This window comes from Zhongshania sp. (genome assembly GCF_029212375.1).
Lineage (GTDB): Bacteria > Pseudomonadota > Gammaproteobacteria > Pseudomonadales > Spongiibacteraceae > Spongiibacter.
Genome location: NZ_JARGNU010000009.1, coordinates 77,911 through 135,581, shown reverse-complemented (window position 1 = coordinate 135,581; position 57,671 = coordinate 77,911). Strand labels below are relative to the sequence as shown.

The window sequence follows — 57,671 nt, the reverse complement described above, 5'->3', positions numbered from 1 at the left end:
ACCTGCTCAAGCTCACCGCGAATAACCGCAATTAACACATCGGGATTAGCCAAAATATTCAGGTATTCGGCAATTTCCAGCAAACGTTCCTGATACTCGCCCAGCAGTTTCTCGTGTTCAAGACCCGTCAGCTTTTGCAGACGCAAATCCAAAATTGCCTGCACCTGCACTGGCGACAAGTAATACTGGCCGTCGCGCATGCCGTACATATCTTCTAAATCGTCTGGACGACAGGCATTTTCGCCAGCGCGCTCCAACATACCAGCCACATCACCGAGCTGCCATGAGCGGGAAATCAAAGCATCCCTAGCTTCTTGAGTAGTTGCCGAGGCTTTAATGGTGGTAATAATTTCATCAATATTGGAAATCGCAATCGCGAGACCTTCCAATACATGACCGCGCTCCCGCGCCTTGCGCAGCAAATACACCGTACGACGAGTAACAACTTCGCGGCGATGGCGAATAAAGTATTCAATAAGCTGTTTTAAATTCAGAATGCGCGGCTGCTTGTCGACTAGCGCAACAATATTTATACCAAACACATTCTGCAGCTGGGTCTGCGCGTAGAGGTTGTTTAAGACCACTTCGCCGCTTTCGCCGCGTTTCATTTCAATAACTACCCGCAAACCGTCTTTATCAGACTCGTCGCGCAGTTCAGAAATGCCTTCTATTTTCTTCTCTTTAACCAGCTCGGCGATTTTTTCAATCAAGCGCGCCTTGTTTACCTGATAAGGCAATTCGTGGACGATAATTGTTTCACGATGCGTTTTTTCATCAATAATCACTTCGGCGCGGGCGCGGATGTAAATACGACCACGACCGGTTTTATACGCCTCGACGATGCCAGCGCGGCCGTTGATGATTGCCGCCGTTGGAAAATCGGGGCCAGGGATATACTCCATCAACTCTTCAACGGTGATATCGGGATTATCCAGGGTTGCCAAGCAACCATTAATCACTTCGGTGAGGTTATGGGGCGGAATATTGGTCGCCATGCCCACCGCAATACCTGAAGAGCCGTTAATCAGCAGCGCAGGGATCTTAGTTGGCATTACTTCTGGAATTTGCTCGGTGCCGTCGTAGTTAGGCACCCAATCCACGGTCTCTTTGTCGAGATCGGCGAGAATTTCATGGGCAATTTTGCGCATGCGAATTTCGGTGTAACGCATGGCCGCCGCATTGTCACCGTCGATCGAACCAAAGTTACCTTGGCCGTCAACCAGCATATAGCGCAGCGAAAAGGGCTGCGCCATGCGAACGATGGTGTCATACACTGCGGAATCGCCGTGGGGATGGTATTTACCAATAACATCACCCACCACACGGGCCGACTTCTTATAGCCCTTATTCCAGTCGTTATTGAGCTCGCTCATGGCGAACAGCACCCGGCGGTGAACCGGTTTCAAACCATCCCGGACGTCGGGCAGTGCCCGACCCACAATAACGCTCATTGCATAATCGAGGTAGGACTGTTTTAACTCATCCTCGATATTGACCGGCAAAATCTCTTTAGCTATATCAGCCATGAACGGGGTAATTCCTTATTATGGATACTCGCTTCGCAGCATTGTCGCTGAGAAATCGGCCGCATCCGGTATTTAAGCCAGTACTGACGCCATCACCGCAAGCGACGCAACAGCTCGAAGCAGAAAATAAAAGCGTAATGATAGCATAATTCCCACGCCCGTAGACAGTTCAAAATCGCCGCAAATCAATATGCTATCGCCACAAATCAGCCCACAGCGCCGCACTTTGCGGGTATACTTGCGAATTGTTCAACAGGATCCGGACAGCCCTATGCCCGCCCCCATTATCAATCGCGCCGACACCCTGATTTTTGCCCGCTGGATCATACCAATTGCCCCCAGCTCAGCACCCCTGGCCAATTACGCCATTGCCATTAGCGACGGTAAAATTAGCGCCATTCTGCCCGCCGCCGAGGCGCAGTCGATTACCGCCACCGAAACGCTCCACCTCAAACACCACGCGGTAATGCCGGGCCTAGTCAACGCTCACGGTCACGCCGCCATGAGCCTGTTTCGCGGCATGGCCGACGACAAAGCCCTGCACACTTGGCTTAACGACCACATCTGGCCCGCCGAAGGCCAATGGGTAAACGCCGATTTTGTGCGCGACGGCAGCGAACTGGCCATTGCCGAAATGCTGCGCAGCGGCACCACCACCTTTAGCGATATGTATTTTTTCCCCGAGGCCACCGCCGAGGTGGTGCGCAAAGCGGGCATTCGCGCCCAGCTCAGCTTTCCGATTTTTGATTTTCCCTGCGCTTGGGGCAGCGGCCCCGACGACTATCTGCGCAAAGGCTTAGCCCTGCTCGATGAACACAAACACAGCGAGCTTATCAATATCGCCTTTGGCCCCCACGCCCCCTACACCGTGGGCGACGATGCCATGCAACGCATTGTGACCTTGGCCGCCGAGCTCGACGCCCCCATTCAAATTCACCTCCATGAAACCCAACAAGAAGTGGATGACGCGGTAGCGCAATCGGGCAAGCGCCCCATCGCCCGCCTTGCGGAACTTGGCTTACTCGGCCCCAAAACCCAGTGCGTGCATTTAACCGCGCTCAACGACGAGGACATCGCCACCCTCGCCAGCCATGGCTGCCACGCGGTGCACTGCCCAGAATCCAATTTAAAACTGGCCAGCGGCTTTTCACCTGTTGAAAAAATGCGCAAGGCAGGCATTAATGTCGCCATTGGCACCGACGGCGCCGCCAGCAATAACGACCTCGACCTATTTGGCGAGATGCGCACCGCCGCCCTACTCGGCAAAGCCGTAGCCGGTGACGCCAGCGCCCTGCCCGACAGCTGCGCCCTAGAAATGGCAACATTGAACGGCGCCAAGGCATTAGGCATCGATCACTTGGTCGGTAGCTTAGAAGTTGACAAGCATGCCGACATTATTGCCATTGACCTCTCGGCACTAGAACAACAACCTATTTACAGCCCCGCATCGCAAATTGCGTACACCAATATCAGCCACCGAGTTCGCTATAGCTGGATCATGGGCCGCAAGGTACTGGATAATGGCGAACTGACCACGCTAGACAGCCGGGACATCATTGCCCGTGCCGAGCTCTGGCGCAAAAAAATTAGCGGAGAATAAAATGCAGCAGGCTCACTCAAACAGCGCAGGCAATAATGTTGACCCCGCGGAAATCGCCAAATTTGAAGAACTCGCCCACCGCTGGTGGGACCGCAACAGCGAATTCAAACCCCTGCACGACATCAACCCACTGCGGGTTAACTATATTGACGAGCGCTCACCGCTGGCCGAGCGCAAGGTTGTCGATATCGGCTGCGGCGGCGGCATACTGTCTGAATCCATGGCCCAGCGTGGCGCCACAGTAAAAGGCATCGACATGGGCGAGACTCCCCTCAGCGTTGCCCGCATGCACCAGCTGGAGTCAGGCACCAAGGTTGAGTATGTACAAATTACCGCCGAAGAACTCGCCGAGGCAGAAGCTGGCAGCTACGACGTGGTCACCTGTCTGGAAATGCTGGAGCACGTACCCGACCCATCCTCGGTAATTCGCGCCTGCGCCAAACTCTGCAAACCCGGTGGCGATATTTATTTTTCAACCATCAACCGCAATCCCAAAGCCTTTATGTTCGCCATTGTCGGCGCTGAATATTTATTAAAAATGCTGCCCCGCGGCACCCATGACTTCAGCCGCTTTATTCGCCCCGCCGAACTGGCCAACTGGGTGCGCCAAGCCGACTTGCAACTGCAGCATATGGCGGGCTTAACCTATAACCCAATACTGCGCACCTATCGCCTGAACGACAACGACGTTGATGTGAACTATATGATTCACGTTAAGAAGCCACTGTAATGTTAAAAGCCGTATTATTTGATCTGGATGGCACCCTGCTTGATACCGCAGTGGATTTTACCGCGGTATTAAACGCCATGCTCATTGAGCGCGACCTAGCGCCGCAAAATTACGCAGACGTGCGCAAGCGGGTTTCTGATGGCGCCCGCGCCGTGGTCAGCCTCGGCTTTCAACAGCAAGAAGGCGATGTGGGTTTCCAAACCCTACTCGATGAATTTCTCGACCGCTACCTAGCCCAGCTCGCGGTAAGCACCACGCTCTTCCCCGGCATGAGCGAGGTCTTAGCGCACATAGAAGCACTCGGCATGAAGTGGGGCATTGTTACCAATAAGCCCGCTCGCTTTACCGAGCCACTGCTTATCGCGATGGGTTTGGAGCAACGCTGCGCCACCGCCATTTGCCCAGACCACGTAACAAACCGCAAGCCCCACCCAGAACCGATTTATTTGGCTTGCAAGGAAATCGACTGCCTGCCCGCGCACACCATTTATGTAGGCGACCACCGCCGCGATATCGACGCTGGCCGCAATGCCAGCATGCGCACCGTAGCCTGCGCTTACGGCTATATTTCTGCCGGTGACAGCGCCGAAAGCTGGGGCGCGGATTATCTCGTTTCCCAAACGCTAGATTTAATTCCCTTAATTAACCAACTGCATACATCTTAACCCGAGGATATTCTGTGCCCTTAAGCCTGCCCAGTGATTTCAACGCCACCCCCAAATGCCTTGCCGGTAAAACTATTCTCGTCACCGGTGCCGGCGACGGCATTGGCCGCGCTGCCGCGCTGAGTTTTGCCGAACACGGCGCCACCGTTATTTTATTAGGCCGCACCGTAGAAAAACTCGAAGCGGTCTACGACGAAATTGAAGCTGCGGGCTACCCCCAAGCCGCTATTTACCCAGTGCATTTGCGCGGCGCGGTAATGAAAGATTACGAAGAGCTGGCCAATACCATTGAGCGGGAATTCGGTCGCCTTGACGGCCTACTCCACAACGCGGGCATACTCGGCCAGCGCCGCACGCTGGCACAGACCACTGTCGACAGTTGGGACGATGTATTGCATGTCAATATCACCGCTGCGTTCATGATGACCCAAGCCCTACTGCCCATGCTGGCCGCAGCCGACTCGGCCTCTGTTGTGCTAACCTCATCCAGCGTCGGTCGCAAAGGTCGCGCTTTTTGGGGCGCCTATGCGGTCTCTAAATTTGCTACCGAAGGTTTTATGCAGGTTTTGGCCGACGAAGAGTTTGAGCTAAACAACACTCGAGTAAACACTATCAACCCCGGCGCCACCCAAACTGTGATGCGCCGCACCGCCTACCCAGGCGAAAACCCACAGGACAATCCGCTACCCGAGGCAATTATGCCGCTGTATTTATATTTAATGAGCGATGCCAGCCGCGCAGTGAACGGCCAGCAGTTTGACGCTCAGCCTAAACCATAAGCCCCGCCAATAAATTGACATTCGGCTGCGCTCGATTCACGAGCGCAGCGCCCTTAGACAAACCCACCAAGCTCCCCTAAGCTCATCGTTCAATGAAGCCTATTTTCCCTATCAATAACCGCAATAAGTAGCTAAGCATTTACCCATGAGCCGTAAAAGCTTACAAAGGCGCATGGCAATCAACGCTCTTTGCGTTAACTCCGCGAATAAAAAATAAGGAAAAATCATGTCGAACTTTGATCTCAGCAATAAAATCGCCCTTGTCACTGGTGGCAGTCGCGGTATTGGCGAAGCCATTTGCAAAGCGCTGGCCAGCCATGGCGCCCATATTATTGTCGCCAGCCGAAAAATTGCCGATTGTGAACGGGTTGCCGAAGAAATTCGCAGCAACAACGGTAGCGCCGAAGCCATGGCCTGCCATATTGGCGAAATGGCGCAGATTGAAGCCATATTCGCAGCAATAGACGCCAAGCATGGTCGCCTAGATGTTCTGGTTAATAACGCCGCAGCCAATCCCTATTTTGGCCATATTACCGACACCGACCTCGGCGCCTTTAATAAAACCATCGACGTGAATATTCGCGGCTACTTTTTTATGTCGTCACTGGGTATTAAATTAATGGCCAAGAATGGCGGGGGCAGCGTGATTAATGTCGCGTCAATCAACGGAGTAAAACCGGGGGCACTACAGGGGATTTATTCAATATCTAAAGCGGCGGTTATCGCCATGACCCAGTCCTTTGCCAAGGAATGCGCGAGCATGGGAGTTAGGGTTAACGCCTTATTGCCGGGGCTAACTGACACCCGATTTGCATCAACCCTAGTGAAAAACGATGACATTCGCGAGAGCGTTTTAAAAGATGTGCCGCTAAATCGCGTTGCCCAGCCCGAAGAAATGACCGGCGCAGTGGTTTATCTCGCGTCCAATGCCGCTAGCTATACCACCGGCAGCAGCATCACCGTTGACGGCGGTTTTCTTAGTTAAGGCATTCCCCGTTAACGGTATGCGCAGCTAAGGTATTTACGCCACGCTGCGCACTGCGCTTATCAGTCGCGCAGCAAACCCTGCATTAGTTCAATTTGCTGCTGATAGGCTTCGTCGCCCTCACCCGGAATTACCGGCAGACCTAAGCGCGCAAATGCGCCTACTTCTGCCCAGTCTACCGAGGCCAAGGGGTGCTCAGTTCCTATATAGGTCTGCAGCCTAGCCACGGTCACAATATCAGCATAATCGGCCACTTTAACGTCACGCTTAAAGTCAGCGCAGCCCTCGGGCACAGCAACCAACTCGTCGGCAAAGCCCCATACCTCTAAAATACGACGCCCCACTTCCGGACTTAAACTTAACAGCGCTTGATCCAATAGCTCGGGGTGATCGCGCAAAAAGCCCCGACCAACCGCGTAAGACAAAATGGGCAGCGCGCCAATCTGGTGGATAATACCCGCAAGGGTTGCCAACTCAGGTTTGAGGTGCAGCTGTGATTTAGCCAAGGTGTGTGAGATCGCTGCAACATCAGTGCTTTGCACCCAAATACTGCGCATACGCTGATTCAGCGACTCTTTGGTAGACAGAAAAATTTGCTGCATGGCCAAGGTTGTTACCAAGGTGCTGGTATAGCCCAAACCAATCCGGCCAATTGCGCCTTTAACATCATTGATCGGCTGCAAGCCACGGAGTAACGAGCTATTGGCAACCCGCAAAATTCTGGCCGCTATTGAGCTGTCGTTCTCAATAATCGTCGCCAGCATACCAATGTTGACTTCGGGGTCGCTGGCCGCCTCACGAATTTCTAAGGCAACCTCCGGTAAGGTCGGCAGCACAATCGAATCATTCTCGATTGCCTGCAGCAAATCGCTACGAATCTGCTCTATCAGGGGATTCCTTTCACTCACGGCTACACTCACATCAAAGCACTCATCGATAAAGACAATTGAAGATTAGCAGATAATTCGCCACTGCACGGAATTCTACCAGCACTAAATTTACGCCAGCACCGCATCGGCCGCAGCAAGCGCCGCCTGAGCGTCACACTCATAGCCTTGAGCCTGCATGGCAGCGGCTAATGCCGACAATAACAAACGAATATTCTCTGGTTTTGCACTATAGCCCATCAAGCCAATACGCCAAACCTTGCCAGCGAGATCGCCCAAGCCAGCACCGATCTCTAAATTGTGATTGGCCAACAAATACTGACGCGTTGCGGCGTCGTCTACACCCGCCGGAATATAAACACTATTAAGCTGCGGCAAGCGCTGCTCAGCCGCCACCACAAATTCAACACCCAAGCTCTCTAGGCCCGCCGCCAAAGCCCTGTGCATGATGGCGTGACGCTGCCACGCATTCTCTAAGCCTTCTTCTTGCAGCATCACCAGCGACTCATGCAAGCCGTACAACGCATTGACAGGTGCAGTGTGGTGATACGCGCGCTTGCCACCCTCGCCCCAGTAACCAAGAATCAAATTCATGTCTAAAAACCAGCTCTGCACTGGGTGCTTACGCGCCTTAATGGCCGCTACCGCCGCAGGGCTAAAAGTCACTGGCGACAAACCTGGCGTGCAAGACAAGCACTTTTGACTACCCGAGTAGACTGCATCGGCCTGCCACTGATCTACCAGCAGCGGCACGCCGCCCATTGAGGTAACTGCGTCGACAATACTCAGGCAGCCATACTGCTTGGCTAAGCCGCACAGCGTCTCGGCATCGCTCAAGGCGCCAGTCGAGGTTTCGGCGTGAACAAAGGCCAGCACTTTAACATCGCCATGCTCTTTTAAGGCCGCCTCTACTACAGCCGGATCTACTGCTGTGCCCCAGGCAAAATCCAAGCGAATCGCTATGGCGCCGCAGCGAGTAACATTCTCAATCATGCGGTTGCCAAACACGCCATTAACACACACCAAGGCCTTATCGCCTGGCTCCAGCAAATTAACGAAGCAAGCCTCCATACCGGCTGAACCTGGCGCAGATATCGGCAAGGTCAATTCATTGCTGGTTTGAAATGCGTATTTAAGCAAGGTTTTGGTTTCATCCATCATCCCCACAAACAGTGGGTCTAAATGCCCCAGTGTTGGCCGCCCCAGCGCCTCAAGAATACGTGGGTGTACGTCTGAAGGACCTGGGCCCATCAAGGTGCGAAGTGGAGGATGAAACGAAGAAATGGCCATAAAAAATCTCACTGATCTGCTGCCGCGCTACACGCGCAAGCCGCTGCATTAATTAGAACTACATATGTTGACGGCGATTATACCCCAATAGTGCGCAAGCGTAGAGACCGAGTTTACCTAGCGTTCTGCTCCGTAAATTGCGATACCGGCAACCACCGTAAATCATCCCTAAACGCCCGCAATAGCCGGTAGTGCTCATACTGCAATTCTTTAGTCTGCTCGCAGCGCGAACCCACGGCAGCCAAACTCAGTGGCGTAGCGCGGTTGCTAAGCTCAAATAACTGCGCCAGCGTCGCATCCCAAATAAAACTGCCGTAATGGCGCCAGTCGTCCACCAAATGCCACTCACTAGCGCCCGCCGCATTCTGCTCATAAATCAACACCGGCTCGGTAAACGGCCACGGCTCATACAAATACCCCGCAAGCGCCGCTTCCGCAACCGCGACACCCTGCATGCCGCTCGCCGCTTCACCTAAGGCACAGGCACGGCAACCACACTTCTCACCGTCAGCGACCAAGCCCAAGCGCCGCAGGCATAATTGATATTCAATAGCCAACTCGGCAATACGAGTCTTAGCGTGTTTGCGGTCGCGAAACAGCGCCACAAGCTCGCCGGTCTTTGCAATATTCGCTGGCAGGCCCGACCGCAGTCGCAATTGTACATCGCCGTTATCGCCGCTAATAAAACGCACACAACAGGGTTTGCCAAGCGCTTTAGCGCGGCGCTGCAGTAGCGGCTTTTCAAATTTTAGTGCCGCACTTAAATGCAGCGCCGCAGACAAATCTCCGGCTAAGGCCTGCCACTCAACGCTGTAAATCCGCCGCGCCAATTTAGCGGCCTTGCTGTCTGCCGCCGAATTTTCAAAATGCCTGAGCACCTGTGCCTGAAGCGCGCTGGCACTACCCAAATACAACAACTCCCCCGCCTCACCCAACAAGCGATAAATACCCGGCTGGTTGGGAATCGCATCCACATCCGCCTGACTAATCGACGGCGGTAGCACCGGCAAGCCCACCAGCAAACCCACTTCAAAATTAAATACCGCCTCCCCTTTATCGGCGCGAGCGAAATCGAGAAAAGCCTTCATCGCATCCACATCCGCCATGGCACGGTGATGAACCTCAGAATAAAAACCAATGCGCTCACAAACGGCCTCTAAGCCATGACGCGGCCAATCGGGGTAAAGTGTTCGCGCCAGCTTCAAGGTACACAACACGCGGGGCTGATAATTGCGACCAACACGCGCAAAATTAGCGCGCAAAAACCCCGCATCAAAGCGAGCGTTATGGGCCACCAAAATAGCTTCATCCAAATACGACCACAGGGTTTCTTGCACCTCGGAAAAGCTCGGCTTGCCCCTTACCATACTGGTGTGAATACCAGTCAGGCCCTGAATAAAGGCTGGCACCGCACAACCAGGATCAAGCAGCGACTGCCACTCAAGCTCGCGCTCGCCGTCTAGCAAACGAACCGCCGCCTCCATAATCTGATCGTGAGCCGCCTGCCCACCCGTGGTTTCAAGGTCTACCAAGGCAAAGCGGTAATCTGCTAGCACTCGGCACCTCGCATCGCGAGCGCGACGCTCGGCATTGCGGGCAAAGAAATAAAGTGGCGAGCCAATCTCATGCTTATCAACCTAAAGGGAATACATTGCCGCCATGATAAACCACCTATAGAGGCGCTACCCAATATGTTTTATTTGCATAGCGGCGCCCTAGCAAATAATGGAAGACGCCTGCGCTACCGCTCCATTATAAATAGCGGTCCCTACGCAACATAAACTATGATTTAATACTATTTCGCATACGTGCCAACGCACACCAAAATAATGACTAAGAGATGAGTAATAAGCATGAGCAATCTAATCAAGCCCTTTAAAGTAGACATACCACAGGCCCAACTCGACGACCTTAAAGCCCGGCTCGCCAATACCCGTTGGCCAAATGAAGAGCCAGTCGACGACTGGAGCCAAGGCGCGCCCTTAAACGCAGTAAAATCGCTGTGCGACTACTGGCAAAACCAATACGACTGGCGCCGCTGCGAACGCGAAATAAATACCCACCCCCAGTTCACTACCGAGATCGACGGCATAGAAATACACTTTTTACACATTCGCTCGCCCCACGAAAACGCCATGCCCATGATCATGACCCACGGCTGGCCCGGCTCAATACTCGAATTTATGAAAGTTATTGGCCCGCTAACCAACCCCACAGCCCACGGCGGTAAAGCGGAAGATGCCTTTCACCTCGTAATCCCCTCCCTACCTGGTTACGGTTTCTCAGGCAAACCAAACTGCACCGGCTGGGGATTAGAGCGCATAGCCAAAGCGTGGATCAGCCTCATGGCCCGTCTAGAATACTCAGAGTTTGTCGCCCAAGGCGGCGACTGGGGTTCAGGCGTAACCAGCGCAATTGGCCATATACACCCACCACAATGCCTAGCGATCCACATTAATATGGCGCTAGCACAACCGTCAGAAGAAGACTTGGCATCGCTCAGCGAACGCGACCAAAAAGCGCTAGCCGACATACAATACTATTTCGACTCCGACTCCGGCTACGCCATGATCCAAAAATCGCGGCCACAATCAGTCGGCTATGGTTTGGCCGACTCCCCCGCAGCACAAGCGGCGTGGATATACGAAAAATTCCACCGCTGGACCGACAATAACGGCCGCCCAGAAGACGCACTCTCAACAGACCAAATGCTCGACGACATCAGCATCTACTGGCTAACTAACAGCGGCGCCTCATCAGCCCGCTTATACTGGGAAAGCTTTGAAAGTATTTTTGCACAACCAATGACCATACCCTGCGGTATCACTATTTTTCCAAAAGAACTATTCAGACCCGCACGCAAATGGGCCGAGCGCATTCACCAAAACCTAATTCACTGGAACGAAGTAGAAAAAGGCGGACACTTTGCCGCTTTTGAACAACCCGAAATTTTTGTTAATGAAGTACGAAGCTGCTTTGCGAAAATTCGTTAACTTAGAACGCAGGGCTTTTATGAGCCCTGCGCTTAAATTGACGACTTTAAAATAGCTTCATAGCAAGTCATATACCGTAGCTAAGATTGGTGTGACCTTCTGAAGAGGCCAATGGGATTACACTTAAGGTGTTTCAATCCCCCGTGGTGGGCGCGACACAACGGCAGCCACGCTGGCTTTATCCTATATATGTTTCAATCCACGCGCCCGTGATGGGCGCGACTCAAGACTGTTGCCGTCGCCTTTGTATTCATACTGTTTCAATCCACGCGCCCGTGATGGGCGCGACCTGCTCTAGGTTTGTCGCTCTCATCAGAGAAAAGTGTTTCAATCCACGCGCCCGTGATGGGCGCGACAGAGGGCCGCGATTGTGGCCCTTTTTTATGGATAGTTTCAATCCACGCGCCCGTGATGGGCGCGACATACCGAATACCGCTGCACCGAATCAGTCACAATGTTTCAATCCACGCGCCCGTGATGGGCGCGACGTGCTTAGCCGCACCGGCGACGGCACTGCCGACGTTTCAATCCACGCGCCCGTGATGGGCGCGACTAGCCGTTGTTTGGGTCTGGGGTGGTAAATGTCGTGTTTCAATCCACGCGCCCGTGATGGGCGCGACGGGTGGTGGTGTCTGTGATCTTTACTTCGAGCTGTTTCAATCCACGCGCCCGTGATGGGCGCGACTCCTGCAACTGCTAGCAAACGACATGAACGCGAAGGTTTCAATCCACGCGCCCGTGATGGGCGCGACACCATCCCGTCTTCGCCAGAGTCATGCCAGTGCTGTTTCAATCCACGCGCCCGTGATGGGCGCGACAACATTACTCTGTCAAACAAAAAGCGCGATATTGTTTCAATCCACGCGCCCGTGATGGGCGCGACGTGCCTTGCCGCGATGCCACCCAAATTCAGGAAGTTTCAATCCACGCGCCCGTGATGGGCGCGACGTTAATACGCACTGGTTAAGTGGGGTTAAGGCATGTTTCAATCCACGCGCCCGTGATGGGCGCGACCACTGCGGAGGTAGCAGCGGCTACGCCTACTCAAGTTTCAATCCACGCGCCCGTGATGGGCGCGACAAGCATTAAAGATTGTCGATGTAATATCTAGCATTGTTTCAATCCACGCGCCCGTGATGGGCGCGACTATCGACCAGTACTTGCTCAGGCTCGACGGCTTCGTTTCAATCCACGCGCCCGTGATGGGCGCGACTTGGTGGTCAACACCAACAGCGCACAATGCAAAGGGTTTCAATCCACGCGCCCGTGATGGGCGCGACATACGGTTTGCAGCCGTTCCAATCGTACCAACCTGTTTCAATCCACGCGCCCGTGATGGGCGCGACCCGCCGTTGAGGCGGTTCAGCAGTTGCGGCCCACGTTTCAATCCACGCGCCCGTGATGGGCGCGACAGCTACAGCAAATCAGTTGTCGCCCAGTATGATGTTTCAATCCACGCGCCCGTGATGGGCGCGACGTGGCCCATAGGTCACACAGACTTAAAGCCATTGGTTTCAATCCACGCGCCCGTGATGGGCGCGACCTGGGTCGAATTGCACAACCTTATCGCCAGCAGTGTTTCAATCCACGCGCCCGTGATGGGCGCGACCTTCAGGCCGTGGGCGCCGCTCACCACGCCGCCATGTTTCAATCCACGCGCCCGTGATGGGCGCGACCTGCAACGCATACGCGCCACCAACACGCCGCCAGTTTCAATCCACGCGCCCGTGATGGGCGCGACCTGTTGTTAGCCTGCGTGACCCGCACCAATATTTAGTTTCAATCCACGCGCCCGTGATGGGCGCGACACCAGCGTGTATGCGCCAGCTTACGAGCAAGAGCGTTTCAATCCACGCGCCCGTGATGGGCGCGACGGCTGGTGAAACCGAGTAACTTTATCAAGGTCGTAGTTTCAATCCACGCGCCCGTGATGGGCGCGACCTGTTAACCCTACACAGGCAAATCCAACATTTATGTTTCAATCCACGCGCCCGTGATGGGCGCGACAACGAGGTTATTGTAACGCATACCCAAAAAAGTAAGTTTCAATCCACGCGCCCGTGATGGGCGCGACATGTTCAGGCGCGTCTGCACCTTGCTCTTCGATAGTTTCAATCCACGCGCCCGTGATGGGCGCGACATAAACCTAGTGGCCGTGGACGCCGAGATAAGGTGTTTCAATCCACGCGCCCGTGATGGGCGCGACGCCAAAAACCGCTGCCGAGTCTTGCCGTCAGCATGTTTCAATCCACGCGCCCGTGATGGGCGCGACTTTCAGGTATTCAGACGCCTGCCGGTCAAGCTCTGTTTCAATCCACGCGCCCGTGATGGGCGCGACAGCGTCGGCCAACCTTACAGCTTCATGTTCTGGTGTTTCAATCCACGCGCCCGTGATGGGCGCGACGACCAGTTGTCGCCGCTAATTAAGCCGATGTAAAGTTTCAATCCACGCGCCCGTGATGGGCGCGACGCGTTAATGTGTCAGCATGTGTATAAGCGGCGATGTTTCAATCCACGCGCCCGTGATGGGCGCGACCCAGCTCGCGATTTGTTTGTGAGGCAGCAACCGCTGTTTCAATCCACGCGCCCGTGATGGGCGCGACCAGCAACCATTTCAGTTACTTTGTCGGTATTAATAGTTTCAATCCACGCGCCCGTGATGGGCGCGACGCAATATGTTCAGCCGTATTGGTTCGGGCATACAGTTTCAATCCACGCGCCCGTGATGGGCGCGACAGGGGCGATTAACACCGAATGCCAACGCATACGGGTTTCAATCCACGCGCCCGTGATGGGCGCGACGTTATATTTTGGAGTTGATTATGGAAGAGTTTTTGTTTCAATCCACGCGCCCGTGATGGGCGCGACAAGCAATGCACGCAGTTAAAAATGCGATTAGGCAGTTTCAATCCACGCGCCCGTGATGGGCGCGACCCTTGCCCCTTACGACTTGGATTCGATTTGGCAAGTTTCAATCCACGCGCCCGTGATGGGCGCGACGGGGTGTCCCGATTGCGATTCTGGAGAGTATCGAGTTTCAATCCACGCGCCCGTGATGGGCGCGACCTGGCGACTACTTGCAAGCAACAATAGAGACGGGGGTTTCAATCCACGCGCCCGTGATGGGCGCGACATCAACCGAGGCCGAGAGCTGTGGTTAATTGGCGTTTCAATCCACGCGCCCGTGATGGGCGCGACCTATTGGTGTGGAACTTACGCCATTGAATACGTAGTTTCAATCCACGCGCCCGTGATGGGCGCGACTTAGCGAGGCTTTTGCTACAAGCATTAATAAAAGTTTCAATCCACGCGCCCGTGATGGGCGCGACTTTGCAACGAGGTAACATGCATTGGCTGTAGCTGGTTTCAATCCACGCGCCCGTGATGGGCGCGACCCAGTGGCTTACTTTGGCGTTTTCGCTTTGACGAGTTTCAATCCACGCGCCCGTGATGGGCGCGACAGTCATAGTCTAAGTTGTTAAATAACCAGAAGAAAGTACATTTCTTCCGCTAACCTAATTTAAAAAACCAAATACTGCTGTATGAAAATCATGTTTTTCAATAATTTCATTACTAATCAAAGTGATAGTAATTCGCTAACCGAACTGAAAATCGATGTGCACTGGGGGTTAGCGATTTATAAAATGAGGGCGTCGCGAAGTGGATCGTCTGTATGCTTAGCGCCAAGGTGCTCAACTCTTTGGCGACCTTTTTTTCCTAAAAAATAGAAGCGAAGGCTGTCTTCTTCTGGGTCAAAAATATCTAGCAGCGATTCTTTTAATGTCACAAAATGCGCGGGTTCGACTTCGCATTCAAACACGGAGTTTTGCACTCGCACACCGTAATCTAGGCAAGTTTTGGCTATTCTCCTAAGCCGTCGCTGGCCACCTTCACTTACCACGCTCACGTCATAAGTAACTAATACCAGCATAATAAGCTCCTTATTTCACTATGTAGGGTGTGTAAAATTCCGTGTCACCTCGTATGTGGCGAGCAAGCAGCATTGCTTGGCAATGAGGCAGTAAACCAATAGGCACTTGTTCTTGTAAATACGGGTGCATGACTTCAATTTGCTTACGCTCTTGATACGCAACAAGCAACGCCTTTCGAGCATCATCGCTTAGACGCACGGCACCGCTGGCCTCATTAACAAAATCCTTTAGCTGTATTTGCCGACGATTGATAAGCGTTAGTACAAAACGATCGGCCCAAGGCGCTCTAAACTCTTCAAGTAAATCTAAGGCAAGGCTAAGTCGGCCAGGCCGGTCTTGGTGTAGGTAACCAACGTAAGGATCTAGGCCTACACCTTGTAAAGCAGACGCACATTCTTGGGTAATTAGTGAGTAAACAAAAGACAACAGTGCGTTTACAGAATCGGTAGGCGGCCTGCGAACACGCCCACCAAATACAAATCCGCTTTCTCGAATCAATTCATTAAATACTGAGAAATAGGTTGCGGCAGCATCCCCCTCCATGCCCATTGCTTCGGCAACGGTTTTAGCGTGTTTTACTCGACGTAAACTGTTTGCCAATTTATCGGCTGCTTGAGTGAGCATTGGATTATCGCCATGATTCCTCAGTTCACGCATCAGCACAGAGCGCCCGTTGGCAATTTTAGCGGCCACCATTAATCGCGCTATTGCGACAGAGCGGCTCTCGTCGTCAGCCCAACGATACTGAGCGCGCCTGAGCAAGACATTACCCGTCTGTTTACCCTGAACCCGAGCTAAAAATCGGCCATATTCGGTGTAAAACGCCAAGCCGATACCTTGCTCACCGCAATAGCCCATTAAAAATGGTGAGACGGATATTTGGCCAAAACATAAGATATTGCCGATAGTCAGCGATGGAAATTGACCCAGCTTTTGATCGCCATTTTTTATAACAATCGTTTCGCGATCTTTATGCAAATAACTTTCTTGTCGGGTGATATACAGGGTATTCAGTAGTTTCTTCATTCGCCGAATAACTCCTTGATATAACCCGCGGAATGATCCTTGCGAAACGTCTCCGGCTCACAGATATCCATAAGTGAGCAAGCCCGACAACGGCGCGTGTTTGCTGTTGGTTCCGGCGTGATGCCACTGGCCAAAATAAGGTGTGCATGCTCAATTGCCGCAATGGTCGCGTGCCTTAACGCATCATCAATATCAACTTGCTCGCGACGACGCACTTCCCAATACCAAAGTGCGCCTTCGTTGACTTTACAATTTCGCATTTCCTCTAGACATAAGGCTTGGGCACAGAGCTGAATACGATCCCAGTCTTCGAGTTTGGATTTGCCACGTTTATATTCCACTGGAAAAAACAACACCGGATCGCCAGCAATTACTTCCAGCAAATCCATTTTCCCCTTAATACGATAGTGCTCAGACTCGATCATGACACCGCGCTCATAGCGCGTACCTCGGCGCTGTTCTGCAATTCCAGAATCTACCCGCTCGTGCAGCACTTTGCCTTCGGCCGTAAAGCGATTTTCTGCCCATGCTTGCTCTACATGAATTAAAGCAAACTGCCGTGGGCAGAAAGCGTAATGTTGAAGAGCCGAGATGGCGAGGTAGTTGTCCATGGCGTGTCAAGAATCACAGATTCCTTTCATTCTCCTTTTGATGCCAAACCCGCAAAATATATAAAGCATTCTGATAACAAGCATATCGCAGGCAGTAATGAGCTGAGAAAAAATCGCGGACATCGCCCCATTCCTTGGAGTTATTTACCCTTACACCAATTTCTGGAAAACCCACCAAGCGCTCTGCGGCGTTATAAATCTCACCAACGAGGCCATCGACTTGAATGGCACCTACTTGTGCCAAGAAATCTCGAATTGTTTCAATATCGTCTAACGCTTCATCCATGAAGATCAGATTCATTATTTAGGTCTCGGCAACTCGTCGTCAGTACCCCAGCTCTTCATCCACTCAAACACTTTTTCAGAGGAAACGCCCTTCCCCGCCTTCATAGAATCTAAGGCTGGCAAGGTCTCATTCCAGCGCTGCTCTGCTAGGGCTTGCTGAGCAATAAACTCTTTAAGCGCCTGATTAATAAGATAGTTCTTACTTCGATCAAGCTTTTTACAAAGAACCTCTAAAGGCTCCTCCAATTCTGTTTGCAAACGTATGCTGGTCACAGCCATAGCAATATCCTCCAAGAGTAGCTATATGTAGCCAAGTGTAATACACCTAGCTACATAGTCTAGTCCATTATCGGAGAGAACAATCCACTCGTCCTATGGCTACACAATGCTACTTAAGCCCCCTAAAACCCATCAATTTCGTCTGGAATTAGGCCACTAAGTGATTCTAGAGAGTAGCTTCCATCAGGTTTAATAGTTATAGAACCGTGGACCTTCGCCGACGAATACTGCCCAGACTTACTATTGTGCTGCCACCAAATTACCTTTTTAACGGCCATACTGCCTTCGGGCCGCGCAGACGAGGCATCACCTTCAAATAACGTTGGCAACACCGCTTTAATGGCCTGAGCATCTTCATCGGAGAAGCCGGTACGTTCAGCCAATTGCGGGGTCATCGCGCCGTAAGCGACATATACGGCTGAATCGACTCGATGTTTCATTCCCATGGTATCGGATGCCTTTTTGCTGCCATCACCCTCACCGCTCACACTTTTTGTGATTTGGGTGCTGGTAACGCTAACCGGCTCAACTGAAAAGGCAGACTGAATAGTTACCGGACCCCGAATGGCCACCGAAACGCCGTCTTTTCCGTCGCCTTTATACGCAAACAGCTGACCAAAGGCGCGCACGTCAAACCACTTGGCACAAGCCAGTTTTGCGGTTTCATCGGGACTATTTTTCTTGGCGTTGAAGGCTTCTTTTCCTAATCCAAACTCATCCGAGTACGCACGATTCTGGAGGCTAGTCATGCCATCGGTTTTCTTTTCATCAGATTGCACAAAAATGCTTAGCTTCTCAGTCTGCAGGCGATCACGAATTTTCCGTTTTAAGCAAACGTCGGTTATTTCACCAAAGCCCTCGTAATCAACCCGCGGGCGATTGCCATTTAGCGGATCACCATTGGGGTTTGCATTTTTAACACTAAAAATTACGGCAAAATCTATTTTACTGTTCAGGCTCATGTCCTTATTCCTCTGTGGTAGTAGCGGTAGTTTCAATTTGGGTTTCGGGCTTATGATTCAAGGCAAGACGCTGACAGTGAAAGCCCAACAAAAATTCGCCTGACAGCGCCTTACCATCAACAAATTCATCGCGATCAAACATTGCCATTACTGCGTCTATTTCTTTATTAATATTGATCAAAAAGCCAGGGCGCGATGTTTTCATTTGACGCATATACGGGTCTAATTGCTTGTATATAGTCAACCACGTTTCATAGGGCCGACTCGAAAAACGCTGCATTAAGCGGTTCGCCGTAGTCGGTCGATTTACCGAGGCAGCACGCAATGCAACCTCCTCTAATCGCTCAGCCAAAGCAAGCAGCCGTCCATAGAGATAATCTCTGGATGTAATTGTGGTATCTAAAGCCATGGCAAATTCCTTTTGTTGCTCGATGCGAGGATGACGAAGGTAATAACCGCGATATAAAGAACAGGCTACACCCAATGACTTTTCCCAAGCCCAATGTTCTTGGCCATTTGGATTACTGGCCTGCTGCACACTGCGCTGAACTAAATCAATTGGAATACTGCGCCCTTCCAAAATACACGGGATTATTCGTTGGTAAAAATTCTTCTTAAGGCTGTCATTGCCTTTAATAATATCGCCGTAAACCGCATTCAAAATGGTATATGGCGATGGCACACTGCAGCGCCACGTTACCTTTGATTTTGTTTTAGCTTTTGGCTTGCCGTCTGCTTCAGGTACTTCACTTACCATGCGTTGAGGCCATGCAAAGTCGGTATGCCACTGGCTTAGCGTATCTATATATTCCTGCGGTAGTGTTTCGCGGTAATAAACAACGCCCATTCGTCCTGGCGTTGCGGAATCAATTGCCATAATAGAAATACGATCATTGACGGCTAAATCAGCGCGATATCCATTCATATAGCGGCTTAGCTTGGCAGCATAGCTCTGCCCCAAATCAATAGTATGATCGACATCAGCGTCTATGGCAGACTCACTACTAGGCAGCGGTTCGACCTTGTCGTAATTATCAAAATCATAATCGGCCGTCGCAACCATCGGATCAGGAATTTCCTTGCCAGACACTGCCCATGCCACGATTACCTGATCACCATTACGAAAGGATTGCCTCGGTCTGTTAATCAACCACCGCAGCGCATTATGTGCTTTCTGGCTAGTAACCGAGCCAATCGCCGCCGACTGCAAACCCATTTGTTTTATTGACTTATCGTTATCCGTAAAACGGCCCTTAAAGGTGAATCCGCTCATATCGTTTGAAGAAATAAGTTTCGCTTTATCGCCGGAGTGCCGAAGCTTTGCGGGGTGGCTGAGTGCAATGGGTTGAATGCTACCCGACACAAAGCACAACGCCGTTAAATCGGAATTTCTGCTATCAAAAGCGATCCACTGGCGCTGTAATTCAGTGTCTTTCCACGTCTCGGGGCATTCAATACCATCTGCCTCAACCGTCCAGCAGACCAGCGCATTACCTTGGTCGAGCTTGCCAGCTTCTTTTGGTAAGACTTTAAATAGCAATGGCGCCTCACCAGCGCTGTCCGGCCACGAGGTCAATAACTGCCCAGCGTCATCTACACAGGTGATTTTGGCTTTCGTTAAATCGCTAACAACCGTGCTTTTAGACACGTAAGCAAGCACCGCGCAGGCACTTGGGTTAGAAAAATCTGAGTTACACCAATCTGTAAGCTGCGCACGAAAGCCATCGAAATAAGCTTTTTTCAACCCACCATGTGACGCGTAATCTCCGGCTAAATACTGCAGTTTATCCGCCAACGAATGTGGCGCTTCGCCGGCACCTCTACCCGCAGACTTTTCTGTGGCAGGCAGGACAATTTGCGTTTTCTCTAAAACCTTCGCGCGTTTGAAGTTGCCATGACCGTCAATCACAATATTAATATGGGTATTCTGTACGGTGTGGCAAATCGGAATCGGCTTTAAATCTTCGGCCACATCCAACTGCATCGCCTGCTCGTAGGTGTCGTATAAGCGCGCCATCCAGCTCATATTTTGTCCTCCGCAAGTTCTACCGGCAGCAGATTCGTATTCAAGTCGAATTCTTTGGCCCGCATTTTTCGAACAAAGCGTTTTACCTCACAGGCCTCCGGACGAGGGAATTCAATAATCCCATTGCGCATGAACGGCTGCCAAAACCGACTATGCAGCTCGTCAATACCCGTTTCATCAGGGTAGTCAAAACCATGGAACATCAGGCCAAAGCCCAACTCTGGAAGCTGGTCGTAATTTCCAACACTGGCAGCAGAGTTAAACTCGCAGGGTTCAACATAGGCTTGGCAATCTCGCGTGCCAAGAAAAATATCTTGTCGGCCACCCTTCTCAAGCATCCGTTGCGCTATGGCAAAGTGCTTGCCGTCTATACGATCTTGCTCTAGCTCAGGCCGATGCTCATTCCACTCAAAATGCGCCTCTACTTCATATTCCACATCATGCAGAAAGGTATAAATAGCTAAGCTGTTCCCTCCGTTCCACACCAAAGGCTTGGTGCCTTTCGTCTGGGTTTGCAGCGGTTTTATCACCCGCACCCGATCTACATACCAGATTAGGGTTGGCTTCCAGTAAATCGACTTTAATACGCCCTTTAAGGCTTCGTAGGTTGGAATGTGATACGAGCATTTTTCGCCACCTATTTTGGTGATGGGATCAGTAAATAAGGCATACCGCCCCCAAAGCCGAAAACTGATACTGTTTTTCATAACAACTCCTAGCAGAGTAATGCGTCCATGCTGCGCACTGGTTCAGTGGCAAGCCCAAATTCTTCGCTGTAATATTCGGCATCCAAGTAATAGATGCCCTCTCCTTCTTGCGTTTCGTGCACAGCATCGCGCTCTAGCAACTTAGCCCAAACATTGGGGAAAACATTCACGCTGTATTGCTGCGCTTCCTTTAAGGCACGATAGTATTCTTGCGGCTCAAACTCTTTAGCTAATCGGCAAAGCTCATTCACTAGGGCCACGCCCTTACCGTGCCGCACTACCACGGCTTTCGTTGGGGCATCAATTGATTGAAAGGCTCGACCTGCGTCCATAAATGATTGAGCCAACATCGGCAGCTTCCCGCTGGTCCGTCGCGCCTCATTCTTATTGCCGACATTGTTGGAATTGCGGCCCAAGATCTCAAGCAAGGTATCGTCGCGCATCGCTTGGTTTGATTTAATGGTGTACTCCATGTCATCACTGCGCGCGTAAAAGTAGTACTGAAAATAACGCTGTATAACCTCGGGCGTTAATAAATCACTACCGGCAAACTCGCTAAGCACCCTAAGGGTCTGCTCCTGCCCAATAGCGATATCTTTAAGCATGCCAAGGTTTTCAGTATCAGGATTAATAATATCTACCTGACCTTTTATATAATTACCATTCGCATCGCAAAGTTCGCCATGCCGATTACAGCGCCCCGCCGCTTGCGCAATCGAATCTAAGCCGGCCAAAAACCGAATGACCGACGCAAAGGATACATCGACACCCGCCTCGATTAGCTGGGTGCTAATGCAGAGCACCGGAAGCCCTTGCTCCAATCTTTCGCGTATAAGATCAAGTTGCGCTTTTCGATGGGCTGGGTACAAGCTTGTGCTTAAATGAAACACCGAATCACTGCCCTCGGCGGCGCAACAAGCTACATAGAGCTTTTGTGCCCATGCCTTGGTATTCATAATAATTAGGCAACTGCCAGATTCTCGATACCGCGACAAGGCATGCAGCGTAACCTCCTGTTCGCTCCAACCACCGATTTTTATTCTATTATTCACCACAACTCGGCTTAGCTGGTCGAAGAGCGTATTCGTATCATTAATAAGCTCCGAGCACTCAGACATAGCCAGCTGGCCTTTATCTGAGAACCGGAGTTTGTCGAGCACTGGCTGGGTCGCAGTGCATAGTATCGCTGTAGATTTCGCGTGCTTACTAAGAAAATTCAGTGCATTGCAAAACAAATGTATGCAATTAATCGGCAAAGTTTGAATCTCATCAAAAATCAGCACTGAATTCGCTAATTGATGCATACGCCTCACACCACGGGTTCCGCCGCTAAAAAGTGCTTCAAGAAACTGTACCGTGGTTGTAAATACGATGGGCGAATCCCAATTTTCTGACACTAGCTTTGAATGCCAAGTTTGCTGCTCTGGCTCAATATTACTGTGGTGCTCCAATACCCAAGGATAAGGATCAGCCTCGCGCTCCAGAATTTTTCTAACCTCGCTGGCATTTTGTTCAATGATAGAGGTGTAAGGAATAATGTAGATAATTCGATCAAGCCCGTGCTTATGGGCATGATGCAAGGCATAACGTAAACTCGCCAAGGTTTTACCGCCGCCGGTTGGCACCGTTAGGGAGTAAATACCTTGGGGATCATTTGCTCGCGCTTTACACGTTTCAGATATCCCCTTACGGATACCATCAATGGGGCGTTTTTGCTTAAATTGATTAATAAACGATTCAAAGCGGTCGATGGCTACTGTCCAATCCTGCCACGCTTGCTGACCAAGACGCTGCTGCATCCTTAAAGGGTTCTCAAATTCAGCGCTATTGAGTCGGTCTGCGTCTATAAGACACGAAAACAAAAATCGCGTAAAAATTCCAAGTGCGAAGGCGTCGGTTTTTGACAGGGTTTCATCCGCATTTTTTGGCAAGTTAACCGTAGCACGGACTTTTTCGAAAACCTGACGCACCAAGTTCCCATCAACCAAGGCCTCAATTCTAGCCATAAACTGCGTATCAACATTTTGTAAACATTCCTGAAGATGGGTTTGATCATCGCCTTTCTCTATTCGCCGAAGGAATGTCTGACTACCATCTTCGGCAATACAGTTAATCAAACCGCTGTGGTGTGACGCTATGCAGAGCGAGAGAATTTGTGCGACTAACTCGCCCTGCCCAGCTGCGCCGATAGTTTGGAGCTGAGTCCAAATATATTGCGCGCCCGCAGTGGAATGATCTATTTTCCCTTTTAAGGCCTTGGCATCAACAAATTCATCTTCATCAGGCTTAATACGTCCCACTGCCGAATTGAGATAATCCTGAAAGGCCTTGCTGTATTTTCCAAAATCGTGGAGCAAGCCCAAGACCAAACCGGCGTCGGATATGCCTATTTTTTGTGCAAAGCTCGACGCCAGCGCGCCAACTTCGCTTAAGTGGACATCTAATGGCTGAACTTCGCTACTTTTCTCGCGTTTATGCGCTATAAAATCCATTTATGCATCCTTGGCGCTGCCCGTAAAATACCCACTTAACTTAAAGCAAGTTAATGTATAACTGCCGCCACCTTAGCACCCTTACCGGTCAAAACCTGTCCTGGCGATATATCCAGTGCTTTTGGTCGCCAGTTATAAGCCTAAAAATCGCGCACATTCCCGCCACGAATCACTTATACAACTGAATGGCTTGTTTAAGCCGATTATGTACTGCTTGCCGAAGTTCGCTTGGTTGCTCAACTGTAACGTCGGGGCCGTAGCGCAGAATATCTTGAATAAGTTCTCGCTCATCACTGTATGGCAGGCTTAACAGGTAATCACGCCCATCCCATTTTCCTATTTGTTCTGGGTGCCATTGTTGCATGGCAATTTCGTGGGCGAGCGCCGGCCCAAAGCGTAATGTTGCGGTGTATTTGGCTGCGCCAGAAAAAATGCCGTAGCCTTTGGTAAAGTGCGCCGTTAGTTGTTCGCCTGTTATTGGCAATGCGCTGTTATCGAGAATATTGAGCTTTTCTATTCTGGCTAAGGAGAAGGTACGCAGGTCATTACGAAGATGGCACCACGCGTCGAGGTACCAGTTTTCGCGGTAATACACCAAGGTTTGCGGGCTTATCTCGCGCTGGGACGCTTGCTGCTGGTAGTTGCGGTAGTTAATAATCAAACGTCGCTTTTTTAAGACCGCCTCACACACTTGCGCAAACATTTGACTAGCAAGGTAACGGTTACTCAGCGCTAGCACCTTAATGTGTTGATCAAACGCGCTGCGTTCAATACCCCGCGAGGCCAATAATTTGGTAATAGACTGCTCGATAACAGATAGCTCTTGATTTAGCAAGCCGTTGCCAAAGCTGTTTAGCAGTTGTAAAAGCAGGGCCAGCGATTGCAGCTCGGCACTGGTTAGCCACAAGCCGGGCAGTTCGTAATGGCCTAGCGCTTGTGGCGCGTAAGCCCAGCCTTTGGCTTCGGAAATGTATTCTATGGGGGCGTCTAAGTAATCGCGCATATTGTCGATAGCGCGCTTTACGGTTTTTTCTGAACACTCTAGCAATATGGCAAGCCGAGCAATTGGTATTGGTTTGCGATGCTGACTAAACTGCCGATGCAGAAGCTGAAAACGATCGAATTTATCCAAAACTCAAAACCATCCCTGTGCAAGTTTGTGCAATGGCGCGGCGACTGATCCGTTCACTTCCTTTATTAGTATAGTATTGCAGTAGCTGTCGGTTTAAGTATACGCCTCGCCACTTGCGTAACCAATTAAGGCCTTTCTATGGCAATAGCAAAGCAATTAACAAAGCGTCAGCCCAGCGCGCACGCGGTGCAAAGGTTTAGTAAACGTGTCGCTATTACTCGTATTTTTGTATTTGCTTTACTTAGCTGCACCATTGGCGCGTGTGCTAACAAAAATCAACTAGCTTCGCAATGGCAAGACTACCAAAGCCGATTAGAGCGGGTGCTGCAACGCCAAGCTGAGCCGCAAAACGATATTGCTTTTCCTCATTTACCCAAGCCCAGAGAACTCAGCCTCGAGTTCAGCGGCAGCGGCATCGATTTACTGGACTTTTTACGAATGCGGCGCTGCGCGCTGCGCGACACTATTGCCCAACGCAATAGTATTCTCGGCCGCCACGGCGACGCCGCTGCTAGGCTAATTTTTGATTTGCGCTTTATAAGCCAAGCCGCCACGTGCCAGAAAATACTAAAAGAAGACAACTTAATAGCGCTGGCAGCGCAATTGGAAATAGCCGCGCAAATCAAGCAGCGGGAATTACCAGCGCGCATTTTTGCTGCGAGTTTGATTGGCCCTGAGTTTCGGCAGTTTTGGCAGATGCCCGTTGATTTAAATGTTTATCCACTCAAGGGCAAAGACCCCAGCCTTGCCGCGCTGGCTCGCTGGCGGCAATGGCAAACTGAGTGGCTCAGCGAGCCCGAGGCAATGGCTGCTTGGTCGTCGATAGAGTGGCAGCAATTTAGCGACACGTTGCTAAATACCTTAGGCGAAATTCGCCTAGGTGCAGGTGGCAGTATGCTCGCCGCGCAGCAGCTTAATGTAAACGGATTAATAAGCGCCAGCAGTATTATTGCCCAGCGTGTAAATGGCCGGCCGCTCTGCCTTAAGCCGCAGCCGATTCCCGCGGCGGAGCATTTTCGCGGCGCTTTAAACAGCGTGTTTATTAGCCAACTACAAGCCCAGGCCAGCAGAATTAATCAACACCAATTTGCGGTAATGGCGGTGGTAGGCAGCATTGAACATGATGTGCTCGCCGCCATGACAAAAAATAACTTAGCGATTCCACCTGCCTTTATTGAATGGCAAGCCCAGCGCGACAATTTACTTGTCGCCACAACCGAGGCTCAGCGCCACCATGTGGCACTGGCTAGCGCCTTGCTTAGCCAGTGTGGCCTATCGCCAGGGAATTAATCTCTGTAGTGGCGGCGCATTAACGCCGACGTTTTTCCATGCGGCGTAAAAATACTTCCATGACCGAATCGTATAAGCCGTCACCAAGAAATAGGTCTTCTACACCAGAATCGATACTGGGGTTATCGTTAACTTCAATAATCACCACGCGGTTGTCAGACTGCTTTACATCCACACCATAAAAACCATCGCCAATTAATTTGCAGGCTTTTACGGCAACATCTATCACCTTTTTGGGGGCCTCGTATGTCGGCATGGTGTCGAAACCGCCCGACTGGCTTTTACTGCTGCTGTGTTTATAAATTTGCCAGTGATTGCGCACCATATAATACCGGCAGGCAAACAGCGGTTTGCCGTCGAGTACACCAATGCGCCAATCGTAGTCGGTATACATAAATTCTTGAGCCAGCAGTAAAGCGGATTTGTCGAGTAGACGTTTGCTCTCACTCACCAAGCTGTCCCAGTCCTCAACCTTAACCACACCCCGCGAAAACGCCCCGTCGGGTACTTTAAGCACAATCGGGTAGCCCAGCGTATCGGCAATACGGTGTAACTCTTCGGTGTTATCGCGCCGCAAAATTTCTGTGCGCGGCGTTGGCACTTTGTGGCTCTTGAGTAAGTCGGCCAAGTAAATTTTATTGGTGCAGCGCAAGATGGAGGTTGGATCGTCCATCACCACCAAGCCCTCTGCCGCCGCCTTTTTGGCAAAGCGGTAGGTGTGGTGATCTACCGAAGTGGTTTCGCGAATAAACAAGCCATCGTATTCCGGCAGGCGCAAGTAATCCTTCTTGGTAATTAGCTCGGCAGAAATCCCCAAATTTGCCGCCGCCTTGGTAAATTTGCGCAGTGCGCCCTTATCGCTGGGCGGCAGTTTTTCGTCGGGGTCAACCAAAATTGCCAAATCGTAGCGAAAGGTTTTTCTGGCCTTGGGCTTGCGCCACATTTTGCTGCTGAAGCGCTCAAAGGTCGAGGCAAAGGCCTCTTGCTCGCCACCCGCTTTCAGGGATTTTAAGGCTACCAAGTGCAGCTTCTTAATCTGCCAGCGTGTCTTATTGAATTCGAGGGTAATCTCGATCAACGGCGACGGAAAACGCTCAAAAACCGCTTTGGCGATTGCCGCGTACTCGGGTTCTAAGCATTCGCCAAACCAACTCCGAAAGCTAATGCTGTCGCCCAGCTTGGCCGCAGGTAATTTAGCTAACAGCGGCTCCACACCCTCGAGCAAAATGCCTGAGAGTGACTTGCGCGCCAGCTCACTCAAAGTGTTTACCGAGGGCAATACATTGTGACTACGCGCTTCGGCCAGCAGCGAGCAGTAATAGCCCGTACCCAAATAGCGGTAGCTGCGCGCCAAATTGATTACCCGCACCCGCTCGCCGCTGCTCTGACCAATGCGCTCTAAGTAGTCATCGAAGGTGATGACATCTTGGCTAGGGTAATAGGGCGACCAATCCTTTAGATCGTCAACAACAACAAAAAAACGTGACATTAGCCATCTCTCAATAGGGCAAACGATGAGCCGCATTCTGCGACCAATTTTTGCTATTAACAATACGCCGTTCAATAATCTGGCGGGTAAATATTACGCAGAATAAACCCACCGCCAACTGAACTTAAAGCGCTGCGCGCAGCGCTATTTAAGGTCTTATTATCACAGTGATTTTGATTGGCTTTTGGCTCGCCAGCGCCCACAATTCACCAGAGCAAGATCCCCCTAAATAGGTTGTTGTAATGAGTTCTATCCGCGCGGCCACCGAGGGCGATTTAAACGCCCTAGAAGCCTTGGAAAACCGCTGTTTTAGCGGCGATAAATTGTCGCGCCGCAGTTTTAAAAGCCTAATCAAGCCCGGCGCCCACTCGGCATCGGTAATTTTAGTGAATGACCGCATTGCCGGTTATAGCATAGTTCTTTTTCGCACCGGCACCAGCTTAGCTAGGCTTTACTCAATTGCCCTCGACCCCGATTTTCGGGGCCGTGGCTTGGCCCAAGCGCTGTTGGCCGACGCCGAGCACCAAGCCCGCACTCGCCACTGCTTGTTTGTTCGCCTAGAGGTGCGCAACGACAATCCCGCGGCCATCGCCCTTTATAAAAAGCTCGACTACCATGTTTTTGATGACATAGACGACTACTACGAAGACGGCTGCACCGCGCTGCGCTTTGAGAAACGCCTACACCCAGAAACCAGCCCAATCGTCGGCAAGGCGCCGGCCTACTACCGGCAAACCACCGAATTCAGCTGCGGGCCAGCGGCGTTGATGATGGCCATGGCCAATATCAATGCCGACTACGCAATGACTCGCCGCGAGGAATTGCAGCTCTGGCGCGAGGCCACCACCATATTTATGACCACCGGCCACGGCGGCTGCTCGCCCCACGGTTTAGCCCTGTCTGCGCTGCGTCGCGGCTTTGGCGTAAATCTGTATATCAACCGCAGCGGCACCCCGTTCATCGACAGTGTGCGCAGCACGGAAAAGCGCGAAGTTATTGAGCTGGTTCATCAAGACTTTACCGAACAATTAAGTCACTTTCCGGCCAGCATCGAAATTAACCCTTTGGGGCCCAATCAATTCCGTGAGATTCTGGAGCGACACGACAATGTGCTCGCCCTAATCAGCACTTGGGCACTCAACCGCAATCGTGCGCCCCACTGGGTGTATGTGAGTAAAACCGACGAACATTTTGTGTATATCAGCGACCCCGACACCAATGACAGCCGCTGGCAGAGCGAAACCGATTTTATGCACGTACCCATTAGTATTGAGGCGTTTACCGCCATGGCTAGCTTTGGCCGCAACCGTCTGCGCTGCCTTATCGCCATTCACCCCGCTAGCACGGAGTAACCCAGCCTATGTCTAGCCAAACCCTGAGCAACGCCGACCGCCACTACTGCGAATCCCTTAAGCAGCTTTCTGAGTCGCTCATTGCAATACAGAAGCCCATATTGATCCTCGATGCGATTAAATGGCCACAAGGTATTGAGACCCAATTCTTTGCCGACAAGGCGAATAAACTGCCGGCGGTCGATCGCAATTACTATTTACAAAACCCCCTCAACTTTGATCCCGCCAGTAAAATTGCCGAACTTAAAGCCCTGCGCACACAAGTTCACAAGCAGCTGGGCAAGGGCGACCCACTTGGCAAAATTTTAGTGGAGACCATTGAGCAGTATTTGATCGTTATTGATCTGGTAGAAAATCGCGGCCGGCCACGCTTTTTAGAAGCCAGTCGCGAGCTCTACGGCTCGGCCCGCGACCATCTGCGCGGCGACAATTTAACCCTTATTGAAATGGGGCAGCGGCTCTGCCATATTTTTTCACTCCCAGCCGCCAAACATCTCGCTGCCGCTTACCCCAAAAACCTCAGCGCAGAAGAAGCCGTAAAACAATTAGAGCAGCGCCTTGCGCCCTATTTTTCCGACAGTGCTTTTTCGGTTAAGGAAACCGATGGCATTGTGTCTGACGCCGCCGCGGGAGGTGACTGCATTAAGGTCAATACCCACTCCTCGTTTTCCAGCCTCGATTTACAGGTGCTCGAAGTTCACGAGGGCTGGGTGCATGTGGGCACCACGCTCAACGGTCGCAATCAACCTTGGGCTACTTGGTTGAGCGTCGGTTCACCGCGCATAACTGCCCTGCAGGAAGGTTTGGCAGTTTTAATTGAAACCCTCACCTTTAGCTCCTTCCCCGCCCGTGCGCGGCGTATTAGCGACCGTGTGGTGGCGATTGATATGGCCGAAAACGGCGCCGATTTTCTTGAAGTCTACCGGCATTTTGTGAGCCAGGGACTGAGCCAGCACGACAGCTATAAAATTGCCCAGCGGGTATTCCGCGGCGGTATGGTCGAAGGCGGCAGCTGTTTTACCAAGGATTTGTCGTATGTGAAAGGTTTTGTGGAAACCGTGAATTTTATTCGCAGCGCGATTTTGTCAGATAAACCCGAAATGCTGCCGATGCTGTTTGTGGGTAAAGTAGCCTTAGATGATGTGCCAGTGCTTCACCACTATCAGCAAGCCGGTTTCATCGAGGCGCCCCGCTACCTCCCGCCCATGTTTCGCGACCTTAATGGCTTATATGTGTGGTTTGGTTTTTCCAGCGGCATGTCGCTACTGGATTTGGCGCGAATCCAAGAGCATTTCAAATCCTTGTTTGAGCAAACTATTGATGTTCACTCGCACTTAAAATAAATAGCGCTGATGAAAATATTTTTCTTAGTCGCCAACAAGGCCTTAGTTTGCCGATTTAAACCGCCACTGCTGACAAGATAAAGCACAACAACTGCGCAGTAGCGCGCAGCATTTGTGCAAAAAAATTCATTTTAAGCAATAAAAAAGGCCTTAAATCGGTGCGTTGCAATCATTAAACAACACCGATTAAGGCCTGTAATTTATCGAATAAGATTAGCCGCCGTAGGGTTCTACGGTCTGGTTTGCCTTATACGATGAGGTGGTTTGGCCACCGTAAACCGGTGACTCAGTAGTAACATATTGATCAACCGACGGCTTAACCTCAATTTTACCGTTAACATCTTTGTGCACGCTGCAACGGTAATTATAGGTACCCGCTTGGTCAAACTTCAGGCTGTAGGTATTGCCTAACCAAGGGCTAGTCCAAATACGCGAACCCATTACGCCGTCAAAGGTAATGTCGTGGGAGATTTCATCATAGTTAACCCAAGTAACTTCGGTGCCCACGGGCACCACCAACCGCTCAGGCTTGGCATGGAATGTAGAGATATACACTTTGGTGGGCTTGGCTGGCGCTAATACCAAGGTGCCAACCAATTCCAGCTCTACCCGGCGATTCAAGGCTCGGCCGTCTGCAGTGGCATTATCCGCTATAGGCTGCGTAAAACCATAGCCTTTAGGCACGAGTTGGGCTGGATTAACACCCGCCGAAACCAAATAGAATTTGGCGGAATTTGCGCGATTCTGCGACAAATTCATATTGTAATCATAGGATGCGTTATTATCGGTATGCCCCTCAATCGCGACTTTGATCGTCGGATTGTCCTTCAGCTCCTTTGCAACTTGATCGAGAAAGGTCATAGCGGACGGTCTCAATTTCGCCGAGTCGTTATCAAAATGTACCTCTCGCAATATAAGTGAATCACCTGCTTTGCAGCCATCCAGCTCCAGTGGCATACCTGGCGCAGGCGAACGACAAGTACCACTTTCTGCACTTACCAACGGCGACATAGCCAACATTACTACCGATAAAGCTATCCCTACTCGTATATTTTTCATGTAACCCCCGTTACGTGATAACACAGACATCACCGACGCTTTAATCGTCAGTTAAGTCGGTTTAATCGCTTAAATAATCCGGATGGATCATTGCTCAATTGGCATTCCGTGCCAGCTCCGCCAGACGGTCCGCGCCTAATGACATAGCAAAATATGCGCCGCTTTTCACAGTCTTGGCATTTTGTATCGTGGGAAGTATTTATTGTGCTGAAATGAGGAGTGACAAAGAAGGTATAACAGGGCCGCTGGGGCAGAAAAATTTAAGCAAAGATGGGTGCGTTTAGCGCAGCCATCTTTGCTTAATAAAGCGCAGCCGAAAAATCAGCCGTAAACACATAGGTAGGCCGTGTTTACCGCTACCTGTAAATCAAAGTGGCTATTAGCCGGTACATCAAAGCTCTGACCATCGGCAAAGGTCTGCCATTCGGTCTGGCCTGGCAGCAATACCGTCAAGGCGCCACTAATAACGTCCATGCGTTCGGCTGCTTCAGTGCCAAAACGGTATTCACCCGGCGCCATTACACCCACCGAAGCAGGCTTGCTGGCAGTGGCAAAACCCAGCGACTGAACGTTGTTGTCAAAGTAACTATTGTGCTTAATCATGGTGGCCCCCAAGGCGTAAAAAACCGCGCAATGATACGCGGCTACGCCACTACACGCCAGCTTGAACTGAGTTGCTCTCTAGTCGGCTAGATTTTGCTAGCAGCTGATGATCGCGCCCAATGTATATATACATGGCTGGCACCACAAACAGGGTAAACAAGGTGCCAATGGTCATGCCCGAGATAATCACCATGCCCAACGAGAAGCGCGACGCCGCGCCAGGACCGCTCGCCATAAGTAATGGCAGCATTGCCACCACCAGCGCTGCGGTGGTCATTAAAATGGGCCGCAGACGAATTGAACAGGCTTCTTCAATGGCTTCGCGCTTTGCCATACCTTCTTCCTGCATACGGTTGGCAAAATCCACAATCAAAATGCCGTGTTTAGAAATAACCCCTATCAGGGTCACTAAACCAACTTGGGTGTATATATTTAAACTCATGCCCGAAAAATTGGTTAGCTGCATGCCATTGGTCATTGCAAAAATATTCAAGGTTAGCAGTGCCCCGCAAATCGACATTGGCACGGTCACCAGAATAATCAAGGGGTCGCGAAAGGACTCAAACTGCGCAGCCAAAACCAAATAAATAATAACCAGCGCAAATCCAAAGGTTGCCACCAGTGCGGAGCCCTCTTGTTTAAACTGCCGCGACGACCCTGCATAGTCTATTTGAAAGCCCGCGGGCATTTCTTCGCGCGCAATCTTTTCAAGCAGCGCCAAGGCCTCACCTTGCGAGATATCTGGTCTGGGCACTGCCACAATGGTATTCGACATCAACTGTTGCGCATGAGGGATAAAGCGCGGCACCACTCGGTCGCGCATGGTCACGACGGTGGACAGCGGAATTAAATCACCACTGCCAGTGCGGGTATAAAATCCCGCAAGCTGACCTGGGTTGAGTCGCGATTCTCGCTCTACTTGAACAATAACCTTGTAAGCGCGGCCCTGAAAGGCAAATTTATTAACCTCGCCTCCCGCCATCATCGCGGCAAGATCGGCACTTAAGGCATTCATATCAATACCCAGCAGTGCCGCCTTTTCGCGATTAACATCCAGTATGGTTTCAGGCCTATCGATATTTAAATCCGGCGCCACAAAAAAGAAGCGATTACTCTGCATGGCGCGGCCAACAACGGCATTACCCACATCAGCCATAATTTGTGGGTCGGCAATGGATTTGAGCACGAATTCTACGGGGTAACCTTGGCCTGGTGTGGGTAGTGCGGGGGGCTGAAAAATTGCCGTGCGCACCCCTGGCGAAGCGCTAACACTGGCATTCACTTCATTGGCGATCTGGGTCATTGTTTGATCGCGCTCTTCCCACGGTTTGGCAATCATGCCAAAAAATCCGGTGTTGGTGCCGCCACCCTCATTACTGCTAAAAGCAAACAAATGACCAACGTTTTCATGGGCTAGGGCAATTTTTTGGTTTGCCATAAAATACTGTGCTAAATACTCTTTAGATGAGTAGCCATCGGCCTCATTTAACGCACCGGCAAAGCCAAAGTCTTCGGCAGGTGCAAGCTCTGCGGGGCTAGACACAAACAAGAAATAACAAGAAACAAAAACAATAAGCCCAAAAACACCAATAACGTGGCGCTGATCTAAAGCACTATGTAAGCGGGCGCGATAGGCGCCGCGCAAACGATCAAATTTTTCGTCTAGGTAATTGGCGAGGCGACCGCTATTTTCCGAACCGTTATGAGCGGGCTTTAAAATTTTGGCACACATCATGGGCGTTAATGTGAGTGCGATCAGCCCAGAAATCAACACGGCGCCCGCCAAGGTAAAGGCAAATTCGGTAAATAGCTTACCGGTAATCCCCGTTAAAAAGCCGATAGGGGCATAAACGGCAACAAGGGTAATTGTCATCGAAATAACGGGGCCCACTAGCTCCCGAGCGCCAATAATCGCTGCCTTCTGTGGCTCTATTCCCTCTTCGATATGGCGGTGAATATTCTCTAGGACAATAATCGCGTCATCAACCACCATGCCTATCGCCAACACCATGGCCAGAAGCGTCAATAAGTTGATAGAAAAGCCTAGGCTATACATCAAAAACAGGGCGCCAACCAAGGATAACGGCACTGTTACAGCAGGAATTAAAGAGCTGCGTATCGACCCCAAAAACAGAAATATAACCACTACCACAATAATAACGGCTTCAACCAAGGTGGTTTGCACGTCATTAATCGCGCTCCGAACGTAGGCCGTTGCGTCATAACTCAAATCGCCATGCAATCCGACCGGTAAGGCTTTAAAAATAGCGGGTAAATGGTCGCGGACCTCGGCCATTACATCGAGCAAATTGGCATTGGAGCGCACCGTTAAACCAATAAACACACTGGGTTTGGTATCCCAGTAAGCGCTGGTCTCGTAGCTCTCGGCACCCAAGGTAACCGTGGCAACATCCTCTAATCTCACCAAGCTATTGTCGTCGGAGCGCAATACCATTTTGCGAAATTCGTCGACGTGATGTAAATCGGTTCCCGCGGTTAAACCAACTTTAACGTAATTACCATTGGTCTGGCCTACCGCCGACAGCACATTTTGCTTACGGATTTCCGCCACCACCTCGCTGGCGCTAAAGCCAAAGGCCACTAATTTTTCTGGGTTTAACCATACGCGCATGGCATAGTTTTTTGCGCCCAGCACATTAACCTTTTCAATGCCGGCAATTGCGGCCAGCTCCGGCTCAATCACTCGCACAATGTAATCGGTTATCTGGCTGTCGTTGAGCACATCGGAATAAAAAGAGATGTACATTGCAGCAGTGCTATTGCTATCGGCTAACTGAATAACGGGATCTTCGGAACCCTCGGGCAACTGATTGCGCAGCTTTGACACCTTCGCCGAAATTTCAGTCAGCGCCTCATTAGGGTCTTTGTCCATCCGCAGATTGGCAGTAATAATTGCGCTACCTTGAACGGATTTGGACGTTAAAAAATCGATACCGTCGGCAGAGGCAATTTCGCGCTCAAGGGGCGTGGTCACAAAACCTTCGACCAAGGCGGGTTCCGCGCCAGGGTAGGCCACTAAAACGGAGACCTGCGTATTCTGAAGCTCGGGGTATTCCCGCACGGTCAAATCCAAACCCGCACGCATGCCCAGCAGCAAAATAATGAGGCTAACCACTACTGCGAGTACCGGTCGTTTTATAAATATATCTGTGAAATTCATTGTTGCTCTCAGCTCGATTTTCAGCTTATCGCCAGTAATCCGTTACACCAGCAGCGCTGGCGATCTAATATCCGTCGACCGACGCCCTCAACCTGCTGGCGGCTGGGGCTGCAACTCAGGCTTTGGCGCGTTGCTATTATCAATAACAACCGTTTGTTTATTCCGCAATTTTAGCAAACCTGTGGTGGCCACTTCAGCTCCCGCATCTAGACCAGAAACAACCGCAATAAAATCGCCCCGCGCTTCGCCCAAACTAACAAAACGTTGCAGCACTTCTAATTCAACTTCCGGCGCACCTTCTGACTTACTTTCTGGCGTTACATCGCCGGACTCTGCGGCAGGCTTTTGCTGGATTACAAACACCGAGTCGCCGTAAGACGTGTAATTTACCGCCGAGCGCGGAATCACCACGACCTCATTATCACCAGGCAAGGTGATCGCCACGGTAGCAAATAAGCCCGGCTTCAACTGTTGGCTAGGGTTTGCTAAGCGCGCGCGCAAATCAAAATTGCGGGTTTGGGGGTTCACTCGCGGTTCAATAGCCAAAATCTCGCCTTGGAATGTTTGGTCGGGATAGGCATCAACCTCAACCGCAACAACGAGCCCCGGCGCTAACGCAGACAAATAATGTTCAGGCAGCGAGAAATCGACATTAATGGGGTCTAATTTTTGCAGCGTAACAATGGCCGCGCCCATACCTAGATACTGGCCAACATTGACACGTTTAATACCCAGTTTGCCGTCAAACGGCGCTTTAACCGACTTTTGCGCCAAGCGACCCTTCTGCGCCTCAACGGCCGCGAGAGCCACATGGGTTTCTGCCTCGGCGGTGTCTAACTCCGCTTTCGAAATCGACTTGCCTTTATACAGCTGCTCTTTACGCGTGCGATTCAACTCAGCCAGCTCGGCTTGAGCCTGCAAACGTTTAAGCTCACCCTGCTCACTCGCCGCCGACAAGGTCAGCAGCAAGTCGCCACGTTTAACAGTATCGCCAGATTCAAAATGAATCGCGCTCACCACGCCATCTACCTCAGCGGTAAGATCGGCACCGTTCACCGCTACCAAACTGCCAACGGCCTTGAGTCGATTTGGCCACAGCATGGTTTTAGCTGCGGCACTTGCCACGGTTACAGCAGGCGGGGGCATCGAATTCAAATAATCATTCATTGCCTTGTTGCCAAACCACTTCATACCAAACACTCCACCAAAAACCACCGTGCTCAGTACAAGCATGATCACCATCCGCCTACTCATATCACTTCCCTATTCTGGTAAACCGCTGCATTGGAGCAACATCAAATATTTTTACGCACGCACACGCAAAATCAGTGTACAAACAAAGGCGAAAAAGTAGCACTGTCTGCAACAAAGGTCGAGTTCCGATATGCAATATTACGTGAGCGTAATCGTTACAGACCAGTAACTTAAGTAGGCAGTCTAACGATACAAACTAAAACCTGAATCAGCATTCCAAGCGAGCGCATACAATCTTAGCAACAACGCACGTAATTTTTATTTCAGGTGAGCGCCCTGCGCCAAATTAGGCAAGGCGAATAATCAGCTGTGCTTGCAGTATTGAAGACGGCAGAACACGGCCTAAAATAAACTGCTACCGTCTTTCTAGGCCATACTCACTTATATCAAAGCAAATCCTTCAAAAACGCGTCATCCACCTCTGGCTCCGGCGGCTCGGGGTATTCGCCACCCAAAGTCTCCCAGCTGCGTAGTTGGTATACGTAGGTAAGAATTTGCGCCACGGCCAAGTATAGGCCGCCGGGGATTTCAGCATCGAGGTCGGTGCTGGCGAATACCGCTCGGGCTAATCTGGGTGACTCAACTATAGGCACATCGTGCTCGTTGGCCAGTTCGCGGATTTTAGCGGCGATATTGTCGGCGCCTTTTGCCAGTAACATGGGTGCGGCCATACGCGCTTCGTCATATTTTAAGGCCACCGCAAAGTGCGTGGGATTGGTGATGATGACGTCGGCGGTGGGGACTTTTTCCATCATGCGGTTATTGGCAGCGGCCTGCTGCATTTCTCGCAGCTTGGCTTTTACTTCTGGGCGGCCGTCAGATTCCTTGTGTTCGTCTCGCACTTCTTGGCGGGTCATGCGCAATTCTTTGTGGTAATTCCATAGCTGCCAAGGGACGTCGATAGCGGCGATGGCGAGTAGAGGAAGGCTCACCACAAAGAAAAACCACACCAGCAGCGAGGCACTGTTTTTAATAGCCTCTTTGGGCTCTTGTAAACCCAAACCCAAAATATCGTCTGCCAAGCCCGACAACAGAAACACCGCCGCCGCGCCAATAAAAACCATTTTCATGAGTGCTTTTGCCAGCTCGCCAAGGCTGCGCAGCGAAAATAACTTAGCAACGCCTTTGATTGGATCCATGCGTTCGGGCTTAACGCTTAGGTTAAAGGTCCAACCACCCAATATGGTCGACGAAAACACCACCGCAATTATGGCTACCACCAGTAAAGGCCATATTGTGAGTAAGCCTCGCACCAAGGTTTGGTAGAGTCGCCCCGCAATTTCATGCTCATCTGCAGCAATTAAAAAACTCGGCGACAAACTGCTCGCCAGTAAGTTTTGTAATGCCGCCGCCAATTGCGCGCCGGTAAATAGCAGAATAGCGGCACCAGACAAAGTCACCATCATGGTAGTGAGTTCTTTGGAGCGCGGCACCTGGCCTTTTTTTCGGGAGTCGGCGAGCTTTTTCTCGGATGCGTCTTCTGTGCGTTCTTGACCGTCTTCGTTCTCAGCCATGGTTCACATCCCGAGAAATTGCTCGGCAGCCACAAATGCAGCGCCGAGACCAGAAGACAATAGAGGCATTAAATTGGGCAACAGGCGATCGACCACCAAGAAGCCAATTAACATTGCAATAGGAAAACCCACTGCAAACAAGTTCAAGGTTGGTGCGGCGCGGCTGACCACACCCATCGCAAGCTGCACTACTAATAAGGCAACCACCGCGGGGATCGCCACTCGAATTGCGCCGGTAAATAATTCTGCGCCGCGCATAATCACTACGCCAAGCTGATCCCCAGACAAAGCGCTGCCACCGACCGGCCAGTATTCAAAACTTCTGGCCAGCAAGCTTAAAAAGTCGATATGGCCGTTCATTGCCACAAATAACAACATGGTGAATATTAATAAGAACTGGGACAAGACCGGCACTTGCACACCCCGTTGGGGGTCGACCATCATCGCAAAACCAAGGCCCATGCCCATGGCAATTAATTGCCCAGCCAAAATAATGGCGTCAAAAACCAGCTGAATAATAAAACCAATGCACAGGCCTATGAGAAATTCATTGGCGATCAGCAATACCGTTTCAATGCCCAATAAATTCATTGCTGGGCTTGCGGGCAAAATAGGCAGTAATACTGCGGTGATAAATACCGCCAGTAAAAGTCGGGCGCGGGCCGGAATATAGGCAGCACTGAATAACGGCGCGGTCATCATGGCGCCGCCAATTCGCACAAACGGCAACCATGCACTGGCCAGCAAAACGCTGAGCTGGTCTGCCGTTAAACTCATCACCTTGGGTTCACCCCACAAGGCCTGGGATCATTTCAAACAGCTGGGTGGTGTAGTCCACCAATTGGCGCAACATCCACGGTCCGGTGAGACCAAGTACCAAGACCAGCACCACCAGCTTTGGAATAAAGCTCAAGGTCATATCTTGAATTTGGGTGGCCGCCTGAAACATACCAATCATCAAGCCCGCCGCGAGTGCCGACAACAACAAGGGCGCAGCTAACAGCACGGTAACGTTCATGGCCTGACGGCCAAGTTCAATTACAGTATCGGCATTCATGTGTAAAAACTCGCGGCCAGTGAGCCCATTACCAAGCTCCAGCCATCAACTAAAACAAACAGCATGATCTTAAAGGGCAGCGAAATCATCATCGGCGACAACATCATCATACCCATCGACATCAACACACTGGCGACTACCAGATCGATAACCACAAAGGGAATAAACAATAAAAAGCCTATCTGAAAAGCAGTTTTAAGTTCGCTGGTTAAAAACGAGGCCATTAAAATAGTAAATGGCACATCTTCCGGTTTATCGAAGGCATCTTGGCCGGAAATTTCAGCAAAGCGCGCAATGTCCTCTTCGCGGGTTTGGCGCAGCATAAAGCTTCGAAACGGCTGAAAACCTTTTTCAAGCGCTTGCTCAAAAGGCAGCTCTTCGGCGATATACGGCTTAATTGCATCGTTGTAGGCAATTTCAGCCACCGGCTGCATAATAAACATGGTTAAAAACAAGGCCAAGCTCAGCAGTATTTGGTTAGATGGTGTCTGTCCTGTGCCCAGTGCTTGACGCAAAATAGATAGCACAATCATTATCCGAGTAAACGCAGTCATACCCAGTAGCAGCGCGGGCAATAAGGTTAGTGCGGTCATCACCGCCAGTAATTGCAGCGACACCGTGTATTCCTGCCCGCCCCCCGCTGCGGGCAATGAGGTCACTGCGGGCAAGGACAACTGCGCGGCATTGGCCAGCATCGGCAAACAGCAGGCGATAAGAAATAGTAATTTGCGCAAGCCCCTCATTGCTTAGCTCCCGCATCATTACTTGGCGTGTTGGCCTTAGCCGAGTTATGAGTGGGCAAGCGCGCTAATAATTTGGCAAAGGGCGAATTCTGGGGCGTCGATGCAGCGCTATCTTGGGAAGAAGGCGACGACCAAGTATGCAGGGTATTAATTGCGCTGGCAGTGCAGCCAAGTAATAGTTTGTCGTCACCGACCTGCACTACCAATAATTTTTCTTTCATGCTCAGCGGAATTTGCCCCACCACCGCCACGCCGGTGTGATTGGGGCCGGCAACTAAGCGGCTTTTGCGCAACAGCCACATTAGCACCACTATGCAGAGCACCACCAGCAACAAACTGCCGAGCATACCGCTAATATCTAGCTGCGCTAAACTGGGTGCCGCAGGCACTGCCGCGCTGGATTTATCGCCAAGCTTCTCACTCGCCGCCACTAGGGGCTTGGCGACTTCTGCCACATCCTCGGCCCAAACCGGCAACGCCGCGGCAACACTGGCAACTCCGTAACACCACCGTGGCAGATAGCACATCATCCCCGGCGCTCACGCTCGTCTTGGCCAACAACCTCGGTGAGCATAATGCCGAATTTATCTTTAACCACCACAATTTCACCGCGTGCCACAAGGGTATCGTTGACCAGCACGTCAAGGGGCGTACCCGCGGCGCGATCTAATTCAATAATGGCGCCCTGGCTAAGTTCGCGCAAATCGCGAATACTCATTTTGGTACGACCAACTTCTACCGCCACATTTACGCTAACATCCATGATCATATCGAGGCTCATATCATTACTCATGCGGCCACTCCTCGAGCTGGTGTCGGCGACTGGTTTTGTTGGCTGAGCGCTAGTATGTTCATTTAATTCCTTAATTTCCGCGGCGGTTACCGCCTCATGTTGACTGGCGGCATCCGCCGCTGGCTGTTGATTATTCACGTCGTCAGACATATCCCCTCCTCAGCGCTAGGGTCGTTTTTTGGGTACAGGGCCCTCAAGTTTGACCGCTAAATTGCCCTGATGACTGCCAAAACGGCCTCGCATAAAGGGCTTGCCATCGACCTCTAAAATCAATTCTTCTGGTGAGGGAATGTCGATGATATCCCCCACTTTAAATTTGGCCACTTTCTTTAAGCTCAGCTTGGTATGCGCTAACACCGCTACCATTTCAATGGGCGCCGACTCCAAGCCTTCTAACAGGCGGTCGCGCCAATCATCGCTAGAGGGCTTTGTTTTACTTTTGGCAGGGTCGCCAATACTGTCGCGCACCGCATCAATCGCACTCCATGGCACAATCGACCACAGGCCGCCGCTGAATTCGCCAATATTCACCGTAAAGCGCGTGGCAACCAGCGAGTCTGCTTCGCTAATTGTGTCGAGCATGCGAGGGTCGTTGTGTTGCACGGCAATACTGGGCTCGGTTTTCATAACCGACTTCCACGCACTAGCAATATCGGGTAGTAGCGCAGTACTGAGCATTTCCATAAAACTAAATTCAGATACCGACAAGGTCTCGCGATCGCCCTGCTGACTGGCGCCAGAACCACCAAAATAGCGGTCTACTAATTGAAAAACCAAATCAGATTCAAAGGCTAAAAATAAGCTGGCATTCATCGGCAGCCCCTGCACCACCGACAAACTGCACGGCGCCGAAAGAGTATTCAGCATCTCCTCAAACTTCATTACCGTGATTTTATCGGTTTGTACCGAACTCACTGCGGCAACAAACTCCTGCATGCGATCCTTGGTTGCACCGGCAAACTGCGACTGAATTAGCGACAGTGCCGGTATTAGGCGCTGCACAGCATAATCTTGGCGGGCAAGATTGTACTTGCCCTTACCCGGCGCGTTGTCGTCCTCACCCGCCATTAAGGCTTCGAGTTCTTCTGGATCGAGTACGTCACTCACTGGCTCAACCTCACTGCACGACAAACTTGGTGAAATACACCGCGTCAACACCGCCTTTGCCAGATTCAGCGATTAAAACGCCATTAATCACCGCCATCGCCTCTTCCTGTATTTTCTTACGCTGCTCAACCGTAGCAATTGCCTCGCGATCCAGTTTACTAAGAAACAACAGCAAGTCGTTGCGAATACGCGGTTCATATTGCTCCACCCGGCTAAAGGTATCGTCACGGCGCGACATCAACTCGATCTCGATCATTAAAAAGCGCATGCCGCGTTCATTCTGTAAATTCACCACAAACGATGGCGACAGACTGTAGTACTCGGGGGCCTTCATGGCTGGGCTAGCCGCTGCCATCATTTCACCTTCAGCTTCGGTTGGCATCGGCGCAGGCGCCGAGCTTTTCATAAAAAACCACGTTCCGCCAACTGCGGCTAACAGCAATACCAGCACACCCACAATCAGGATAATCTTAGATTTCATAATCTGTTTCCAACATTCCACATACAGAGACAACATAGCTATTATTAGGGCAAAAGCAAGGCTTATGCCAATGAAAATTGTACTTAAAAATCAAACAGTTAATATAGCTAAATATGCCTACGACAAAACTTTGGCTGTTATTTGTCAGAAAACAGCCGCTACACCGAGTCAGCGTGAACACCACGTAGCAAGAATAAACACAAAAGTTACTGCTATAATCCTGCCTGAATTCATCATCGAGATACAATTATGACCGTTGCCTCAGCACGACACATACTGGTTAAAACCGAACAAGAAGCGAAAGATCTTAAAGCAAAAATTGCTAAGGGCGGCGATTTTGGCGAGCTGGCTAAAAAGCACTCTGATTGCCCATCTGGCAAACAGGGCGGCGACCTCGGCGAGTTTCGTCCAGGCCAAATGGTAAAAGCCTTTGACGACGTGGTCTTTAAAGAAGCCGTTTTAGAAGTGCACGGCCCCGTCAAAACTCAGTTTGGCTACCACTTGATTCAGACTATTTACCGCAACTAATCATTATTTAGCCAGTAAAAACTAAAAAGCCCCGAAGGCATATCGCCTTCGGGGCTTTTTAACATAGTGCCATGTTAAATTAACAACATTTACTCTGCTGCAATCTCAATCAACACCTCGCCAGGTGTTACGCGATCGCCTTTCTTAACAAAGATATCAACGATCTTACCGGCAATCGGCGCTTGCACCTCGGCTTCCATTTTCATCGCTTCGGTTACCAATACAGGCTGACCCAGCTTAACCACGTCACCTACCGCTACCAGCACCTCTACAATATTGCCTGGCATATTGGTCGTTACGTGGCCTGGCTTGTTGGCCGATTTACGCCCCCCACTGCCCTCGGCCTTGTATTCGTTAAGGGCTTCGAACACCACTTCTTCGGGCATGCCATCCAAGGTCATATAGATATGGCGTTTGCCGGTGCCTTTGATACCAACACCGGTAATAGCCACTTGATAGCTTTCGCCGTGAACATCAATAACAAACTCAGTTGGCGCGCCGCCATCGGTAACCGGCCGCGTACTCGCGCTGCCAATAGGCTCTAACACTTCCGGCGTGAGAGTACCCGCTTCGCGCTCTGATAAAAATGCACGACCCAAATCTGGGAACATAGCAAAGGTCAGCACGTCTTCTTCTGACTTGGCTAGGTCGCCAATATCAGCGCGCAGCTTGTTTAGCTCTGGCGGCAAAAGGTCCGCTGGACGCACATCAATTACGTCCTCATTACCTATTGCCAACGCCCGCAGGTTTTTGTCTACCGGCGCAGGTGCTGCGCCATAGTGGCCCTGCAAATAGCGTTTAACCTCGTTAGTAATGGTGGTGTAGCGCTTATCCGCTAGAATATTCATAACCGCTTGGGTGCCAACAATTTGCGAGGTGGGCGTTACCAGTGGCGGATAACCTAGGTCTTTGCGCACCGCCGGTATCTCTGCAAACACGTCGCCAATGCGGTGTAAGGCGCCCTGCTCTTTTAGCTGATTCGCCAAGTTCGACATCATGCCGCCGGGCACTTGGTTGATCTGCACGCTAACGTCTTCGCGGGTAAACTCGCTCTCAAACTGATGGTATTTTTTGCGCACATCCCACAGCTGGGTGGCAATGTTTTGCAGCGCGGGTAGGTCTAATCCGCTGTCGCGGTCGGTGCCTTTCAGCGCCGCCACCATGGTTTCGGTTGCAGGGTGACTGGTGCCATTCGCAAAAGCCGACATTGCGGTGTCGATAATATCGATACCCGCCTCTATCGCCTTGAGCTGACACAGCCCAGCCAAACCAGAGGTCATATGGGAGTGCAGCGCTAGCGGTACACTGACTTCGCTTTTAAGCGCCGCAACCAGTTCTGAGGTCGCGCTCGGGGTAAGTAAACCTGCCATGTCTTTAATGGCAATGGAATCCACACCCATATTCACAAGGTCTCGCGCTTGCTGAACAAACTTGGCCGTGGTGTGAACGGGACTGGTGGTGTAACAGAGAGTGCCCTGGGCGTGTTTGCCGGATTTTTTAACCGCGGCAACCGCGGTTTCTAAATTGCGCACATCGTTCATGGCGTCAAAAACGCGGAAGATATCCATGCCGTTGTCGGCCGACTTTTGAATGAAGGCCTCGACCACATCGTCGGCATAATGGCGATAACCCAGCAGGTTCTGGCCCCGCACCAGCATTTGCAATTTAGTGTTAGGCAGCGCTTCGCGCAGCTTGCGCAAGCGCTCCCAGGGATCTTCTTTTAAGAAGCGCACGCAGGCGTCAAAAGTGGCGCCGCCCCACACTTCCAGCGACCAAAAACCGATGGCATCCAACTCAGCGCAAACCGGCAGCATGTCTTCTGTGCGCATTCGCGTGGCGATTAGCGATTGGTGGCCATCGCGCAGGGCAACATCGGTGATTAGAACGGGTTTAGCTTGGCTCATGATCAATATCCTTTGCGTTATAGGCCAGCGTGGGCGGCAATTGCAGCGGCCACGGCGAGGGCAATATCTTCGGGGCGGGTTTTATCCGAGTACTGGGTCAGTTCGGGATGGCTTTCAACAAAACTGGTATCAAAATTCCCAGCGCGAAAATCTGGGTGTTTTAAAATTTGCTGATAGTAAGCCGCCGTGGTTTTCACGCCCTGTAGGCGCATATCGTTTAGCGCCCGCGCGCCGCGATTTAAAACCTCTTCCCACGTCAGCCCCCACACAATCAACTTTAAGCACATGGAGTCGAAATACGGTGGAATGGTGTAGCCAGTATAAATAGCGGTATCTACCCGCACCCCAGGGCCGCCTGGCGCATAGTAGCGGCTGATCTTGCCAAAGCTGGGCAAGAAATCATTTTTAGGGTCTTCAGCATTAATCCGAAATTGCAGTGCATAGCCGCGGTAGGAAATATCCTCTTGGCGGTAGCCCAAGGGCAAGCCAGAGGCGATGCGAATTTGCTCGCGCACCACATCCACCCCCGTAATTTGCTCGGTAATGGTGTGCTCTACCTGCACCCGCGTATTCATTTCCATGAAATAGATTTGGTTATCGGCCAAGAGAAACTCGACCGTACCGGCGTTTTCATAGCCCACCGCCTCGGCGGCGCGAACCGACATATCGCCAATATACGCGCGCTGCTCTGGGGTTAACTGTGGCGAGGGCGCGATTTCGATCAGTTTTTGATTACGACGCTGAATCGAGCAATCCCGCTCAAATAGGTGAATCACATTACCGTGGCTGTCGGCCAGTATCTGCGCCTCGATATGGCGCGGATTAACAATGCATTTTTCCATGAATACATCGGCGCGACCGAAGGCCTTCGTCGCTTCCGACACCACCCGATCATACTGGCGGCGTAAATCGGCCTCGCTATCGCAGCGGCGAATACCACGGCCACCGCCACCCGAGGTGGCCTTAAGCATAATGGGGTAACCGATGGTTTTGGCGAAGTTCACCGCCTCTTCTACATCGGCCAAATTGCCGTCGGTACCCGGTGTTACCGGCACGCCTGCGGCGGTCATTGCGCGGCGCGCCTCAGTTTTATCGCCCATACGGCGAATAACCTCGGCACTGGGGCCTATAAAGGTAATGCCACGCTCGGCGCAAACATCGGCCAGCTCAGCGTTTTCAGACAAAAAACCATAGCCAGGATGTAGGCCGTCGCAACCGGTTTCCACCGCCAACGCAACTAACTTGCGGGGGTTTAAATAGCCCTCAAGAGGGTCGGCGCCCACGTTATACGCTTCATCGGCACGTTTTACGTGCAGCGAAAAACGATCTGGCTCGGTATAGATCGCCGCCGAGCGAATGCCCATTTCGGCACAGGCCCGAACGATACGCACCGCAATTTCACCGCGGTTGGCGATCAGGATTTTTTTCAACATAGCTGAACTCCCTATGGGCAAGAATTACCCCTAACCTAGCCTTACTATTAGCCAATAGCCATTAAAAGCAATTTCATTACTGCGTAAACCCGCGTGCAAACGTGGCGCAGCAATAATGACATGCAGCCACCGTACCGAAAAAAGCGGTGAATAAAAAATTAATATTTGTATTGATAAGTATTAGTAATTACTTATAGTAACGAGATCGACCGCCCAGGAACGAGTATGGAAGTCAGCTTTTTAAATCGTTTAACCTTGCGCCAACTGGACGTTTTCTTGGCAGTTTGCCAGCACCGCAGCTACTCCAAGGCCGCTCAACAGCTAGCGCTAACCCAACCGGCGGTGAGTTCACAAATCCGCAGTTTGGAAGAAGTCGTTGGCCAAGCGCTGTTTGACTATCTTGGCAAACAGCTATTCTTGACCAACGCCGGTGAACTCATGCTCCGCGCGGCCCGCGAACTCAAACAGCGTTTAGTGCACCTCGAAATTGAGTTAACCGAGCTGCATGGGCGATTGCAGGGCAGTCTCAACATTGCCATCGAGTCCAGCGCCGAGTACTTGCTCCCATCCCTTATTCACAACTTTTGCGAACAGCACCCCGACGTTGATATTAGCCTGCACGTTGTTAACCACCAGCGCTTGCTGGAACGTCTGCACGACAATCTTGACGATCTCGCCGTCATGACCCAAGTGCCCGACAGCCGAAGCTTAAGCTACACCCCCTTTGCCGAGCACCAGCTGCTAGTGGTGGCAAACGCCTCGCACCCGCTGAGCCAACGGCAAGATATAAGCTTAATCGAACTTTTAAGCTACCCAGCCTTGCTTCGCGAAGCGGGCTCCGGCACCCGACAAATTTTTGAGAGCTTCTGCCGCCAGCACAGCTGCCTCATTCAGCGCCACCGCCAAATGGGCAGTAACCAAGCCATTAAAACCGCCTTGGCCAACGGTGAGCATTTTGCTATTTTGCCCAAGGCGATGGTCAGCAACGACATCGCCGCAGGTCGCCTAGCTGCAATTGCCGTTGTGGGCTTTCCTATTTTGCGGTCGTGGTGCACCGTGTACCCCAAGGCCAAACACCTCAACCCCTTAACAAAGGCTTTTCACGACTTTCTTCATCAGCCCAGCACGGTGAGCAAACCAATCTAAAAAAGGTATACAAGGTAAGCGCGCTGACTGATTATTTAAGCCCGCAAGCCGCATTCGTTTATCAACCTCAGGAAATCACCATGAGTAATATGTTAATCAGCAATATTGAAATTATTCCTGGCAGAAAAGTCAGCCAGCATTTTGGCTTAGTCATGGGCAGCACCGTGCGCGCCAAACACGCGGGCAAAGATATTATGGCGGGGCTAAAAAACATTTTTGGCGGCGAGCTAGGCGGTTATACCGAGCTGTTATCTGAAGCCCGCCAAGAGGCCACCGACCGCATGACCGAACAAGCCAAGGCCATTGGCGCCAATGCGGTTATCAATGTGCGCTACTCCACCTCGTCTATCACCGCTGGCGCCTCCGAAATTTTGGCCTACGGCACGGCGGTTTTCCTCGAGGAAAAATAATGGAAGCCCTCATTAAAATAGGCATATTCGCGCTACTGCTCGGCCTTGGCTTTTTCTTTGGCCGCCGCGCCGAAGCCAAGCACTATAAGAGCATCCTCAGCCGCGAAGATGCGCTGCGCAGCCTTGTGGTGTCTACCGACCGCTTTCCACCGCCAGAGTATATGAACCACCACACGGAACTGGTTAGCGGTAACGTGGTGATCTCGGTGGATTATTTTAAGCAAGTTTCCGCTGGCTTGCGCGGCCTTGTCGGTGGTCGTATTCGCGCCTACGAAACCCTGCTCGATCGCGCTCGCCGCGAGGCGTTATTGCGCATGCAAGAACAGGCACACGCGGCTGGCGCCGAAGCCATTATTAACACCAAATTAGAAACTAGCCGCATTTCCGGCAACGGCAATAAGGGCATCGGCTCGGTTGAAGTACTCGCCTACGGCACAGCTTTAATCCCCATTCATAAAAATTTGGGCTAAACAAATCGTGGCCTTCGCAAAACAAAACCCCAAAATTCCGGAGGGCATAAATGCCTCTAGCGAGAACCCCCTAAAGGAATTTTCAATTCTGCTCGGCGGGGTACTCCTCGCCATTACTGCCGTCGTGGCCTTGCTGCTGTTATTTTCTCACCAGCTGGCGCCGCTAATTCCCTTTCGCTACGAACAACAGCTGGTCAGTAAATTTGGGCAACTAAGGAACAACACGGAGAACCGCAAACAAAGCATGTTAAGTGCCGAAGCGGCGCTCCAAGAACTTGGCGATCAGCTCGCCAACAAATCGCAGTTAGCACCCGACATCAAACTGCACTTCCATCTTGTCGATGAAGCTGATGTGCCCAACGCCTTTGCCACCCTCGGCGGCCATATTTTTGTTACCACCGGCTTGTTGCGCGAAGTGTCTTCAGAGAATGCGCTAGCCATGGTGCTAGCCCATGAAATTGCCCACATCAAATTTCGTCACCCCGCCCAATCCATCAGTGGCGGCTTACTAGTGCAGTTATTTTTGAGCGTGGTAACTGGGCAAAACGCGGTGGCGCTGCAAAGCACCGTTCAGCAAGCAGGCATTATGACCGTGCTCGGCTTTAGCCGAAAAATGGAAAGCGCCGCCGACCGTGCAGCCCTCGACACCTTAGAGCAACACTATGGCCACTTAGCTGGCGCAGAAGCCTTCTTTAAAAAGATATTAGCCCAGCACCGTCAAGCCAGTTGGCAGGCGATTTTTGCCAGCCACCCCGATATGCAGCAACGTATTGAACAGATTAAGACCCGGACTCAAAAGTCTAAAACAGCCGCCACCAAGGCACTAGACCCAAGGCTCGATTACCAAAATTTATAAGCTCGCGACGGCGACAGGCTGCTTCTTCCTTGTGATATAACCCAAGAAAACCAGCCCCAGCAACCAAAAAACCGAGATACTGAGCGCCGTTTTCAGCACGCCCTCCCACTGATAATTAAACAGAATCCAGCCCGCAGAAAACGCTGCAATCGCCTGCGCGCTAATCACGCTAAATTCATTCACGGCTTGCGCTTTAAAGCGCTCATTGCCGTGATAGGTTTCGGGAAGTAAAGCGGTGGCAGTCATAAATAATAGATTCCAGCCAAGGCCAAGCAGTACCAGCGCCCACCAGTAATGCATTACCTCATGCCCACTAAAGGCCACCGCAATCACCGCCAAATAGCAGAGCAGGCCTGCAACAATAAGGCTAAGTCGCAGCCCCTTTTTAAGTAATTTGCCCGTGAGTAGCGACGGCAAAAACATCGCAACAATATGCGACTGAATAACAATCGTTGCGTGATTAAAGCTGTGGCCGCTCATCTCAACCATGCTGAGTGGTGTTGCGGTCATCACCAGCGACATAACCGCATAGCCTGTGGCCGCTGTGCCCGCCGCCAGAATAAAGCTAGGTTGTTTAATAATACTGAGCAGTGAGCGCTCAGCCGACACCTTTTCGGCCTCAGCCACGCCCCGCTCTTCATAAATACACATAATAACGAAGGCAATTACCAGCAAGATTGCCAACAACAAAAACGACCCTGCATAGCCCTGCGGCGAGGCAATAAGGTCGCGCCCCAAGGCGCCAAATTGCGGGCCAATAAAACCGCCCAGCAAACTCGCCAATAGCGCTATGGTCAGGCCGTCTGCCTGTTGTTTTGGATTCTGCGCATTTTCAATAATGATAAAGCGGCCCTGCTGGGTAAACGCTAGATTAAAGCCAAAGCAGAGGGTGGCAAAAATAAACAATAAAAAATTCGCCTGCACCGTTGCTAACAGCGCACAAAGCGCCCCGCAAAAGGCAATGAAGATACTGAGCAGAAAGCCCTGCTTGCGGCCAACTTTGCGCATAATCATTGCCGCTGGAACCGTAGATACCGCCGTAGCAATAATAAAGCTCGCCATCGGCAATGTTGCTAAAGAGGCGCTCGGCGCCAAACTGCTACCGAGCAAACCGCTGACCAACACCATTAACGACGAAGTCGCCAGACACAGGGAGCTAACAATCGCCATTAAGTAAATATTTTTGGGTAGCTCAAACATGCCCCGCGCCTTGATCGAAACCTTTAAGAGGAAATGAATAGTATCGGCGATAAGCCCAGCCGTCTCGCGGTTTATTAGGAATATTGCGCTATTCACGACTCGCTTCCCGCTCTTTCTATTCTTAATGAGTTCTTAAGTTTTCAGCACTAGCCTTGTTAGTCGTCGCAGAATCTCACAGGGCAAGGCTGCGACACCCAGTGACCACATGTGTAAAACAAGGCGCAAACCATGAAAGTAAAGATAAAGCAGCTACTGACCGGCCTGCTATTTGTCGCCAGTGGCTGGCTACACGCCGCCCCCACACTCAACATCGCCGATTACCAAGGCAAGGTGGTTTATGTCGATTTCTGGGCCTCATGGTGTGGCCCCTGCCGTGCGTCTTTCCCGTTTATGAACGACTTAGTTAAGGATTACGGCGACAATTTGGCCGTGGTCACCGTCAACCTCGACGAAAGTCGTGAGGATGCAGATCAATTCTTAACAGAGTTTCCCGCCAATTTCGCGGTGATATACGACCCAGACGGCGGCCTTGCCAAGCAATACGGCGTGCGCGGCATGCCCAATTCATTTTTGTTTAATCAACGCGGCGAGCTAGTGCATCGCCACGACGGCTTTACCGCCAAAGACCCACAAATAATACGCGAACAAATCAACAACACCTTGGGGAGAGCACAATGACCATACACAAACTTGGGATTGCGATAGCGATAAGCGGGCTGCTCAGCGCCTGTAGTTCGATGGGCGTAGATCCTTGGCAACGCCAAAATTTAGCCAAGCCAGAAATGGCCTTAGACAGTTCACCTCTAACCAGCGCACTCGATGACCATATTTATTTCAGTAAAGAGGCATCTAGCGGTGGACGCAGTTTTGGTGGCGGCGGCTGTGGTTGTAATTAAGCGGCTAACCGACGGGCTAACTAAAGGACTAAGGATAAACACATGAAAAAGAATATACGTCTATCGCTAGCTGCGGCTAGCTGCGCACTGTTAGGCAGTCAGCTCGCCATCGCCGAAGACAAGCACGATGTTGGCGAGTGGGATGTTAGCGCCGCCCTGCTGTTTTACAGCGAGCCAGATCGGGTCAATGCCACCGAGCCAGTCATTTCTGCTAAAAAGCAGCTCGATACCGACGAAACCCTGAGCCTTAAATTAACCCTAGACACCCTAACCGGTGCCTCTGCCAGTGGCGCCTTGCCCAGCAATCAGCCACAGACCTTTACCAGTCCCTCTGGCGGTTCTATTGGCACTACCAGCGCTGGCGACACGCCCTTAGACGATTCATTCAAAGACACCCGCGTGGCCGTTAATGCCGCATGGGAAAAGCCAATTTCCAAAGACCTGACCATGGTATTGGGCGGCAATTTCTCGACCGAATACGACTACACCTCCTTTGCAGTCAATTCGAGCTTTGCCAAAGACATTAACAATGGCAATACCACCTTGATGACAGGCTTGTCGCTAGGCATGGATATGATAAAACCGGTCGACGGCAAACCCATTCCCTTTGCCACTATGCAAGCTGGCCGAGATTACGGCGGCAATAGCGACAGCGTTAAAGATGGCAGCGACGACACCAAAAGTTTGGTCGACGTAATTGTTGGCGTCACCCAAGTGATTGACGAAAACAGCCTATTCCAGCTGAACTACTCGCTCAGCTCGTCTAGCGGCTACTTAACCGACCCTTACAAAATCATCAGCGTGGTTGACCCTGTAACCGGCGCAACCCTATTTCAAAATGGCGCCCAATCCGACCTGCCCACCGCCGTGTACGAAAATCGGCCAGACAGCCGCTTAAAACACAGCGTATTCGGCCAGTACAAACGCTATCTTGGCGGCGACGTGCTCGATACCTCCTACCGGTTTATGGTCGACGACTGGGACATTACCTCCCACACCGTAGACGTGCACTACCGCTGGAAGTTTGCCGACACCCAATACCTACAACCCCATGTGCGGGTCTATCAGCAGAGCGCTGCCGATTTCTATACGCCATTTTTTGTTAATGGCCAGCAGCCCACAGCCGGCGACAAGAGCGCAGAAGCCTCTGCGGATTACCGCCTAGGCGAATTCATGGCCTACACCATAGGTTTGGAATACGGCCAAGATAATCCTAGCAATTCGTGGAGCGTGGCCGTGGAATACTATCTGCAAACCGGTGACGAACCCGCGCAGGCCTTTGGCGAGTTAAAAAATCAAGAACTTTATCCTGACGTTGACGCCTTAATGTTACGAATCGTTTACGACTTTTAACGCTAGCAACAGCAACAGCAACAACGAGGAGAATAGCGGCACCGCCGGCGTTTCAAAGCCCGCACGTAATTGTCGCGCCGGCTGTTTTATTGGCCACCGTCAGGACTTCTTAACGAAATCTTAAGTTTTCGCTAATAGCCTTACTAAAACTCAAAAAATATAACGGTTCAGCCCAGTAACGGCGGATAACTCCATTTTTATACAAAAGGCGCAAACCATGAAAGTAAAAATAAAGCAGCTACTGACCGGCCTGTTATTTGTCGCCAGTGGCTGGCTACACGCCGCCCCCGCACTCAACATCGCAGATTACCAAGGCAAGGTGGTTTACGTCGATTTCTGGGCCTCATGGTGCGGCCCCTGCCGCGCGTCTTTCCCATTTATGAACGACTTAGTTAAGGAATACGGCGACAATTTGGCCGTGGTCACCGTCAACCTAGACGAAAGCCGCGACGATGCAGATCAATTCTTAACAGAGTTTCCCGCCAATTTTGCGGTGATATACGACCCCGAGGGCGGCCTTGCCAAGCAATACGGCGTGCGCGGCATGCCCAATTCATTTTTGTTTAATCAACGCGGCGAGCTAGTGCATCGCCACGACGGCTTTACCGCCAAAGACCCACAAATAATACGCGAACAAATCAACAACACCTTGGGGAGAGCACAATGACCATACACAAACTTGGGATTGCGATAGCGATAAGCGGGCTGCTCAGCGCCTGTAGTTCGATGGGCGTAGATCCTTGGCAACGCCAAAATTTAGCCAAGCCAGAAATGGCCTTAGACAGTTCACCTCTAACCAGCGCACTCGATGACCATATTTATTTCAGTAAAGAGGCATCTAGCGGTGGACGCAGTTTTGGTGGCGGCGGCTGTGGTTGTAATTAAGCGGCTAACCGACGGGCTAACTAAAGGACTAAGGATAAACACATGAAAAAGAATATACGTCTATCGCTAGCTGCGGCTAGCTGCGCACTGTTAGGCAGTCAGCTCGCCATCGCCGAAGACAAGCACGATGTTGGCGAGTGGGATGTTAGCGCCGCCCTGCTGTTTTACAGCGAGCCAGATCGGGTCAATGCCACCGAGCCAGTCATTTCTGCTAAAAAGCAGCTCGATACCGACGAAACCCTGAGCCTTAAATTAACCCTAGACACCCTAACCGGTGCCTCTGCCAGTGGCGCCTTGCCCAGCAATCAGCCACAGACCTTTACCAGTCCCTCTGGCGGTTCTATTGGCACTACCAGCGCTGGCGACACGCCCTTAGACGATTCATTCAAAGACACCCGCGTGGCCGTTAATGCCGCATGGGAAAAGCCAATTTCCAAAGACCTGACCATGGTATTGGGCGGCAATTTCTCGACCGAATACGACTACACCTCCTTTGCAGTCAATTCGAGCTTTGCCAAAGACATTAACAATGGCAATACCACCTTGATGACAGGCTTGTCGCTAGGCATGGATATGATAAAACCGGTCGACGGCAAACCCATTCCCTTTGCCACTATGCAAGCTGGCCGAGATTACGGCGGCAATAGCGACAGCGTTAAAGATGGCAGCGACGACACCAAAAGTTTGGTCGACGTAATTGTTGGCGTCACCCAAGTGATTGACGAAAACAGCCTATTCCAGCTGAACTACTCGCTCAGCTCGTCTAGCGGCTACTTAACCGACCCTTACAAAATCATCAGCGTGGTTGACCCTGTAACCGGCGCAACCCTATTTCAAAATGGCGCCCAATCCGACCTGCCCACCGCCGTGTACGAAAATCGGCCAGACAGCCGCTTAAAACACAGCGTATTCGGCCAGTACAAACGCTATCTTGGCGGCGACGTGCTCGATACCTCCTACCGGTTTATGGTCGACGACTGGGACATTACCTCCCACACCGTAGACGTGCACTACCGCTGGAAGTTTGCCGACACCCAATACCTGCAGCCCCATGTGCGGGTCTATCAGCAGAGCGCTGCCGATTTCTACACGCCATTTTTTGTTGATGGTCAGCAGCCCACTGCCGGTGACACGGGTGGCGAAGCTTCAGCAGATTATCGCCTAGGCGAGTTCATGGCCTACACCATTGGTTTGGAATACGGCCAAGACAACCCCGCAGATTCGTGGAGCGTAGCGCTGGAATACTATCTGCAAACCGGTGACGAACCTGCGCAGGCCTTTGGCGAACTGAAAAACTTAGAGATATACCCCGACGTTGACGCCCTTATGTTACGAGTTGTTTACGACTTTTAAACATAGTCAGTAAGGCGTTAAACGATTGGGAGAAAGGCAGCAATGTCTTTCTCCCCTTTTTCAGAAAACGCAGGGAGTGTTTGCGTGAAAAACCTTATTGCTCAGCTAGCGCTCGTATCAAGTATATTGCTCGCGAGCTTTGCGGCTCACAGCACTGAATTAAGTCCTAATTTAAATGCCACTAATTCAAATAGCGCCTACTTCAGTAGCGCCCAAGACAGCCAATTTTTGCCAGTCGAAGAAGCCTATCAACTCAGCCTCAAGATTGACCAACAACAGCTCAGCCTGAACTGGCAGATCCATGACGGCTATTATTTATACCGCGACCGCATAAGCATCAAACAATTTAACAAGGGCGAGTTGCAAAAACTTGAGCTTGCCCTGCCCGAGGGAAAGTTAAAGCACGACCCCAATATTGGCGATACTCAGGTTTTTTACCACCAGCTGATCGCCCAAACTCTTTTATCGAAAACCAATAGCCCCTCTTCACAAGCGATCACCGTAAAAGTGACTTCGCAGGGCTGCGCCGATGCAGGCCTGTGTTATCCCCCGCATCACCAGTGGTTTAACATTGAGCCAAGCACTGGGCAGATAACGGCCATTGATCAAGCAAAACCACAAAGCCAAGCTAGCACCAGCACTTCAAGCAATCAAAGCAATGTAATGCCCAGCCCGCCAACATGGTCGGCGTTTAAATTACTGAGCATGGCGGCCTTTGCCTTTGCTGGCGGCCTCATTCTTAACTTAATGCCCTGCGTATTCCCTGTGCTGGCCCTCAAAGGCATAAGCTTAGTAGAATCCGCCGACATCTCCGCTAAGCAGCGCCGCATCCACGGCCTTGTTTATACCGCTGGGGTTGTCACCAGCTTTGTCGCCGTCGCCAGTTTGCTACTCATCTTGCGCGCTGCAGGCCAGCAATTGGGCTGGGGTTATCAATTACAGTCGCCGTGGTTTGTCGCAGCCATGGTGTATTTGTTTTTTGTGGTGGGCTTAAGCTTCTCTGGCGTCATTGAACTCGGCGCGCAGTTTGCCGGTGCTGGCCAATCCCTCACCGAAAAAAGCGGCATGAGCGGTTCGTTTTTTACTGGCGTATTAGCGGTATTAGTCGCCAGCCCCTGCACTGCGCCGTTTATGGGCGCATCCTTGGGCTTCGCGCTAAGCCAACCAATGATTGTGGCGCTGGCGGTATTCGTCGCCCTAGGCCTTGGCATGGCCACCCCATTTCTGCTGTTATCATGGCTACCCGGTATTGCCCGCTTACTGCCCCGTCCAGGCCGCTGGATGCTCACTATGAAGGAGGTCTTGGCCTTTCCAATGTACCTCACCGCCATTTGGTTGCTGTGGGTACTCGGCAGACAAAGCGGCGTAAACGCGGTGATGTTAGTGCTTATCGGCTGTTTACTGATTGTGATTGCCCTGTACTTCTGGCCCCGTGAGCGTTGGCAGCGCGGCATCTCGGTAGTGTCGGCCCTGCTAGCGGCATTCATTCTCAGCTCAGCCATGCTAAATGCCACCGCGAGTACCACCGCCGACACCGGCGACGTCACCGCTTACCGGCGGGGCTTGCTAGAAGAATTGCAGCAAGATCAACAACCCATCTTCCTTAATGTAACCGCCGACTGGTGTATTACCTGCCTTGCCAATGAACGGGTCGCGCTGTCTAGCGCAAAAGTAAAACAGCGCTTCGACGAGCTTGGCGTACGTTATGTAAAGGCCGACTGGACCAACCAAGACGATAAAATTACGCAACTGCTGGCGGGTTATCAGCGCAGTGGCGTGCCGCTGTATGTTTACTTTCCAGGTGGCAGCGCCGAACCAATCGTGTTGCCGCAACTCTTAAGTGTCGACACCCTACTCGCCATTTTCAGTAAATCGTCGTAGGCTGTTTTATCTCAAAACCAAAAAGCACCGCGTATGCCTGAGCCAAAACGAGAAGTCACATTTACACACAGCGCCACCGGTTTGGTGGCGCATTTTCGCGCTATGGCCAGCCCCTGCGAGGTACTCGTCGACAGCACCGACGAGGCCCACATCAAATCTTTAGCACAGCACGTTGCCGATGAAGCATGGCGAATCGAAAGCAAATTTAGCCGCTACCGCGACGACAATATTGTTTTTCAAATTAATAATGCCCAAGGCAAAACCGTCACCGTCGATGAAGAAACCGCCGAACTTTTAGACTTTGCCGCGCAGGCCTACCAACTCAGCGACGGCATGTTCGATCTAACATCTGGCTTATTGCGGCAACTCTGGCGCTTCGACGGCAGCGATCAAATACCCACGCCAGACGCAACCGCCGCCCTATGTCAGAACATTGGTTGGCACCACGTGAACTGGCAGCGCCCGCAACTGCGCCTGCACGCCGGAATGGAAATAGATTTTGGCGGCATCGGCAAGGAATACGCCGTCGATCGCGCCGCCGCCATCGTCCGCCAGCATAGCGACTGCGCAGTGTTAATTAACTTTGGCGGCGACCTCTACGCCACCGCCCCACCCCGCCATGCTCCGCACTGGCTAGTAGGCATAGAACAAATCGGCGGCGGCAAATCCGCCATCATTCAACTCGCCAAAGGCGGCCTCGCCACCAGCGGCGACGCCAATCGTTTCTTACTAAAAGGCGGCGTGCGCTACCCCCACGTACTCAACCCCAAAACCGGCTGGCCAATTATGGACGCCCCGCGCTCAGTCACCGTAGCAGCGCCCAGTTGCGTAGAAGCCGGCCTTATTGCCACCTTCGCCATGTTGGCTGGCTCAGAGGCCCAAGCCTTTTTAACGGAACAAGAAATACTGCATTGGATTCAGCAGTAATTGGCGAGCTGATAAACCGTCATTCTGAATGCTACACATCGTCATTCTGAATGCTACACATCGTCATTCTGAATGCTACACATCGTCATTCTTAACGCCACACATAGTCATTCTTAACGCCACGAACCGTCATTCTGAACTTGATTCAGAATCCAATACCACCGAACTAGTTCACAGCCGCCCCACCAGATGCTGGATCAAGTCCAGCATGACGGCTTCGTAAGCACCCGCTATGCCCTTCGCACCGTCATTACCC

Annotated in this window: 53 protein-coding genes and 1 CRISPR repeat array (1 of these 54 running past the window's edge); of the genes, 23 read left to right on the top strand and 30 right to left on the bottom strand. The window is 51.4% G+C overall.

Annotation, left to right across the window (positions count from 1 at the left end):
* Window positions 1-1,526, bottom strand: partial view of a DNA gyrase subunit A gene (gene gyrA, locus P1U47_RS11250; protein WP_301029000.1) — the 5' portion only. Its footprint begins 1,117 nt before the window's first position; the window shows 1,526 of its 2,643 coding nt (coding positions 1-1,526); the start codon lies at window positions 1,524-1,526; the stop codon falls past the left edge of the window.
* 271 nt (window positions 1,527-1,797) lie between these two features.
* On the opposite strand from gyrA, the gene P1U47_RS11245 reads away from it, so the two are divergent.
* The 5 genes from P1U47_RS11245 (at window position 1,798) to P1U47_RS11225 (ending at window position 6,285) form a co-directional block, all read left to right on the top strand.
* Window positions 1,798-3,126, top strand: coding sequence for a TRZ/ATZ family hydrolase (locus P1U47_RS11245; RefSeq protein ID WP_301028999.1), 1,329 nt, complete (start codon window positions 1,798-1,800; stop codon window positions 3,124-3,126).
* Between the two features lies 1 nt (window position 3,127).
* Window positions 3,128-3,856 (top strand): bifunctional 2-polyprenyl-6-hydroxyphenol methylase/3-demethylubiquinol 3-O-methyltransferase UbiG, encoded by a 729-nt coding sequence (gene ubiG, locus P1U47_RS11240; protein WP_301028998.1) that lies wholly within the window; start codon window positions 3,128-3,130, stop codon window positions 3,854-3,856.
* Window positions 3,856-4,521 carry an HAD-IA family hydrolase gene (locus P1U47_RS11235; protein ID WP_301028997.1) on the top strand — a complete coding sequence of 222 codons (666 nt, stop codon included), beginning with the start codon at window positions 3,856-3,858 and terminating at the stop codon, window positions 4,519-4,521. The genes ubiG and P1U47_RS11235 overlap by 1 nt, the downstream gene beginning before the upstream one ends.
* 14 nt (window positions 4,522-4,535) lie before the next feature.
* On the top strand, window positions 4,536-5,300 hold the full coding sequence (locus P1U47_RS11230; RefSeq protein WP_301028996.1) for a YciK family oxidoreductase: 765 nt from the start codon (window positions 4,536-4,538) through the stop codon (window positions 5,298-5,300).
* A gap of 226 nt (window positions 5,301-5,526) precedes the next feature.
* Window positions 5,527-6,285 carry an SDR family oxidoreductase gene (locus tag P1U47_RS11225; protein ID WP_301028995.1) on the top strand — a complete coding sequence of 253 codons (759 nt, stop codon included), beginning with the start codon at window positions 5,527-5,529 and terminating at the stop codon, window positions 6,283-6,285.
* Window positions 6,286-6,347: 62 nt separating this feature from the next.
* Here the strand turns inward: P1U47_RS11225 and P1U47_RS11220 are convergent, their stop codons facing one another.
* The 3 genes from P1U47_RS11220 to P1U47_RS11210 form a co-directional block, all read right to left on the bottom strand.
* Window positions 6,348-7,193 carry an HDOD domain-containing protein gene (locus P1U47_RS11220; RefSeq protein WP_301028992.1) on the bottom strand — a complete coding sequence of 282 codons (846 nt, stop codon included), beginning with the start codon at window positions 7,191-7,193 and terminating at the stop codon, window positions 6,348-6,350.
* 90 nt (window positions 7,194-7,283) lie between these two features.
* Complete coding sequence (locus tag P1U47_RS11215) at window positions 7,284-8,462, bottom strand: alanine--glyoxylate aminotransferase family protein (RefSeq protein ID WP_301028991.1); 1,179 nt, start codon at window positions 8,460-8,462, stop codon at window positions 7,284-7,286.
* Between the two features lie 113 nt (window positions 8,463-8,575).
* On the bottom strand, window positions 8,576-10,018 hold the full coding sequence (locus tag P1U47_RS11210; RefSeq protein WP_301028990.1) for an exonuclease domain-containing protein: 1,443 nt from the start codon (window positions 10,016-10,018) through the stop codon (window positions 8,576-8,578).
* A gap of 297 nt (window positions 10,019-10,315) precedes the next feature.
* Here P1U47_RS11210 and P1U47_RS11205 point away from each other — a divergent pair, with 297 nt between their 5' ends.
* Entirely contained in the window at window positions 10,316-11,455 is a 1,140-nt protein-coding gene (locus P1U47_RS11205; RefSeq protein ID WP_301028988.1) for an epoxide hydrolase family protein, read from the top strand.
* Window positions 11,456-11,580: 125 nt separating this feature from the next.
* Window positions 11,581-14,916: a CRISPR direct-repeat array (repeat unit 32 nt; unit sequence GTTTCAATCCACGCGCCCGTGATGGGCGCGAC).
* A 176-nt stretch (window positions 14,917-15,092) separates the two neighbouring features.
* Here the strand turns inward: P1U47_RS11205 and cas2 are convergent.
* The 10 genes from cas2 to P1U47_RS11155 form a co-directional block, all read right to left on the bottom strand.
* A complete protein-coding gene (gene cas2 / locus P1U47_RS11200; RefSeq protein ID WP_301028987.1) occupies window positions 15,093-15,386 on the bottom strand; it encodes a CRISPR-associated endonuclease Cas2 in 294 nt (97 codons plus the stop codon).
* A 10-nt stretch (window positions 15,387-15,396) separates the two neighbouring features.
* On the bottom strand, window positions 15,397-16,413 hold the full coding sequence (gene cas1c / locus P1U47_RS11195) for a type I-C CRISPR-associated endonuclease Cas1c (RefSeq protein WP_301028986.1): 1,017 nt from the start codon (window positions 16,411-16,413) through the stop codon (window positions 15,397-15,399).
* Window positions 16,410-17,024 (bottom strand): CRISPR-associated protein Cas4, encoded by a 615-nt coding sequence (gene cas4 / locus P1U47_RS11190; RefSeq protein WP_301028984.1) that lies wholly within the window; start codon window positions 17,022-17,024, stop codon window positions 16,410-16,412. Before cas4 ends, cas1c begins: the two co-directional genes overlap by 4 nt.
* A gap of 13 nt (window positions 17,025-17,037) precedes the next feature.
* Window positions 17,038-17,310, bottom strand: coding sequence for a type II toxin-antitoxin system RelE/ParE family toxin (locus P1U47_RS11185; RefSeq protein ID WP_301028982.1), 273 nt, complete (start codon window positions 17,308-17,310; stop codon window positions 17,038-17,040).
* A 14-nt stretch (window positions 17,311-17,324) separates the two neighbouring features.
* The gene (locus P1U47_RS11180) at window positions 17,325-17,588 is read right to left on the bottom strand and encodes a ribbon-helix-helix protein, CopG family (protein WP_301028980.1); all 264 of its coding nucleotides are present in this window, start codon (window positions 17,586-17,588) and stop codon (window positions 17,325-17,327) included.
* Window positions 17,589-17,710: 122 nt separating this feature from the next.
* Window positions 17,711-18,550: a type I-C CRISPR-associated protein Cas7/Csd2 gene (gene cas7c, locus P1U47_RS11175; RefSeq protein WP_301028979.1), complete on the bottom strand. Its 840-nt coding sequence runs from the start codon at window positions 18,548-18,550 to the stop codon at window positions 17,711-17,713.
* A gap of 4 nt (window positions 18,551-18,554) precedes the next feature.
* A complete protein-coding gene (cas8c, locus tag P1U47_RS11170) occupies window positions 18,555-20,576 on the bottom strand; it encodes a type I-C CRISPR-associated protein Cas8c/Csd1 (RefSeq protein ID WP_301028978.1) in 2,022 nt (673 codons plus the stop codon).
* Complete coding sequence (gene cas5c / locus P1U47_RS11165) at window positions 20,573-21,283, bottom strand: type I-C CRISPR-associated protein Cas5c (RefSeq protein WP_301028976.1); 711 nt, start codon at window positions 21,281-21,283, stop codon at window positions 20,573-20,575. The genes cas8c and cas5c overlap by 4 nt, the downstream gene beginning before the upstream one ends.
* An 8-nt stretch (window positions 21,284-21,291) precedes the next feature.
* Window positions 21,292-23,775 (bottom strand): CRISPR-associated helicase Cas3', encoded by a 2,484-nt coding sequence (gene cas3 / locus P1U47_RS11160; protein WP_301028975.1) that lies wholly within the window; start codon window positions 23,773-23,775, stop codon window positions 21,292-21,294.
* A 169-nt stretch (window positions 23,776-23,944) separates the two neighbouring features.
* Entirely contained in the window at window positions 23,945-24,907 is a 963-nt protein-coding gene (locus P1U47_RS11155; RefSeq protein WP_301028973.1) for a WYL domain-containing protein, read from the bottom strand.
* A 138-nt stretch (window positions 24,908-25,045) separates the two neighbouring features.
* On the opposite strand from P1U47_RS11155, the gene P1U47_RS11150 reads away from it, so the two are divergent.
* Complete coding sequence (locus P1U47_RS11150) at window positions 25,046-26,197, top strand: DUF3080 family protein (protein ID WP_301028972.1); 1,152 nt, start codon at window positions 25,046-25,048, stop codon at window positions 26,195-26,197.
* Between the two features lie 19 nt (window positions 26,198-26,216).
* On the opposite strand, the gene P1U47_RS11145 is transcribed toward P1U47_RS11150, so the two are convergent.
* Window positions 26,217-27,686 carry a RimK family protein gene (locus tag P1U47_RS11145; protein WP_301028971.1) on the bottom strand — a complete coding sequence of 490 codons (1,470 nt, stop codon included), beginning with the start codon at window positions 27,684-27,686 and terminating at the stop codon, window positions 26,217-26,219.
* Between the two features lie 242 nt (window positions 27,687-27,928).
* Here P1U47_RS11145 and P1U47_RS11140 point away from each other — a divergent pair, with 242 nt between their 5' ends.
* Entirely contained in the window at window positions 27,929-29,038 is a 1,110-nt protein-coding gene (locus tag P1U47_RS11140; protein ID WP_301028970.1) for a GNAT family N-acetyltransferase/peptidase C39 family protein, read from the top strand.
* Between the two features lie 8 nt (window positions 29,039-29,046).
* Window positions 29,047-30,381 carry a flavohemoglobin expression-modulating QEGLA motif protein gene (locus P1U47_RS11135; RefSeq protein WP_301028969.1) on the top strand — a complete coding sequence of 445 codons (1,335 nt, stop codon included), beginning with the start codon at window positions 29,047-29,049 and terminating at the stop codon, window positions 30,379-30,381.
* Between the two features lie 213 nt (window positions 30,382-30,594).
* On the opposite strand, the gene P1U47_RS11130 is transcribed toward P1U47_RS11135, so the two are convergent.
* The 12 genes from P1U47_RS11130 to P1U47_RS11075 form a co-directional block, all read right to left on the bottom strand.
* The gene (locus tag P1U47_RS11130) at window positions 30,595-31,440 is read right to left on the bottom strand and encodes an OmpA family protein (RefSeq protein ID WP_301028968.1); all 846 of its coding nucleotides are present in this window, start codon (window positions 31,438-31,440) and stop codon (window positions 30,595-30,597) included.
* A gap of 321 nt (window positions 31,441-31,761) precedes the next feature.
* Window positions 31,762-32,043 (bottom strand): pyrimidine/purine nucleoside phosphorylase, encoded by a 282-nt coding sequence (locus P1U47_RS11125; RefSeq protein WP_301028967.1) that lies wholly within the window; start codon window positions 32,041-32,043, stop codon window positions 31,762-31,764.
* Between the two features lie 49 nt (window positions 32,044-32,092).
* Window positions 32,093-35,224 carry an efflux RND transporter permease subunit gene (locus P1U47_RS11120; protein WP_301028966.1) on the bottom strand — a complete coding sequence of 1,044 codons (3,132 nt, stop codon included), beginning with the start codon at window positions 35,222-35,224 and terminating at the stop codon, window positions 32,093-32,095.
* Window positions 35,225-35,311: 87 nt separating this feature from the next.
* A complete protein-coding gene (locus P1U47_RS11115) occupies window positions 35,312-36,457 on the bottom strand; it encodes an efflux RND transporter periplasmic adaptor subunit (RefSeq protein WP_301028965.1) in 1,146 nt (381 codons plus the stop codon).
* A 407-nt stretch (window positions 36,458-36,864) separates the two neighbouring features.
* Window positions 36,865-37,992 carry a flagellar biosynthesis protein FlhB gene (gene flhB, locus P1U47_RS11110; RefSeq protein WP_301028964.1) on the bottom strand — a complete coding sequence of 376 codons (1,128 nt, stop codon included), beginning with the start codon at window positions 37,990-37,992 and terminating at the stop codon, window positions 36,865-36,867.
* Window positions 37,993-37,995: 3 nt separating this feature from the next.
* On the bottom strand, window positions 37,996-38,769 hold the full coding sequence (gene fliR, locus P1U47_RS11105; RefSeq protein ID WP_301028962.1) for a flagellar biosynthetic protein FliR: 774 nt from the start codon (window positions 38,767-38,769) through the stop codon (window positions 37,996-37,998).
* 10 nt (window positions 38,770-38,779) lie between these two features.
* On the bottom strand, window positions 38,780-39,049 hold the full coding sequence (gene fliQ / locus P1U47_RS11100; protein ID WP_301028961.1) for a flagellar biosynthesis protein FliQ: 270 nt from the start codon (window positions 39,047-39,049) through the stop codon (window positions 38,780-38,782).
* Window positions 39,046-39,792 (bottom strand): flagellar type III secretion system pore protein FliP, encoded by a 747-nt coding sequence (gene fliP / locus P1U47_RS11095; protein WP_301028959.1) that lies wholly within the window; start codon window positions 39,790-39,792, stop codon window positions 39,046-39,048. The genes fliQ and fliP overlap by 4 nt, the downstream gene beginning before the upstream one ends.
* Window positions 39,789-40,322 carry a flagellar biosynthetic protein FliO gene (gene fliO / locus P1U47_RS11090; RefSeq protein ID WP_301028958.1) on the bottom strand — a complete coding sequence of 178 codons (534 nt, stop codon included), beginning with the start codon at window positions 40,320-40,322 and terminating at the stop codon, window positions 39,789-39,791. Before fliO ends, fliP begins: the two co-directional genes overlap by 4 nt.
* Entirely contained in the window at window positions 40,319-40,735 is a 417-nt protein-coding gene (gene fliN / locus P1U47_RS11085; RefSeq protein WP_301028956.1) for a flagellar motor switch protein FliN, read from the bottom strand. Before fliN ends, fliO begins: the two co-directional genes overlap by 4 nt.
* A 15-nt stretch (window positions 40,736-40,750) precedes the next feature.
* Window positions 40,751-41,692: a FliM/FliN family flagellar motor switch protein gene (locus tag P1U47_RS11080; protein WP_301028954.1), complete on the bottom strand. Its 942-nt coding sequence runs from the start codon at window positions 41,690-41,692 to the stop codon at window positions 40,751-40,753.
* Between the two features lie 10 nt (window positions 41,693-41,702).
* A complete protein-coding gene (locus P1U47_RS11075) occupies window positions 41,703-42,173 on the bottom strand; it encodes a flagellar basal body-associated protein FliL (RefSeq protein ID WP_301028952.1) in 471 nt (156 codons plus the stop codon).
* A gap of 70 nt (window positions 42,174-42,243) precedes the next feature.
* Between P1U47_RS11075 and P1U47_RS11070 the strand changes: the two genes are divergently transcribed.
* Both P1U47_RS11070 and ppiC read left to right on the top strand, forming a co-directional pair.
* On the top strand, window positions 42,244-42,426 hold the full coding sequence (locus P1U47_RS11070; protein WP_301028951.1) for a hypothetical protein: 183 nt from the start codon (window positions 42,244-42,246) through the stop codon (window positions 42,424-42,426).
* A complete protein-coding gene (ppiC, locus tag P1U47_RS11065; protein WP_366943153.1) occupies window positions 42,423-42,701 on the top strand; it encodes a peptidylprolyl isomerase PpiC in 279 nt (92 codons plus the stop codon). Before P1U47_RS11070 ends, ppiC begins: the two co-directional genes overlap by 4 nt.
* An 89-nt stretch (window positions 42,702-42,790) precedes the next feature.
* Here ppiC and oadA read toward each other — a convergent pair whose 3' ends face one another.
* Window positions 42,791-44,605, bottom strand: a complete 1,815-nt coding sequence (gene oadA, locus P1U47_RS11060; protein WP_301028950.1) for a sodium-extruding oxaloacetate decarboxylase subunit alpha — start codon at window positions 44,603-44,605, stop codon at window positions 42,791-42,793.
* 17 nt (window positions 44,606-44,622) lie between these two features.
* Window positions 44,623-46,038 carry an acetyl-CoA carboxylase biotin carboxylase subunit gene (locus P1U47_RS11055; RefSeq protein WP_301028948.1) on the bottom strand — a complete coding sequence of 472 codons (1,416 nt, stop codon included), beginning with the start codon at window positions 46,036-46,038 and terminating at the stop codon, window positions 44,623-44,625.
* Window positions 46,039-46,263: 225 nt separating this feature from the next.
* Here P1U47_RS11055 and P1U47_RS11050 point away from each other — a divergent pair, with 225 nt between their 5' ends.
* The 4 genes from P1U47_RS11050 (at window position 46,264) to P1U47_RS11035 (ending at window position 48,920) form a co-directional block, all read left to right on the top strand.
* Window positions 46,264-47,184: a LysR family transcriptional regulator gene (locus P1U47_RS11050; protein WP_301028946.1), complete on the top strand. Its 921-nt coding sequence runs from the start codon at window positions 46,264-46,266 to the stop codon at window positions 47,182-47,184.
* An 80-nt stretch (window positions 47,185-47,264) separates the two neighbouring features.
* Window positions 47,265-47,594, top strand: coding sequence for a YbjQ family protein (locus P1U47_RS11045; RefSeq protein ID WP_301028944.1), 330 nt, complete (start codon window positions 47,265-47,267; stop codon window positions 47,592-47,594).
* Window positions 47,594-48,064, top strand: coding sequence for a YbjQ family protein (locus tag P1U47_RS11040; protein ID WP_301028943.1), 471 nt, complete (start codon window positions 47,594-47,596; stop codon window positions 48,062-48,064). Before P1U47_RS11045 ends, P1U47_RS11040 begins: the two co-directional genes overlap by 1 nt.
* A 7-nt stretch (window positions 48,065-48,071) precedes the next feature.
* A complete protein-coding gene (locus tag P1U47_RS11035; protein WP_301028941.1) occupies window positions 48,072-48,920 on the top strand; it encodes a M48 family metallopeptidase in 849 nt (282 codons plus the stop codon).
* On the opposite strand, the gene P1U47_RS11030 is transcribed toward P1U47_RS11035, so the two are convergent.
* On the bottom strand, window positions 48,915-50,216 hold the full coding sequence (locus P1U47_RS11030) for an MFS transporter (RefSeq protein WP_301028939.1): 1,302 nt from the start codon (window positions 50,214-50,216) through the stop codon (window positions 48,915-48,917). The genes P1U47_RS11035 and P1U47_RS11030 overlap by 6 nt on opposite strands.
* 132 nt (window positions 50,217-50,348) lie before the next feature.
* On the opposite strand from P1U47_RS11030, the gene P1U47_RS11025 reads away from it, so the two are divergent.
* From P1U47_RS11025 to P1U47_RS10990, 8 genes are all read left to right on the top strand, one after another.
* Window positions 50,349-50,798, top strand: a complete 450-nt coding sequence (locus tag P1U47_RS11025) for a TlpA disulfide reductase family protein (RefSeq protein ID WP_301028938.1) — start codon at window positions 50,349-50,351, stop codon at window positions 50,796-50,798.
* On the top strand, window positions 50,795-51,016 hold the full coding sequence (locus P1U47_RS11020; RefSeq protein WP_301028934.1) for a DUF4266 domain-containing protein: 222 nt from the start codon (window positions 50,795-50,797) through the stop codon (window positions 51,014-51,016). Before P1U47_RS11025 ends, P1U47_RS11020 begins: the two co-directional genes overlap by 4 nt.
* 42 nt (window positions 51,017-51,058) lie before the next feature.
* Window positions 51,059-52,369, top strand: a complete 1,311-nt coding sequence (locus tag P1U47_RS11015) for a DUF3570 domain-containing protein (RefSeq protein WP_301028937.1) — start codon at window positions 51,059-51,061, stop codon at window positions 52,367-52,369.
* Between the two features lie 217 nt (window positions 52,370-52,586).
* Window positions 52,587-53,036 (top strand): TlpA disulfide reductase family protein, encoded by a 450-nt coding sequence (locus P1U47_RS11010; RefSeq protein ID WP_301028935.1) that lies wholly within the window; start codon window positions 52,587-52,589, stop codon window positions 53,034-53,036.
* The gene (locus P1U47_RS11005) at window positions 53,033-53,254 is read left to right on the top strand and encodes a DUF4266 domain-containing protein (RefSeq protein ID WP_301028934.1); all 222 of its coding nucleotides are present in this window, start codon (window positions 53,033-53,035) and stop codon (window positions 53,252-53,254) included. Before P1U47_RS11010 ends, P1U47_RS11005 begins: the two co-directional genes overlap by 4 nt.
* 42 nt (window positions 53,255-53,296) lie before the next feature.
* Window positions 53,297-54,607, top strand: a complete 1,311-nt coding sequence (locus P1U47_RS11000; protein ID WP_301028933.1) for a DUF3570 domain-containing protein — start codon at window positions 53,297-53,299, stop codon at window positions 54,605-54,607.
* A gap of 84 nt (window positions 54,608-54,691) precedes the next feature.
* Window positions 54,692-56,488, top strand: coding sequence for a protein-disulfide reductase DsbD (locus P1U47_RS10995; protein WP_301028932.1), 1,797 nt, complete (start codon window positions 54,692-54,694; stop codon window positions 56,486-56,488).
* A 33-nt stretch (window positions 56,489-56,521) separates the two neighbouring features.
* Complete coding sequence (locus tag P1U47_RS10990; protein ID WP_301028930.1) at window positions 56,522-57,415, top strand: FAD:protein FMN transferase; 894 nt, start codon at window positions 56,522-56,524, stop codon at window positions 57,413-57,415.
* Window positions 57,416-57,671 lie beyond the last annotated feature (256 nt).

Coding starts and splice junctions, on each gene's coding strand:
- P1U47_RS11045 (WP_301028944.1), top strand. CDS start 47,265: ATGAGTAATATGTTAATCAGCAATATTGAAATTATTCCTGGCAGAAAA.
- oadA (WP_301028950.1), bottom strand. CDS start 44,605: ATGAGCCAAGCTAAACCCGTTCTAATCACCGATGTTGCCCTGCGCGAT.
- P1U47_RS11150 (WP_301028972.1), top strand. CDS start 25,046: ATGGCAATAGCAAAGCAATTAACAAAGCGTCAGCCCAGCGCGCACGCG.
- cas2 (WP_301028987.1), bottom strand. CDS start 15,386: ATGCTGGTATTAGTTACTTATGACGTGAGCGTGGTAAGTGAAGGTGGC.
- P1U47_RS11215 (WP_301028991.1), bottom strand. CDS start 8,462: ATGGCCATTTCTTCGTTTCATCCTCCACTTCGCACCTTGATGGGCCCA.
- cas3 (WP_301028975.1), bottom strand. CDS start 23,775: ATGGATTTTATAGCGCATAAACGCGAGAAAAGTAGCGAAGTTCAGCCA.
- P1U47_RS11185 (WP_301028982.1), bottom strand. CDS start 17,310: ATGGATGAAGCGTTAGACGATATTGAAACAATTCGAGATTTCTTGGCA.
- P1U47_RS11000 (WP_301028933.1), top strand. CDS start 53,297: ATGAAAAAGAATATACGTCTATCGCTAGCTGCGGCTAGCTGCGCACTG.
- P1U47_RS11125 (WP_301028967.1), bottom strand. CDS start 32,043: ATGATTAAGCACAATAGTTACTTTGACAACAACGTTCAGTCGCTGGGT.
- P1U47_RS11205 (WP_301028988.1), top strand. CDS start 10,316: ATGAGCAATCTAATCAAGCCCTTTAAAGTAGACATACCACAGGCCCAA.
- P1U47_RS11010 (WP_301028935.1), top strand. CDS start 52,587: ATGAAAGTAAAAATAAAGCAGCTACTGACCGGCCTGTTATTTGTCGCC.
- fliN (WP_301028956.1), bottom strand. CDS start 40,735: ATGTCTGACGACGTGAATAATCAACAGCCAGCGGCGGATGCCGCCAGT.
- P1U47_RS11040 (WP_301028943.1), top strand. CDS start 47,594: ATGGAAGCCCTCATTAAAATAGGCATATTCGCGCTACTGCTCGGCCTT.
- ppiC (WP_366943153.1), top strand. CDS start 42,423: ATGACCGTTGCCTCAGCACGACACATACTGGTTAAAACCGAACAAGAA.
- fliQ (WP_301028961.1), bottom strand. CDS start 39,049: ATGAATGCCGATACTGTAATTGAACTTGGCCGTCAGGCCATGAACGTT.
- cas8c (WP_301028978.1), bottom strand. CDS start 20,576: ATGAGCTGGATGGCGCGCTTATACGACACCTACGAGCAGGCGATGCAG.
- P1U47_RS11145 (WP_301028971.1), bottom strand. CDS start 27,686: ATGTCACGTTTTTTTGTTGTTGTTGACGATCTAAAGGATTGGTCGCCC.
- P1U47_RS11075 (WP_301028952.1), bottom strand. CDS start 42,173: ATGAAATCTAAGATTATCCTGATTGTGGGTGTGCTGGTATTGCTGTTA.
- flhB (WP_301028964.1), bottom strand. CDS start 37,992: ATGGCTGAGAACGAAGACGGTCAAGAACGCACAGAAGACGCATCCGAG.
- P1U47_RS11180 (WP_301028980.1), bottom strand. CDS start 17,588: ATGGCTGTGACCAGCATACGTTTGCAAACAGAATTGGAGGAGCCTTTA.
- P1U47_RS11115 (WP_301028965.1), bottom strand. CDS start 36,457: ATGCTTGTACTGAGCACGGTGGTTTTTGGTGGAGTGTTTGGTATGAAG.
- P1U47_RS11245 (WP_301028999.1), top strand. CDS start 1,798: ATGCCCGCCCCCATTATCAATCGCGCCGACACCCTGATTTTTGCCCGC.
- P1U47_RS11055 (WP_301028948.1), bottom strand. CDS start 46,038: ATGTTGAAAAAAATCCTGATCGCCAACCGCGGTGAAATTGCGGTGCGT.
- P1U47_RS11120 (WP_301028966.1), bottom strand. CDS start 35,224: ATGAATTTCACAGATATATTTATAAAACGACCGGTACTCGCAGTAGTG.
- P1U47_RS11050 (WP_301028946.1), top strand. CDS start 46,264: ATGGAAGTCAGCTTTTTAAATCGTTTAACCTTGCGCCAACTGGACGTT.
- P1U47_RS11235 (WP_301028997.1), top strand. CDS start 3,856: ATGTTAAAAGCCGTATTATTTGATCTGGATGGCACCCTGCTTGATACC.
- P1U47_RS11130 (WP_301028968.1), bottom strand. CDS start 31,440: ATGAAAAATATACGAGTAGGGATAGCTTTATCGGTAGTAATGTTGGCT.
- cas1c (WP_301028986.1), bottom strand. CDS start 16,413: ATGAAGAAACTACTGAATACCCTGTATATCACCCGACAAGAAAGTTAT.
- fliO (WP_301028958.1), bottom strand. CDS start 40,322: ATGATGTGCTATCTGCCACGGTGGTGTTACGGAGTTGCCAGTGTTGCC.
- cas7c (WP_301028979.1), bottom strand. CDS start 18,550: ATGAGCCTGAACAGTAAAATAGATTTTGCCGTAATTTTTAGTGTTAAA.
- ubiG (WP_301028998.1), top strand. CDS start 3,128: ATGCAGCAGGCTCACTCAAACAGCGCAGGCAATAATGTTGACCCCGCG.
- P1U47_RS11135 (WP_301028969.1), top strand. CDS start 29,047: ATGTCTAGCCAAACCCTGAGCAACGCCGACCGCCACTACTGCGAATCC.
- P1U47_RS11070 (WP_301028951.1), top strand. CDS start 42,244: ATGAAAATTGTACTTAAAAATCAAACAGTTAATATAGCTAAATATGCC.
- P1U47_RS11020 (WP_301028934.1), top strand. CDS start 50,795: ATGACCATACACAAACTTGGGATTGCGATAGCGATAAGCGGGCTGCTC.
- P1U47_RS11225 (WP_301028995.1), top strand. CDS start 5,527: ATGTCGAACTTTGATCTCAGCAATAAAATCGCCCTTGTCACTGGTGGC.
- P1U47_RS10990 (WP_301028930.1), top strand. CDS start 56,522: ATGCCTGAGCCAAAACGAGAAGTCACATTTACACACAGCGCCACCGGT.
- P1U47_RS11140 (WP_301028970.1), top strand. CDS start 27,929: ATGAGTTCTATCCGCGCGGCCACCGAGGGCGATTTAAACGCCCTAGAA.
- fliR (WP_301028962.1), bottom strand. CDS start 38,769: ATGAGTTTAACGGCAGACCAGCTCAGCGTTTTGCTGGCCAGTGCATGG.
- cas5c (WP_301028976.1), bottom strand. CDS start 21,283: ATGAAAAACAGTATCAGTTTTCGGCTTTGGGGGCGGTATGCCTTATTT.
- P1U47_RS11005 (WP_301028934.1), top strand. CDS start 53,033: ATGACCATACACAAACTTGGGATTGCGATAGCGATAAGCGGGCTGCTC.
- fliP (WP_301028959.1), bottom strand. CDS start 39,792: ATGAGGGGCTTGCGCAAATTACTATTTCTTATCGCCTGCTGTTTGCCG.
- cas4 (WP_301028984.1), bottom strand. CDS start 17,024: ATGGACAACTACCTCGCCATCTCGGCTCTTCAACATTACGCTTTCTGC.
- P1U47_RS11015 (WP_301028937.1), top strand. CDS start 51,059: ATGAAAAAGAATATACGTCTATCGCTAGCTGCGGCTAGCTGCGCACTG.
- P1U47_RS11025 (WP_301028938.1), top strand. CDS start 50,349: ATGAAAGTAAAGATAAAGCAGCTACTGACCGGCCTGCTATTTGTCGCC.